Raw genomic sequence first — 56,593 nt, 5'->3', positions numbered from 1 at the left:
CCATTGAACACCACCAGCAAACTCACCCCCATGTCGGCGAACACCGCCATCCACATGGTGGCGAACCCGGCGAAGGTGAACCCGAGGAAGATCGCCTTGATCACCAACGCCAAGGCAATGTTCTGTTTCAGGATGCTTGAAGTCTGCCGCGACAGGCGAATGAAAGCCGGGATCTTGCGCAGATCATCGTCCATCAAGGCAACATCGGCGGTTTCGATGGCCGTGTCGGTGCCGGCCGCCGCCATGGCGAAACCGATTTCCGAACGGGCCAGGGCCGGGGCGTCGTTGATGCCGTCGCCGACCATGCCGACGCGGTGACCCTGGGCGTACAACGCTTCGATGGCTTGCAGCTTGTCTTCGGGCAGCAGGTCGCCCCGAGCCTGGTCCATGCCTACCTGCGCGGCAATCGCGTCGGCGGTGTGGGCGTTGTCGCCAGTGAGCATCAGGGTCTTGATGCCCAGGTCATGCAGTTGCCGGATGGCTTCGCGGCTGGAGTCCTTCACGGTGTCGGCCACGGCAAACAGCGCCAAGGGGCGTGTAGCGTCGAGCAGCAGCACCACGGACTTTCCTTGTTTTTCCAGGGCGAAGAGTTTCTCTTCCAGTTCGGGGGAGCACAGGCCGAGGTCTTCCACGAGGCGGTGATTGCCCAGGTGATAAGTCTGCCCGCCGATGTCGCCGCGCACGCCGCGCCCGGCAAGCGCCTCGAAGTTATCCACAACCTGCTGTGTCAGTGGTTTATCCACAGCCGCGTTGGCAATCGCCCGGGAAACCGGGTGGTCGGAGCGGGCAGCAAGGCTGGCGGCCAGGGCCGGAGCGGTGGTTTCCACGCTCGGGTCCAGCGCCACATAGTCGGTTTGCACCGGCTTGCCGTGGGTGATCGTGCCGGTCTTGTCCAAGGCCAGGTAGTCGAGCTTGTAGCCGCCCTCCAGGTACACGCCGCCCTTGACCAGGATGCCTTTGCGCGCAGCGGCGGCGAGGCCGCTGACGATGGTCACGGGGGTGGAAATCACCAGTGCGCACGGGCAAGCGACCACCAGCAGCACCAGCGCCCGGTAGATCCAGTCGAACCACGCCGCGCCCATGAACAGCGGTGGGATGATGGCTACAGCCAGGGCCAGGACAAACACCGCCGGGGTGTAGATTTTCGAGAACTGGTCGACGAAGCGCTGGGTCGGCGCGCGGGAGCCCTGGGCCTGTTCCACGGCGTGGATGATTCGCGCCAGGGTGGAGTGGTCGGCCGCCGCGGTCACGGTGTATTCCAATTCGCCGGCCTGGTTGATGGTGCCGGCAAATACCTTGTCGCCGATGGTTTTTTCCACCGGCAGGCTCTCGCCCGTGATCGGTGCCTGGTCAATGGTCGAACGACCGGCGACCACGTCGCCGTCCAGGCCAACCCTTTCGCCCGGGCGAACCCGTACCCGCGCACCGAGGGCGATGACTTTTACGTCTTGCGCCTGCCAGCTGCCATCGGCCTGTTGCACGGTGGCCTGTTCCGGGGCCATCTGCATCAGGCCACTGATGGCGTTGCGCGCCCGATCGAGGGATTTGGCTTCGATCAGCTCGGCCACGGTGAACAGGAACATCACCATCGCCGCTTCCGGCCATTGGCCGATCAGCACGGCGCCGGTCACGGCGATGCTCATCAGGGCATTGATGTTCAGATTGCGGTTCTTCAGGGCGATCCAACCCTTCTTGTAGGTACCCAGGCCACCGCTGAGGATCGACACCGACGCCACCAGCGCGACCACCCAGTTTGGCGCGGCGTTGGTGAAGTGGATCAACTCGGCACCCAGGGCCGTCACGCCGGACAGCGCCAGCGGCCACCAGGGCTTGGCCGGGGCGGGCAAGTCAGGGTTGGCTTTCTCTTTGCCTGGCGTCATCGGCTCGGCCTGCATCCCTAAGGATTCGATGGCCTTGATGATGGGCGCGTCGCTAGGCAAATCATGGGTCACGCCCAGCACGCGGTTGATCAGGTTGAAGTCCAGTTGCTGCACGCCTTCGAGCTTGCCGAGCTTGTTCTGGATCAGCGTCTGTTCGGTGGGGCAGTCCATGGCTTCGATGCGGAAACTGCTCAGCCGCGCACCGTCCGTCGGCGTTTTGTCGAGGATGACCTGCGACGGGACTGCTTTCGATGCGCAGCAGGAATGCCCGTGGTCATGGCCGTGGTCGGGTTTGTGGATGTGAAGGGAATCGCTCATCGGGTGACGTCCGTGAAAAGTGTCTGTTGCGCAGTAAAGACCCTGTAGCCACTATAGGGTCAAGCACCTATTTGGGAGGCCGCAGCATGAAGATCGGGGAACTGGCGAAAATCACCGACTGCCAGGTCGAAACCATCCGTTACTACGAGCGCGAAGGCTTGCTGCCGGAACCGGCCCGTAGCGACGGCAATTACCGCGTCTACACCCAGGCCCATGCCGAGCGGCTGACGTTCATCCGCAATTGCCGGACCCTGGACATGACCCTGGAAGAAATCCGCAGCCTCCTGGCCCTGCGTGACAGCCCCCAGGACCAGTGCGAAAGCGTCAACGCGCTGATCGACGAACACATCCAACACGTCAAGGCCCGCATCGACGGCCTGCTGGCGTTGCAGACGCAACTGATCGACCTACGCCATCGCTGCGGTGAAGGGCCGGACCTGGATCAATGCGGGATCTTGCAGCGGTTGGAAGTCAGTGGAGCGGTGGCGCCGGAGGTGGAGCATTCGCATGTGGGGCGCAGCCACGGGCATTGAGCCCTTGCCGCCAATTCGAGTACACAGAGCCGCCTATGAGCGAGCCTGTGGGAGCAAAGCTTGGTGCGATCCTGTGGGAGCAAAGCTTGCTCGCGATGAACGATAACGCGATCTTCTGACGGATCGAGGCGTTTCCATCGCGAGCAAGCTTTGCTCCCACAGGCCCGTCCACAGGAGTGATGGTGGGATTCTTTTAGACCGCCATCGGCGCGGTCATCGGCGCGTGGTGCTGGTAGCCTTCGAGGGAGAAGTCGCTCGGTTCCACCAGCTCCAGCCACTCAGGCTGGTACACACCGGTCTTGGCGAATTCCGGCACACGCTCGGAAATCACCAGCTTGGGCATCGGGAACGGCTCGCGCGTGAGCTGTTCGTTGAGCATGTCCAAGTGGTTTTCGTAGACGTGGGCATCGCCGATGAAATAGGTGAACCAGCGCGGTGTATAGCCGGTCAGGCGACCGATCAGGCTCAGCAGCGCGGCGCCTTCGGTGAGGTTGAACGGCGTGCCCAGGCCCAGGTCGTTGGAGCGGATATAGAGGGTCAGGGAGATTTCCCTGGTCTCGACATTCGGGTGGAACTGGTAGAGCAGGTGGCACGGCGGCAGGGCCATCTCATCGAGCTGGGCGCAGTTCCAGCCGTGGAACAGGATGCGCCGGCTGCCCGGGTCCTTGATGATGGTGTCGACACACTGGCGAACCTGGTCGATAGCCTTGTACAGCACTACGTAGGCCTGGCCGTTTTCTTCGCCTTCGGCGATCTTCCGGTAACCCTGGGCCAGGGTCTGCTCGATGGCCGCCGGGTTGCTCAGGGGGATCTGTTTGTAGGCCGGCCACTTGCGCCATTGCACGCCATAGATCTCGCCCAGGTCGTCTTCGCCCTGGCGGAACGGGTTGGCCAGCCACTGGGCGTTTTCGTTGGCGTTCTGGTCCCAGACCTTGCAGCCCAGGGCGCGGAATTCGGCGGCATTGTTCACGCCGCGCAGGAAGCCGCACATCTCGCCGATGGCCGATTTGAAGGCCATCTTGCGGGTGGTGATGGCTGGGAAGCCGTCTTTCAAGTCATAGCGCAGCATGGCGCCGGGGAAGCTGATGGTGTTCACACCGGTGCGGTTGGCTTGCTTGGTGCCGTTCTTGATGACGTGGGCCACCAGATCGAGATATTGCTTCATGGGTTACCTGTGTCCTTGAACCCGGGGCCAGCGCCCCGGGGTTCGAATTTTAAACCTTGGCCGCCGCAGCCGGCGCACGATGATAAGCCAGCCAGATCAGCGCCAGGCCGCCGACGATCATCGGCAGGCACAGCACCTGGCCCATGGTCAGCCAGTTCCACGCCAGATAGCCGAGCTGGGCGTCCGGTACGCGGACGAATTCAACGATGAAACGGAAGATCCCGTAGAACAGCGCAAACATGCCCGACACCGCCATGGTTGGCCGTGGCTTGCGCGAGAACAGCCAGAGGATCAGGAACAGTGCCACGCCTTCGAGGGCGAACTGATACAGCTGCGACGGGTGGCGCGGCAGCTGCGCCGGATCGCTGAACGGCGGAAAGATCATCGCCCACGGCACGTCGGTCGGCTTGCCCCACAATTCGGCATTGATGAAGTTGCCGATGCGCCCGGCGCCCAGGCCGATCGGCACCATCGGCGCGACGAAGTCCATCAGCTCGAAAAACGATTTGTTGTTGCGCTTGCCGAACCACAACGCCGCCAGCATCACGCCGATGAACCCACCGTGGAACGACATGCCACCCTTCCAGACCTCGAAGATCAGCGTCGGGTTGGCCAGGTACGCACTCAGGTCGTAGAACAGCACGTAGCCCAGGCGCCCGCCGACGATCACGCCCATGGACAGCCAGAACACCAGGTCGGAGAGCTTTTCCTTGTTCCAGGTCGGGTCGAAACGGTTGAGCCGACGCGACGCCAGCAACCAGGCGCCGCCGATGCCGACCAGGTACATCAGGCCGTACCAGTGGATTTTCAGCGGGCCGATGGCCAGGGCCACCGGATCGATCTGCGGGTAAGGCAGCATTGATATTCCTCGTAAACGTCAAAAATACCCGGGCGACGCTGCCACCTCGGGATTAAGCCAGGATTGCGTCAGAACAGGAAACTCAAGCCGACGCAGAATAGCAGGGCGGCGAACAGCCGCTTGAGCAAGCGCGGTGACAGGCGATGGGCCAGCCGCGCACCGAAGCGGGCGAAGACCATGCTGGTCAGGGCGATGCCCAGCAGCGCCGGCAAATACACAAAACCGAGACTATGGGCCGGCAGCAGCGGATCGTGCCAGCCCAGAATCATGAAACTTAAAGCACTGACCACGGCGATGGGCAGTCCGCAGGCCGATGAGGTTGCGACCGCTTGCTGCATCGGCACGCTGCGCCAGGTCAGGAACGGCACGGTCAGCGAACCGCCACCGATGCCGAAAATCGCCGAGGCCCAGCCGATCACCGTGCCGGCCAGGGTCAGTCCGGCCTTGCCCGGTACGCTGCGACTGGCGTTGGGCTTGAAGTCCAGGGCCAGTTGCACGGCAACGATCAGGGCGAACACGCCGATGATCTTTTGCAGGTGCGGGCCGGAAATCGCTTCGGCGGTGATCGCGCCGAATCCGGCACCGATCAGGATCCCGACGGTCATCCAGGCGAAAATCGGCCAGCGCACCGCGCCTTTGCGCTGGTGCTCACGCACGGCATTGACCGAGGTGAAGATGATTGATGCCAGCGAGGTGCCGACGGCCAGGTGCGTCAACACCTGCGGGTCGAAGCCCTGCAGGGTGAAACTGAACACCAGCACCGGGACGATGATGATCCCGCCCCCCACGCCGAACAACCCGGCCAACACGCCGGCGCAGGCGCCGAGCAGCAGATAGAGCACAAATTCCACCAGCGTCTCCCCACCCATCCCCGAAATAAGAGCGGCATGGTAACGGATCCATGGTCCCTGGCTCCACTGAAGGCGATGGATGCATGATGGATGTGTGAGTAGAGTGGCTAATGATCGCTGTCCCTGTGGCGAGGGGATAAATCCCCTCGCCACAAAAGCGGTGTCGTTCAGCTTCATTTTTAAACAGGACAACCTGATGTGCCTGATCGTATTTGCCTGGCGACCCGGCCATGCCCGGCCGCTGATCGTGGCGGCCAACCGCGACGAGTTCTATGCCCGGCCGACCTTGCCCCTGGCCCAGTGGCCTGATGCGCCCCATGTGCATGCCGGGCGCGACCTGGAGGCCGGCGGCACCTGGCTCGGCATTGGCGCCGAGGGGCGCTTTGCAGCGCTGACCAACATTCGTGACCCGGGCCAGTTGCCGGCATTCAAGTCGCGTGGCGAACTGGTGGCGCGGTTTCTGACCGGAAATCTTTCGATTGCCGAGTATTTGAGCGAAATCGTGCCCCGCGCCAGCGAGTATGGTGGGTTCAACCTGCTGCTCGGCGATGGCGTCGAGCTCTGGCACCACAACGCCCGCGATACCCAGCCGCAGCGGTTGGGCGAGGGGCTCTATGGCTTGTCGAACGCTGGGCTGAACACGCCCTGGCCCAAGTTGCTCAAGGCCCGCGCGGCGCTGGGCGAAGTGCTGGACGATCCGCGGCTTGAGGCACTGCTTACGCTGTTGAACGACCCGCAACCTGCTTCGGTGGCTGAGCTGCCTGATACGGGGGTGGGAGTGGCGACCGAGATGCTGCTATCGAGTGTGTTCATCGCCAGCCCGGCCTACGGGACGCGGGCCAGTACGGCGCTGATTGTCCATGCCGACGGGACGCGGCAGATGGTCGAGCGCAGTTTCGGGCCGCATGGGGGGCATTTGGGGGAGGTGGAAGTCAGGGTTTAGTTTTTGCTGTGTGATTGCCGGCCTCATCGCGAGCAAGCTCGCTCCCACAGTGGATCTTCAGTGAACACATATTTTGTGAACAACCGAGATCCCCTGTGGGAGCGAGCTTGCTCGCGATAGGGGTCAGAGGGTCTTGTTCGAAGCCGGATTGATCATCCGCGCCAACCCAAGGTTCTTCAGCGCCAGTTGCAAGGAGCTGTGGATTACTTGCGGGTTGTCGATGGTCATCACCTCCGCGAGCAATTCCTGGGCCTTGCTGAGGTTGATCTGGCGCAGCATCCACTTCACTTTCGGCAGGTTGGTGGCGTTCATCGACAAGCTGTCGAACCCCATCGCCATCAGCAGCACTGCCGCCGCCGGGTCGCCGGCCATTTCGCCGCAGATGCTCACCGGCTTGCCTTCGGCATGGGCATCACGCACCACGTTCTGCAAGGCTTGCAGCACCGCCGGGTGCAGGTAGTCGTACAGGTCGGCGACTCGTGGGTTGTTACGGTCCACGGCCAGCAGATACTGGGTCAGGTCGTTGGAACCCACCGACAGGAAGTCCACCTGCCGCGCCAGTTCCTTGGTCTGGTACACCGCTGCCGGAATCTCGATCATCACCCCGACCGGCGGCATCGGCACGTCGGTGCCTTCGTCGCGCACCTCGCCCCAAGCCCGGTGGATCAGGTGCAGGGCTTCTTCCAGTTCATGGGTGCCGGAGATCATCGGCAACAGGATGCGCAGGTTGTTCAGGCCTTCGCTGGCCTTGAGCATGGCGCGGGCCTGGACCAGGAAGATTTCCGGGTGGTCGAGCGTCACGCGAATACCGCGCCAGCCGAGGAACGGGTTGTCTTCCTTGATCGGGAAGTAGGACAAGGACTTGTCGCCGCCGATGTCCAGGCTGCGCATGGTCACCGGTTGCGGGTGGAACGCGGCCAGTTGTTCGCGGTAGATCGCCAGCTGTTCCTTTTCGCTGGGGAAGCGCTGGTTGATCATGAACGGCACTTCGGTGCGGTACAGGCCCACACCTTCGGCGCCACGTTTCTGCGCCCGGGCCACGTCGGCCAGCAGGCCGGTGTTGACCCACAGCGGCATGCGGTGGCCGTCGAGCGTCACGCACGGCAGGTCCCGCAGCGCATCCAGGCCCAGGGACAGTTGCTTTTCTTCCTCGACCACATCGGCAAACTGCTTGCGCAGCACGTCGCTGGGGTTGGTGTAGACCTCGCCGTGGTAGCCATCGACGATCATCTGGATGCCGTCGACCTTGGAGTACGGCAGGTCCACCAGGCCCATCACCGTCGGGATGCCCATGGCCCGGGCCAGGATCGCCACGTGGGAGTTGCCCGAACCCAATACCGAGACCAGCCCCGCCAGCTTGCCTTCGGGCACTTCGCCGAGCATGGCTGGGGTCAGCTCTTCGCTGACCAGGATGGTGTTGTCGGGGTAGACCAGGGTCTGCTGGCGCTCTTGCTGCAAGTAGGCCAGCAACCGGCGGCCAAGGTCCTTGACGTCCGAGGCCCGCTCGCGCAGGTAGGCGTCGTCCATCAGTTCGAAACGGTTGACGTGGTCGGTCACCACCTGGCGCAGTGCGCCCTGGGCCCACTGGCCGGTCTTGATGATGGTGGTCACTTCGCTGCCCAGGGAGGCATCGTCGAGCATCATCAGGTAAACGTCGAACAGCGCGCGCTCTTCAGGGCGCAACTGCGTCGCCAGCTTGGCCGACAGGGCGCGCATGTCGGCGCGCACGCCTTCGATGGCGGTCTTGAACAAGCCCAATTCGGCGTCGATATCGGTGATGGTCTTGTCTGGCACCACGTCCAGGTCGGCGGGCGGCAACATGACCACCGCCGTGCCCACCGCCGCGCCCGGTGAACCCGGTACGCCGACGAACTTGGCTTCCTGGATGCCCTTGCCCTGTCGACCCAGGCCGCTGATCGAGCCGGTGGCCTCGGCGTGGGCGATAACCCCGGCCAGTTGCGCGCTCATGGTCACGAGGAAGGCTTCTTCACCCTCATCGAACTGGCGGCGTTCTTTTTGCTGGATGACCAACACGCCGACAACGCGGCGGTGGTGGATGATCGGTGCGCCGAGGAACGAGGCATAGCGCTCTTCGCCGGTTTCGGCAAAGTAGCGGTAGCGCGGGTGATCCGCAGCGTTTTCGAGGTTCAGGGGTTCTTCGCGTGTGCCGACCAGACCGACCAGGCCTTCATTGGGGGCCATGCTGACTTTGCCGATGGAGCGCTTGTTCAAGCCCTCGGTGGCCATCAGCACGAAACGATTGGTCTCGGGATCCAGCAGGTAGACCGAGCAGACCTGGCTGCCCATGGCCTCTTTGACACGCAATACAATAATCCCCAACGCCGCCTTGAGATCCTTGGCGGAGTTAACTTCCTGGACGATCTTGCGCAGCGTATTGAGCATGGCTCGGGGTCGAACTCCGTCGTCAGTCGCGCGTCAGCAGGCGCGGGGCAAGCTCTTTGAGAGCGCGTCGGTACACTTCGCGCTTGAATGTCACCACCTGGCCCAACGGATACCAATAGCTGACCCAGCGCCAGCCATCGAACTCCGGTTTACCGGTCAAATCCATCCGCACCCGCTGCTCGTTGGAGATCAGGCGCAGGAGAAACCATTTCTGCTTCTGGCCGATGCACAGCGGTTGGCTGTGCGTCCTGACCAGGCGTTGCGGCAAACGATAGCGCAACCAGCCTCGGGTGCAGGCGAGTATTTCGACATCTTCTCGCTCAAGCCCCACTTCTTCGTTCAACTCGCGGTACAAGGCCTCTTCCGGCGTCTCCTGGGGGTTGATCCCGCCCTGGGGAAACTGCCAGGCGTCTTGATTGATACGGCGAGCCCATAGCACCTGCCCTGCATCATTCGTAAGAATGATCCCCACATTGGGGCGGAAACCATCGGGGTCGATCACGGCAACAACCTCGCAAACGCATGTCGCCGCATTGTTCCACAAAGGTTGTGAAAGCAGCAACGAGCCCGCCTAGCTTATGTGCACTCTTGTGAAAAGTCCGTATTCTGGACGCCTTTCTTCAGATTTTTCAGCGAGTAACTGCAATGCGGCTGGCTTTATTCGACTTGGACAACACATTGCTGGGCGGCGACAGCGACCACGCGTGGGGCGATTACCTGTGCGAGCGCGGTTTCCTGGACGCTGTGACCTACAAGGCACGCAACGACGAGTTCTACCAGGATTACCTGGCCGGCAAGCTCGACAACGCCGAGTACCTGAATTTTTGCCTGGAAATTCTCGGTCGTACCGAAATGCACGTGCTGGCCCAGTGGCACCTGGACTACATGCGCGACTGCATCGAGCCGATCGTCTTGCCCCAGGCCATAGAATTGCTGGAAAAGCACCGTGACGCCGGCGACAAGCTGGTGATCATCACCGCCACCAACCGCTTTGTCACCGGGCCGATTGCCGAGCGCCTGGGCGTCGAAACCCTGATCGCCACCGAGTGCGAGATGATCGACGGGCGCTACAGCGGGCGCAGCACGGATGTCCCGTGCTTTCGCGAGGGCAAGGTGACCCGGCTGAATCGTTGGCTGGAAGAAACCGGGCATTCGCTCGACGGCAGCTATTTCTACAGCGACTCGATGAATGACTTGGCGCTGCTGGAGGTGGTGACGCATCCGGTGGCGGTGGATCCGGATCCGAACCTTCGGGCCGAGGCCCAGAAGCGGGGTTGGCCGGTGATTTCGTTGCGCGGCTGAAACAGCTATCGCGAGCAAGCTCTCTCCCACAAGGGGTTGTGCGATCGATGCAAATCCCCTGTGGGAGCGAGCTTGCTCGCGATGAAGCCAACCCGGTCCCAGGTCTTAAACCGGCTTGGCCCCCATCAACCCCGCAATGGCGATAAAGCAGACAACGCTGAACAGCGCCAAGGCAAAGGTAAACTTCCCGCTACCTCCCGGCGTCTTGCGCAATTTGTTCAGTCGCACCACCAGCCAGAACCCCGCCAGCGCCGCCACGGTGTAGAGCACGCTGGAAGCCAGCAGCCAGGTCTGCCCCAGCGACCAGCCAACCTGATGCACCATCCACCAGCCCGTGAAGGGCAGGCTTGCCAGTGCCAGGATCATCACCAGCCAGATGAACAGCCGCGGACGTTGCAGCGTGCGCGCCGCCGCCGTGGCATCGCCGTTGCGGCGCGTGCGCCAGACCCAGACGGCCAGCCCCAGGGCACCCGCCAGCAGCAGTACGGTGGCGATGACGTGAGCGATCTTCAGCGCAGTCAATGTTTCCATTGTTGGATTTTCCTCAAGTCTTGCTCACAGCCTAGCCCGGCTTTATCAACCCAGGAACAGTTGATAGGCCGGGTTATCGCTTTCATCCCAGTACGGGTAGCCGATTTCTTCCAGGGCGGCCGGCACCAGGTGGCGCTCATCGTGCGGCACCTGCAGCCCGGCGACTACACGGCCATCCGCCGCGCCATGGTTGCGGTAGTGGAACATCGAGATGTTCCAGCGCCCGCCCAGCTTGTTGAGGAAGTTGAACAGCGCACCCGGTCGTTCCGGGAATTCGAAGCGCAGTACCACTTCGTCGATGACATGTGCCGCATGTCCGCCGACCATGTGGCGAATGTGCAACTTGGCCAGTTCGTTGTCGGTCAGGTCCAGCACGGGGAAGCCTTGTTCGGTCAGGCTGGCGATCAGCGCGCTGCGCGGGTCGTTTTCCGGATGGGTCTGCACGCCGACGAAGATGTGCGCTTCGCTGCCGGTGTTGTAGCGATAGTTGAATTCGGTGATCTGGCGCTTGCCGACGGCTTCGCAGAACGCCTTGAAGCTGCCCGGTTTCTCGGGGATGGTCACGGCGATGATCGCTTCGCGGCCCTCGCCCAGTTCGGCGCGTTCGGCAACGTGGCGCAAGCGATCGAAATTGACGTTGGCGCCGGAGTCGATGGCCACCAGGGTCTGGCCGCTAATGCCTCGTGACTCGACGTACTTCTTGATCCCGGCCACGCCCAGGGCGCCGGCAGGTTCGGTGATCGAGCGGGTATCGTCGTAGATATCCTTGATGGCCGCGCAGATCTCGTCGGTGCTGACGGTGATGACTTCGTCCACGTAGTGCTTGCAGATATCGAAGGTGTGCTGGCCGATCTGCGCCACGGCGACGCCGTCGGCGAACAGCCCGACGGTCGGCAGGATTACGCGCTCGCCAGCGGCCATCGCCGCTTGCAGGCAATTGGAATCGTCCGGCTCGACGCCGATGATCTTGATGTCCGGGCGCAGGTATTTCACGTAGGCCGCGATCCCGGCAATCAGCCCGCCACCGCCCACCGGGACGAAGATCGCATCCAGGCGTCCCGGGTGCTGGCGCAGGATTTCCATCGCCACGGTGCCCTGCCCGGCAATGGTGTGGGGATCATCATACGGGTGGATGTAGACGTAGCCTTTTTCGTCGACCAGTTTCAGCGAATAGGCCAGGGCTTCGGGGAACGAGTCACCGTGCAGCACCACCTTGCCGCCACGTGAGCGCACGCCTTCGACCTTGATTTCCGGGGTGGTCTTGGGCATCACGATGGTGGCCTTGACGCCCAGCACCTTGGCCGCCAGGGCCAGGCCCTGGGCGTGGTTGCCTGCCGAAGCCGTGACCACGCCGCGTGCGCGCTCTTCGTCGCTGAGCTGGGTCAGCTTGTTGTAGGCCCCGCGAATCTTGAACGAGAACACCGGCTGCAAGTCTTCGCGTTTGAGCAAAATGCTGTTGCCCAGCCGCTCGGAGAGCTGGCGAGCGGTCTGCAGCGGGGTTTCTACGGCAACGTCGTAAACGCGCGAGGTGAGGATCTTTTTGACGTACTGTTCAAGCATCGGAAAGCATCACTGAGCGGGTTGGGCAGGGCCAAGGAGTCTAACCCGGCTTTTAGCTGGGCGACCACACGAATCCCAAGGTTTTGTTGGGTTATACTCGCGCCCCTCTTTACTTCCTGCCCGCTTTCGGAGCCCGCATGACCCAGGATCAACTCAAACAGGCCGTGGCCCAGGCCGCCGTCGACCTCATCCTCCCGAAGCTGGATGACAAGAGCGTCGTCGGGGTTGGCACCGGCTCTACGGCCAATTGCTTCATCGACGCGCTGGCGCAACACAAGGGCGCGTTCGACGGCGCGGTCGCCAGCTCCGAAGCAACCGCCGCGCGCCTCAAGGGCCACGGGATCCCGGTGTACGAGCTCAACACCGTGAGCGACCTGGAGTTCTACATCGACGGCGCCGACGAAAGCGACGCGCACCTGAACCTGATCAAGGGCGGTGGCGCGGCCCTGACTCGCGAGAAGATCGTCGCGGCCGTGGCCAAGACCTTCATCTGCATCGCCGACGCCAGCAAGCTGGTGCCGGTGCTTGGCGCGTTCCCATTGCCAGTGGAAGTCATCCCGATGGCCCGCAGTCATGTGGCCCGCGAACTGGTGAAACTGGGCGGCGACCCGGTGTATCGCGAAGGCGTGCTGACCGATAACGGCAACATCATCCTCGACGTGCACAACCTGCAGATCACTAACCCGGTGGAACTGGAAGGCCAGATCAACGCCATCGTGGGCGTGGTCACCAACGGTTTGTTCGCGGCACGTCCGGCGGATGTACTGCTGCTGGGGACCCCTGAAGGGGTGAAGACCCTGCGAGCTGAATAAACCGGGCGATCAGTTATTGGATTCAACACCGGACCCTGTGGGAGCGAGCTTGCTCGCGATGGCGGTATGTCAGTCGATACCTTCATGGCTGATACACCGCTATCGCGAGCAAGCTCGCTCCCACATTGGGTTTTTGTGGTAGTTCAGGGTAAGTGGATCAAGGTTGTGACTTCTTGAACACGTAGAACAGATTCGGCTCGCTCACCAGATACAGGTTGCCATCGTCGTCCATGGCGAGGCCTTCGGCCTGGGGCACGGTTTTTTGCAGGCCCTGGCGGCCCTTGCTCAACGACAGCGTGCTCAATGGCCGGCCGTCGATATCCAATTCGATAATCAACCGCGACTCCTCGGACAGCGCCAGTAAATGGCCGCTGCGTTCGTCGTATTGCAGGCTTGAGAGGTCGCGTACGAACAGCCCGGCATCGCGCTTGGGGTTGTTGATCACATGAACTGCATAGGACTTTTCCGGATTGTGGTGAGGAAACCCATGCACTTCATAAATCAGCATCGGGTCGCGTTCCTTCGCCACGAACAGGCGTTTGCCTACCGAATCGTAGGCCAGTCCTTCGAACCCCTTGTTGCCGCTCATATGCACGCCCAGGGTCATCTGTTCGGCTTCGGCGGCGTCGAGGAATTGGGTGTCGTCTTCCAGGCGAATCTTGATCAGCCGCTGCTGGCGCTCGTCGGTGATGACGTAGATGTCTTCGCTGATGAATTCCACCGCCTCCGGATCGCCAAAGCCGATCAGGGCAATGCGCCGCAGGATCTTGCCATCGAGTGACAGCTCGATCAGCTCGGAATTCTGGTTGGTAACTGTAAACAAGCTCTTGCGTACCGGATCGAACGTCAGCGCCGAAACGTCATCGTTCAAGCCTTCGATTACCTGTGCCTCGACTGTGACCTGGTATTGGTCCAGTGCGATGGCTTGCTCGTTGATGGGTTTGAAGAGGGTGTTGACGTTGAACCAGGCGCGCTCGAACAGGCGCAGGTGCTGGCCAGCGGCGATCAGGAAGATCAGCGCCAGCGTCAGCAGTATCAGGATCAAGGGTTTTGGGCGGGCGAGTCGACGCATGTCAGGGTGGGCTCGGATAAGAACAGGTGCGTGGAAATACCACGGCTGCCTGAACTGAAGCTTAATGGCTGTGTGCCACACCCTACAACGAAGGAAGATTTATCCCACAGAGTTAGTGCTGTCAGCGCTGTTTTTCGAAACGATAGAACAGATTCGGCTCGCTGACCATGTACAGATTGCCGGCCTCATCGACGGTGACGCCTTCGGCACGAGGGATTGTGTCTTTCAAACCGTTGAAGCCGCCCAGCAAGGTCATGAAGCTGACCTGCTCGCCTTTTTCGTCCAGTTCCAGCAACAGATGCGAGTCGGCCGAAAGCACCAGCATGTGCCCGGTGCGCGGATCGATCGCCAGTGCCGAGAGGTTGCGCAGGTCCAGTTCATTGCTGACATGGATCTGCTTGTCGCCCTTGAGCGACTGGCTGCCATCGCTTTTCCAGGTGAACAGCGCTGGCGGGCGTTCCTCTCCGAGCACCAGTTGCTGGTTGCGTGGGTCCCAGACGATCGCTTCGAACCCTTTGTTCTGGTTCTTGGATGGGCCGAGATCATAGTGGGGGAAGTCGGCGTTGTTCAGTTCGCGGGTATCGACACCAACGTGGACGATGGTCAGCGTGTGATTGCGTTCGTCGGTGATCGCCAGCAGGCCGTTTTCCATATAAGCCACGCCCTCGGGGTTGCTCCAACCCACCAACGGCATCTTGCGCAGCACATCGCCTTGCAGGGTCAGTTCCACCAGGAACGGGTTTTTGCCCATGACGGCGAACAGGGTCTTGGTCTGCGGGTTGTAGGTCACGTCAGACGCCTCGTCCTTCTCCATGCCGGGTAGTGGCTTGGCGTCGATCACGGCGCGGTAGTCTGGCAGCCAGATGCTCGCCTGGCGCTCGGCTGGGCTCTGGAAGCGTTCCGATAGCCAAAGCAGGCCGCGGTCGTCCCAATGCATCGCAAACGCCAGGCCATAGGCAGCGGCCACCGCCAGCAGCGACCAGGCATACCAGGGCAGGGCGAAGCGGGAGCGGCGGGCAGGTTTGGTGGCGGACAGTGCTTGGGGTTTGGCCATCGGGGAATGCGTTCCAGAAAATTCGGCTAGGGGAGTGGCTGGCTCAGATGCCGCATTCCCCGGAATTATCCGGATGGCATGTGAAAAAAACGATAAATGATGGGGTGGAACTCAACCCATCCCCTGTGGGAGCCGAGCTTGCTCGCGATAGCGGTGTATCAGCCAACATCAATGCTGGATGTGATGGCTTCATCGCGAGCAATCTCGCTCCCACAGGGGGGCGCAGGTGTAGCCGTTAACGAACGCTGCCTTCGAAGCGGCTCGCCCCCGGCAACTCCAGTACCAGTTCATCGCCTGCATTCAGCGGCCCGACGCCCGCCGGGGTGCCGGTGAGGATCACGTCGCCGGCCTGCAGCGAGAAGCAGCCGGCCATGTATTGGATCATCGGCACGATGGGGTTGAGCATCAGGCTGCTGTTGCCGTCCTGGCGCACTTCACCGTTGATGGTCAGGCGAACGGGGATGTCGGCCAGGTCGGCAAAGGTGCCGCTCGACACGAACGGTGCGAGCACCGCCGCGCCGTCGAAGGACTTGGCCACTTCCCACGGCAGGCCCTTGGCCTTGAGTTCGGCCTGCTTGTCCCGCAGGGTCAGGTCCAGGGCCGGGGCGAAGCCGGAGATCGCGTCCAGTACTTCTTCAACGCTGGGCTTGGTGGACAGCGGCTTGCCGATCAGCACGGCGATTTCCGCCTCGTAGTGCACCGAGCCACGGTCGGCAGGAATGCTGAAACCGCCTTCCAGCGGTACCACGCAACTGCCCGGCTTGATGAACAGCAAGGGTTCGGTGGGCACCGGGTTATCCAGTTCCTTTGCATGTTCGGCGTAGTTACGGCCAATGCACACCACTTTCCCTACCGGGAAATGAATACGTGTACCGTCGACATACTGGTGCTGATAGCTCATTACCGACTCCTGCTTCTGGGATTCATCAGGTGTTTTTAGGCGTCAAATCGCGAAAATCTTGCCCGGGTTCATGATGCCGTTCGGGTCGAATACCGCCTTCACCGCTTTCATGTACTCGATTTCCACAGGTGAACGACTATAGGTCAGGTAGTCGCGCTTGGTCATGCCCACGCCGTGTTCGGCGGAAATCGAGCCGTTGTACTTCTCGACGGTTTCAAAGACCCATTTGTTCACGGTCGCGCATTTGGCGAAGAACTCATCCTTGCTCAGGTTTTCCGGCTTGAGGATGTTCAAGTGCAAGTTGCCGTCGCCGATGTGGCCGAACCAGACAATTTCGAAGTCCGGGTAGTGTTCGCCGACGATTGCGTCGATTTCCCGCAAGAAACCCGGAACCTTGGAGACGGTTACCGAGATGTCGTTCTTGTACGGCGTCCAGTGGGAGATGGTTTCGGAGATGTATTCGCGCAGCTTCCACAGGTTCTGCAGTTGGGTTTCGCTCTGGCTCATCACGCCATCCAGCACCCAGCCTTGCTCCACGCAATGCTCGAAGGTTTCCAGGGCGTGGTTGGCGACTTCCTCCGTGGTGGCTTCGAATTCCAGCAGGGCGTAGAACGGGCACTCGGTTTCGAACGGTGCCGGCACGTCGCCGCGACCGAGGACCTTGGCCAGGGCCTTGTCGGAGAAAAACTCGAAGGCGGTCAGGTCCAGCTTGCCCTGGAAGGCGTGCAGCACCGGCATGATCGAATCGAAGTCCGGCGTGCCGAGCACCATGGCGGTGAGGTTTTTCGGCGCACGGTCCAGGCGCATGGTGGCTTCGACCACGAAGCCCAGGGTGCCCTCGGCGCCGATGAACAACTGCCGCAAGTCGTAGCCGGTGGCGTTCTTGATCAGGTCCTTGTTCAGCTCCAGCAGGTCACCCTTGCCGGTGACGACCTTCATGCCCGCCACCCAGTTGCGGGTCATGCCGTAGCGAATGACCTTGATCCCGCCGGCATTGGTGCCGATATTGCCGCCAATCTGGCTGGAACCGGCCGAAGCGAAGTCTACCGGGTAGTAGAGGCCGTGTTCTTCGGCCTTGTTCTGCAGTTGTTCGGTGACCACGCCAGGCTGGCAGACCGCGGTGCGGTCGGTGAGGTTCACGTCGAGCACCTGGTTCATGTAGTCGAACGACACGACCACTTCGCCGTTGGCCGCCACGGCTGCGGCGGAAAGCCCGGTACGTCCGCCCGATGGCACCAGCGCGATTTTGTGCGCGTTGGCCCAGCGCACGATGGCCTGGACCTGTTCGGTGGTCTTGGGGAAGACGATGGCCGAAGGTGCAGGGGCAAAATGCTTGGTCCAATCCTTGCCGTAAGCGTTCAGGGAGTCGGCATCGGTCAAGACCTTGCCAGGCTCAACCAGGGTCTTCAGCTCATCTATCACGGCAGGATTGGTCATCGACAGAACTCTCGAACAATTCATGGTCATCCTGAGAACGCTTCACGTCGCAGGAATGAGTGTTTAGCGGGGTGCATATGCTAGCATACCGACCCCGCAGCGTAGTGCCCAACGGCTGTTCTGCGGCGACGGCTGTCACGCCGGTCGGGCCAGCATGCGCTGTCCGATTCCCTGCCATTTTTCTCCGGGACACAGGTTTACGCAGATGAGCAAGACTTCTCTCGATAAGAGCAAGATCAAGTTCCTTCTTCTCGAAGGCGTCCACCAATCGGCTGTCGACGTCCTCAAGTCGGCGGGCTACACCAGCATCGAGTACATCACCAGTTCTCTGCCGGAAGCCCAGCTCAAGGAAAAGATCGCCGATGCTCACTTCATCGGCATTCGCTCCCGTACCCAATTGACCGAAGAGATCTTCGACCACGCCAAGAAACTGGTGGCGGTCGGCTGCTTCTGCATCGGCACCAACCAGGTTGACCTCAATGCGGCGCGCGAGCGCGGTATCGCGGTGTTCAACGCGCCGTACTCCAACACCCGTTCCGTTGCCGAACTGGTGCTGGCCGAAGCGATCCTGCTGCTGCGCGGCATCCCTGAGAAGAACGCTTCCTGCCACCGTGGTGGCTGGATCAAGAGCGCGGCCAACTCCTTCGAAATCCGCGGCAAGAAGCTGGGTATCGTTGGCTACGGCTCGATCGGCACCCAGTTGTCGGTATTGGCTGAAGGCCTTGGCATGCAGGTGTTCTTCTACGACACCGTGACCAAGCTGCCGCTGGGCAACGCTACCCAGGTCAACAACCTGCACGAGTTGCTGGGCATGTCCGACATCGTGACCCTGCACGTCCCGGAAACCGCTGCCACCCAGTGGATGATCGGCGAGAAGGAAATCCGTGCCATCAAGAAGGGCGGGATCCTGATCAACGCCGCGCGTGGCACCGTGGTCAAGCTCGACGCCCTGGCCGACGCGATCAAGGACAAGCACCTGATCGGCGCCGCCATCGACGTGTTCCCGGTGGAGCCACGCTCCAACGACGACATCTTCGAAAGCCCGCTGCGTGGCCTGGACAACGTGATCCTTACTCCGCACATCGGCGGTTCCACCGCTGAAGCCCAGGCCAACATCGGCCTGGAAGTGGCGGAAAAACTGGTCAAGTACAGCGACAACGGTACCTCGGTATCGTCCGTGAACTTCCCGGAAGTGGCTCTGCCGGCACACCCTGGCAAGCACCGTTTGCTGCACATCCACGAAAACATCCCGGGTGTGATGAGCGAGATCAACAAGGTCTTCGCCGAAAACGGCATCAACATTTCCGGTCAGTTCCTGCAGACCAACGAGAAAGTCGGCTACGTCGTGATCGACGTCGACGCCGAATACTCGGATCTGGCGCAAGAGAAGCTGCAGCACATCAACGGCACCATTCGTTGCCGCGTGTTGTTCTAAGCAGGCCTGGCTTGCAATTAAAAACGGGAGCCCCGAAAGGGCTCCCGTTTTTTATTGCCTGACACCGGGGGCAACATGAAACCCACAGGTGTTTGTGTTGCGTCAGCCGGTGCGTGTTATTTCACGTTGACAGTGATTTTCTCGGACACGATCGACGGATCGAACGGCATATGGCCGGTGTCGCCCAGGATCAATTGCAAGGTGTGCTTGCCCGGGGTCAGTTTGATGGTGGCCTGGGTTTGTGCCTTGCCGAAGTGCATGTGGTTGGCGTCGTTTGGAATCGGCGCGCCGGCGGCAGGCAGTTTGTCGACATCGATCAGCAAATGGTGGTGCCCGGTGTTTTTGGTCATATCGCCGGCCGGAGCCAGGGAGATATCCTTGACGCCGAACTTGACCGTGAATTCCTGGGCGACGGTGGCGCCGTCTGCCGGGGAAACGATGAACACTTCTGCACCTTTGGGCGCCGGGGTCGCGGCGGTTGCCAGCATCGAAGCGCCCAGTAACAGGCCGGTCAACGCGGCACGAGACATAAAGCTTTTCATTTTTTTCTCCAGTTTTTCCATGAAATCCGCCTGGCCATGACAACTTCATGACCAATCGTTGTCGAAGCCTGCAACAACCATAGCAAAGCGAGCCTGAAACGAGCGTCGCTTGTATAAATACAAAGGAGTGACCATGCGCTTTCTGCCTGGCCTGATTTGCCTGCTACCCCTTTTGAGTCCCCTGGCTCATGCCGAACTGATCGATGACATCAATGACCGTGGCGAACTGCGCATTGCCCTCGAGGCCAACACCGCGCCCTTCAACTTCAAGGAAGACGGCAAACTCACTGGTTTCGAAGTGGAACTGGGCGAAATGCTTGCCAGTGAGCTCGATGTACGCCCCGACTTCGTGGTCACCGATGCCGGCGACCTGATGAGCGGGGTGGAGAGCGGCAAGTACGACGTCGCCATCAACCACATAGCAATGACCCCGGAACTGGCGGAACGTTTCGACACCAGCGCCGTTTACAGCCATCCGGATGCACAACTGCTGGCGAGCAAGGATGAGACGCCACGCCCGTTGGTCATGGCGCAGTCATTCCAGCCAGAAAAAAGAGCGAGCCGGCGCCGAGCCTGGTGATTCCGTTCCAGAAGGGCAACCCGGCGTTCAAGGCCAGCCTGGACAACGCCCTGGCGCGTATCAAGGATGACGGGCGGTTGGAGAAGTTGTCGCAGAAGTGGTTGGGTAAGCAGGAGTGAAGCCTTTCAGGCGATGAGGCCATGGCGCTTCATTGGCCAATACACCGCCATCGCGAGCAAGCTCGCGATGGCGTCTTCAAATGTTAAGCAGGTTTACGCCAGACACTCGCCAACCAAGGCTGTTGCTCCCGCGGCAGCCCAGCCGGTCGGTAGTAATGCTCCAGTTCCACGAAGCCTGCGTCGCCAAGCAACGTGCGCCAGGCCGCGAGGTCGTGGTAGGCGCCGAAGCGCTGGCCGTTCCAGCCCTCCTGGTTTTCGCCTCGCGGGTTTGAGCTGAACAGCGCGCCGCCGGGCTTGAGCGTGGCGTGCAGTTGCTTGAGCACTCGAGGCAGTTCCTGGACGGGCACATGAAACAGCACCGCGTTGGCGAAAATCCCGTCAAAGCGCTCTGCCGGCAGGTCGAGTTCCAGGAAGTCCTGTTGCCACACTTCACAGCCGCTGTCCTGGCGCGCCATCCGGGCAAACTCTTCTGAACCGTCGAGGCCGACCGCGACATGGCCCATGGCCGCGAATGTGCGCAGGTCGCGCCCCGGGCCGCAGCCCAAATCCAGGATGTGCAGCGGTGCCTCGCCCTGGATATGGCGCAGCAAGGCGTCGATGTTCTGGCTGACATCGTGATCGCGGGTGCCTTCGCGAAAGCTTTCTGCCACGGCGTTGTAATGGCCCAGGGTCGTGGCGGTGATGGCGTGCAGGTCTTCGGTGGTGTGTTTCATGATTGAGGGCTTGAGTGGGGAGCGTCAGGTGACTATACCGCAAGCCCTCTGGTCTGCCTGTGGGAGCAAGCTTTGCTCCCACAGGTCAACTGCTTCCCCGGTCAGCGCTTGTTCAAGCCGCGCGCCAGGCGGTCGCCACCCAACTGGATCACTGCCACCAGCGCCACCAGCAACACGATCACCGTGAGCATGATCTGGCTGTCGAATCGCTGGTAGCCGTACCGGTAGGCGATGTCGCCCAGGCCGCCGGCACCGATCGCTCCGGCCATGGCCGAAGAGTTGATCATGGTCACCAAGGTGATGGTAAAACCGCCCACGATGCCCGGCAGCGCTTCGGGCAGCAATACATGCCAGACAATGTGCCAGCGTCGGCAACCCATGGCCTGGGCCGCTTCGATCAGACCATGGTCAACCTCCCGCAGGCTGACTTCGGCGATGCGGGCAAAGAACGGTGTGGCGGCGATGGTCAGCGGTACTACCGCTGCCCACACGCCATAGGTGGTACCGACGATCAGCCGGGTGAACGGGATCAACGCCACCATCAGAATCAGGAACGGTATCGAGCGGAACAGGTTCACGAACGCGCCCAAGGCCCGGTTCAAGACCGGCGCTTCATAGATCCCGCCCTTGCCGCTGGTCACCAGGATCACCGCCAGCGGGATGCCCGCCAACAACGCGATCAGCGACGACACGCCGACCATCAGGAACGTGTCGATGAAACCCTGCAACAGCCGATCAAACCACATAACCCAGCACCTCTACCCGTTGCGCCCAATTGCCCGCCCGTTGCCGCAGTTCCTCGGCGCCCCACGACGAACCGCTCACGGCCAGTAGCAATTGCCCCAGCCCGTGGCCCTGAATTCGCTCGATGCCGCCGTGCAACAGTCGCACCCGCCCACCGAGGGCGCTGAACAAAGCGGCGAGATCCGGCTCTTCACGATCTATGCCGGTGAATTGCAGGCGCAGCACAATGGCGGCATCCGCCGATGCCGGCTGCGTCTGCAAGCGGTTTTGCAGTTCTTCCGGTATCGCGTGTTGCAACGGTGCCAGCAGTGTTCGACTGACCTCGTGTTGCGGGTTGCCAAACACTTCCCAGACCGGCCCCTGCTCGACGATCCGCCCTTGCTCAAGCACCACGACCCGGTCGCAGACTTCGCGAATCACCGCCATTTCATGGGTGATCAACACGATGGTCAGGCCCAACCGCTGGTTGATTTCGCGCAGCAGGCCGAGGATCGATTGTGTGGTCTCCGGGTCCAGGGCCGAGGTGGCTTCATCGCACAACAAAATCTGCGGGTCATGCACCAGTGCCCGGGCAATCCCCACCCGCTGTTTCTGCCCGCCCGAAAGTTGCGCCGGATAGGCTTTGTGCTTGCCTTGCAGGCCGACCAGTTCCAGCAGCTCGCGAACTTTGCGCTGGCGTTGCTCCTTGGGCACGCCGGCGACTTTCAGCGGCAGCTCAACGTTCTGCCACACGGTCTTGGCCGACATCAGGTTGAAGTGCTGGAAGATCATGCCGATGCGCCGACGCAGTTCCACCAGGCGGTCTTCATCGAACTCGCCGATGTCTATCTGATCGATCAACACCCGGCCACTGGTGGGTTGTTCGAGGCGGTTGATGGTGCGGATCAGCGACGACTTGCCGGCGCCGCTGCGGCCGATGATGCCGAACACCTCGCCGCGCTGGATCGCCAGGTCGATGCCTTGCAGCGCGGCCACCGGACCCTGGGCACCGTTATAGGTCTTGCCCAGGCCGATGAAGCGCACATGGGCACGGTTGAGCTCCGGATGCAGTTCGGTGTGTTCGGCGCTCTGGGGCGTGGGGGCTTCGTGTCGGAGTCGAGCGTTGACGGCGTTCATGTCAGCTTTCCCAGCCGGCTTGGTAGAGCTTGCCGTGGGCCTTGTCCAGGGCGGCGCGCACGGCTGGCGAGTGTTGGTAGATGTCGACGAACTTGATCAGCCGTGGATCGTTCTTGCTCTTGGGCTGGATCACGAACTGAATCACGTATTCCTTGTGATCGAGGCCGTCGAACAGCAAGGCGGAGCTGGCGTCGAAGGTCTTGGCCAGGCGAATGTAGGCGGGATAACCCTGCACCAGGTCGGCGTCTTCATAAGCGCGCACCAACTGCACGGCTTCGACCTGCAGGATCTTGAGCTTCTTCGGGTTGGCGACGATGTCGTCTTCGGTGGCCTTGTAGCCGACGCCCGGCTTGAGGCTGATCAACCCGGCCTTGGCCAACAGTTGCAGGCCGCGACCGCTGTTGATCGGGTCGTTGGCAATGGCGACGCTGGCGCCTTCTGGCAGTTCGTCGAAGCTTTTGTACTTTTTCGAATAGAGGCCGACGTTGTTGATGATCCCCGGCGCAAAGGGCACCAGATCGAACCCGGCGGCGGCCTTGGCATTTTCCAGGAACGGGATGTGCTGGAAGTAATTCACGTCGATATCACCGGAGGCCAGGCTGACGTTGGGCGCGATCCAGTCGCTGAACTCTACCAGCTCGACTTTCAAGCCTTGCTTGCCGGCTTCTTCGACGGCCGCTTCCAGGGGAATGGCGAACGCGGCGGTGGTGCCGATTTTCAACGGCGCATCGGCGGCAAACAGCGCCGAGCTGAACAGGCCGAGGGCCAGGGCCAGGGTTTTGACTGGCAGGGTCAGGAAGTGCTTGGTCATGTCGGGTATTCCAGTCATTAGTGGATAAGTCACAGGGTCAGTGCCGGTAGGTCGAGCCAGTGTGTTGTTCGGGTAGATGAGCTTCTGCGTGAAACAGTTTTTCGCGCAGGGTGCCGTTGTCGTATTCGGTCTTGTACGAGCCCCGTCGCTGCAACTCGGGGATCACCAGGTCGATGAAGTCCACGTAGCTTTGCGGCGTGACGATGCGGGTCAGGTTGAAGCCATCGAGGCCGGTTTCGGCGATCCAGGACTCCAGCTCGTCGGCCACTTGTTCGGGCGAACCGACCACCGTGATGTAGCGACCGCCCAGGGCGTGTTGCTCGAGCAATTTGCGCCGGGTCCAGTCGTTGTTCTGCAAGGTCTTGGTGGCGGACTGGATAGCGTTGCTCTTGACGTACTGGATCGGTTCGTCCAGTTCGTACTGGGAAAAATCGATCCCCGTCGATGCGGAAAAATGCGCCACGCCAGCCTCGGCGCTGGCGTAGCTCAGGTACTCGGCATGCTTGGCCCAGGCGGCCGCTTCGGTCTCGCCGACGATCACGTTCAGGCCCATGAACACCTTGATGTCCCCGGGGTTGCGCCCGGCCTCTACGGCGCTGGCGCGGACCTTGTCCACCTGGGCCTTGGTCGCCGGTTTGTTCTGGCCGCTGATGAACACGCACTCGGCATGCCGTCCGGCGAACAGCAGGCCGCGCTCGGAGCTGCCGGCCTGGAACAGCACCGGTGTGCGCTGGGGCGAGGGTTCGCACAGGTGATAGCCCTCGACCTGGTAGAACTCGCCCTGGTGCCGGACCTTGTGCACTTTTTCCGGCCGGGCATAGATCCGCTGCACGCGGTCATTGAGCACTGCGTCGTTTTCCCAACTGCCCTCCCACAGTTTGTAGAGCACTTGCAGGTATTCGTCGGCCTGGTCGTAGCGGCGGTCATGCTCGACTTGCGCGGTCAGGCCCATGGCTTTGGCGGCGCTGTCCAGGTAGCCGGTGACGATGTTCCAGCCGACCCGGCCGCGACTCAGGTGGTCGAGGGTGCTCATGCGTCGGGCGAACAGGTAGGGCGGTTCGTAGGTCAGGTTGGCGGTGAGGCCGAAGCCGAGGTTTTTCGTCACGGCGGCCATCGCGGACACCAGCAGCAACGGGTCGTTGACCGGCAGCTGGATCGACTCCTTGAGCGTGACGTCCACCGACTGTTGGTACACGTCATAGACCCCGACGATGTCGGCGATGAACAACCCGTCGAACAATCCGCGCTCGAGCAATTGCGCCAGGGCGGTCCAGTATTCGATCGTATTGAACTGGGTCGACGTGTCCTGGGGATGGGTCCACAGGCCGTGATTGATGTGCCCGATGCAGTTCATGTTGAACGCGTTGAGCAGGATCTTTTTCTTGCCGGCCGCCATCAGATGGTCCCCCGCAGCGGCGGTTTTTCATCGTTGAGGTAGAAGTTGCCCACCGCGTGGTATTTCCAGCGCACCGGGTCATGCAGGGTGTGCACCCGGGCGTTGCGCCAGTGGCGGTCAAGGCCATGTTCGGCCAGGGTCGCCTGGCTGCCGGCCAACTCGAACAGCGTGCTGCCGGCGGCCAGGGAAATCTCGGTGCTGATGGCGCGGGCTTCGGCCACGGCAATCGAGGCAGCGGCGACTGTGTCGGCCCGGGTGTCGGCCTGTGCTCGGTCGAGAAACTCACCAGCGCGCTCCAAGAGGGCTTCGGCGGCGTGCAGGCGGATGCTCAGTTGGCCGAAACTCTTGAGGGTGTGCGGGTCTTCTGTGGCGACGTCGCTGGTGGCGTCGATCCAGGGGCGGGTTTTATTGCGGACAAAATGCAGGGCGTCTTCGTAGGCGGCGCGGGCGATGCCGGTGTCGATGGCGGCGTGAAGAATCTGCGCCAGCGGCCCTACCGGTGTGGGGCGTTCGAAGGCGCTCTGGAAGGGCACGATGTCGGCGGCGGCGACATACACGTCTTCGAACACCACCGAACCACTGCCCGTGGTGCGCTGGCCAAAACCGCTCCAGTCGTCGATCACCGTCAGGCCTTGGCTGCTGCGAGGGACGAACGCCAGTTGTTGCACGCCGTTTTCGTCCACCACCGATGTGGGGATGCGCTGGGCGTAGATCGCGCCCGTGGCGTAGAACTTGCGACCGTTGATGCGATAGCCCTCGCCGTCGCGGCGCAGTTGGGTGATGCGGTCATGGGCAGTCTTGGTGCCAAGTTCGGCCAGGGCATTACCAAAGCGCTGGCCGGCGAGTACTTCGGCGTACAAGCGTTGTCTTTGCGCTTCAGTGCCGTTTACCCGCAGCACTTCCAGGGCATAGAAATGATTTTGCGGAATTTGCCCCAGCGAGCCGTCGGCCTGAGAAATCAGCGCGATGACTTTGGCCAGGGTGACGTTGGAAACACCGGCGCCGCCATAGGCCTTGGGCACGCTGATGCCCCACAGGCCCGAGCGGGAGAAGGCCTCCAGTTCCGGGTACGGCAGGCGGCGCTCGCGGTCGCGCAGGGCGCTGTCGCGCTTGAAGTCATCGGCCAGGTCGCTGGCTACGATCAGGGCTTGTTCATCGCTGGTGATCACCGCGACGTGTTGAGAAAACGTCATGTACTGCTCCAGAGGTCGGGTCGTCAGATCCAGGAATGGCGGGCCGGCAAGGTGCCGTTCAGGTGGTAGGCGCCTACCGCGTGATACTTCCAGCGCACCGGGTCGTGCAGGGTGTGGACCCGTGCGTTGCGCCAGTGGCGATCGAGGTTGAATTCGGCGAGGGTGGCGCGGCTGCCGGCCAGCTCGAAGAGTTTTTCACTGGCTTGCAGGGCGATCTCGGTGGTGAGCACTTTGGCCTCGGCCACGGCAATCGAGGCGCGGGCGGCCGATTGCGCCGTGATGGGGGCGGCACTGACCTGGTCCAACACCTGTCCGGCCTTGCGCAGCAAGGCTTCGGCGGCGTGCAGTTCGATTTTCAGTTTGCCAATGTCGGCGATCACGTAGAGGTCGTCACTGGCTCGGTCGACCTTGGCATCGATCCAGGGCCGGGCCCGTTCACGGACGAAGGCGATGGCGTCGTCGATGGCGCCACGGGCGATACCCGCATCGATGGCGGCCTGGATCAGTTGGGAAATCGCGCCTTGCACGCCGGGTGTTTCGTTGATGCGCCAGTTATCCAGCACCAAGTCGGCATCCACCCGCACATTGTTCAGCAGCACGGTACCGCTGGCGGTGGTGCGCTGGCCGAACCCCGACCAGTCGTCGACGATCCGCAGGCCCGGGGTGCCGCGCCGCACGAATGCCAGCACCTGCCGGCCCTCGTCATTCAGCGCCTTGACCGCGACCCAATGGGCAAACAGCGCGCCGGTGGAATAGAACTTCTGGCCGTTGATGACAAGCCCGTCACCGTCGGCGGTGATCCGAGCCTTGAGCTCAAGGGTATTGCGAGTACCGCGTTCCGGACCGGCGTTGCCGATGCGCCAGCCTTCAAGCACGCTCTGCAAGAGGATTTTTTTCTGCCGTTCGGTGCCGGTGCCGAGAATCAGCTGGAGTACGCCGAACTGGTTTTGCGGGATCTGCCCGAGGGCCGGGTCAGCGGCGGAAATGATTGCGAAGACGTCGGCCAGGGTGACGAACGAAACCTGTGGGCCGCCGTATGCCCGGGGGATGGCGATGCTGCCCAATCCGCTGCGGGTGAATTGCTCGATTTCTGCCCAGGGCAGCTTGCGTTGCTGGTCACGACGGGCGGCCTGCTGACGGGCGACCTGCGCCAGTTCATGGGCAGCTTTGATGGCCTCGGTATCGTTGCGCAACACCTGTGCGGGCAACAACAGCGGTGCGATGTCCAGGTCGCTCTGGACTTTTGCTTGCGCCAGATCCGACATTACAGCCACTCCGTGGCTGCAGGCAGTGTCTTGGCGTACTGCACTGTGGTGATTGTGTTTCGTTCCATACCCACCTCACATCTCAAGAAACGCCGCGATGAATGCGGCGAGCGAAAATCAAGAATGTCCGGTGGTCCGGTGCATATACCCTAAGCGTGTATAAATTATTTTTGAACTAACTTTTAGGAATATGTATAGGTTGGATTTAAATGGGCGGCTGTACGCTCACTTGGGGCGAAGCGGCTTTTGTGGTGAGGGAGCTTGCTCCCGCTATGCGGGAGCAAGGCTTGCCCGCGATGGACGCGATGCGGTCTTGCAGAATCGAGGCGCCTGTTTCGCGAGCAAGCTCCCTCGCCACAAAAGCGTCCCTCGCAAAAGTGTCTCCCGTATCAAGGCCTTTTGCGGTGCGGCTCGGCCGCCATGAGGGCTTCTTTCGGCGGTTTTTTCAGGTACGGATTGGCGCAACCGATCTTCAATGTCCGTGGCGGTGCCCAGTGGGAGTTGTTGCCCACACGGTCGAGGATGCAGTAGGTCACTTCCAGGCGCAGGTCTTCTCCTGCCTCCAGGATGATCTGCGGCGGGACCCAGATATTGATTGGCTGGCCGACCTCGCTGGCGGTGACGGCAGGCAGGTCCATGCGCACATCACCCCAGCGCAGGGTCACGGCATCGCCGGCGGCCATGTTCAGGTAGGGCTCGATGGTCAGCGGTACACCGCGCTTGATCTGGTTGGGGTTCACCCCTTGGCGTCGGATAGTGCCGGGAATGCGCACTGGCGCCAGGCCCTGGTTTTCATCGCCGCTCAGGGCCGACGGCTGCCCGCCGGGGCAATCGAGCTTCGCATGTACCCGTTGCTTGGCGGATAGCGCCGGCCCACGTCCGACCTGCATCACCCGATAGTGGATGCGCGAGGTTCCATCGACGATGAAACTCTCCGGGACCCGCAGGGTGACGCTGTCTTGCACATCGGCCCGCGACAACAAGCGCGAGCCGACGTAGCAGTTGTCCCAGAACAGTTCGATCAGGTCACCTGAGTCCATACCAGGGTAGGGCGCAATGGCAACCTCCAGGTGAGCGGCGTTGGCGATATTGATGCCGGTAGGGTGGGCATTGGCCAGGGTGGGGGCGGCCAGTTCAGGACTCTTCGACTTACATGTCATGGTGTTCTCCTTGATGCTTGAAAACGAAGTCCGTTTGATCAAAGGCGCTTGATAATCGCGACATATTTTATTTGTGCAGTCATAGAGGCTGGCTAAGCTTAGTCACTGCGCAGAACTAAAATAATGTGCATCGCCTATTGCTCACTAGATAATGTCTCAGTAGTTTCAGTGTCAATAGAGGAACTTGCTTAATAATTAATTGTGAAAGGCTTCAGAAACATCCTACGCGTCAAAGTTAATAATGCGCGGCGCCGCACGCCTTTTTCCTAGGCTTGCCAGTTTTCAAAAAATGGGTGCGCAAGGGCACTGGAGACTGAAGTGGAAAGATGCTTGGGCGACGGGGAGTGTTACGAGAAGTTGTATATGACGCACATGAACACAGTGCGAGTTGTTTCTTTTGCAGCGGTCCCACTTCCTTCCCTGGAAGTGATAATGCTAAGAATAACTTACTGGGCGCCGTGCCCGGCGGAAAGGATCTTGCTGAGGAACTGTCGCGTGCGTTCTTCCTTGGGGGCTGCAAACAAGGCCTTGGCTTCGCCTTGTTCGACGATCACGCCTTTGTCGAAAAACACCACGCGGTTGGCCACGTCCCGGGCGAAGCCCATTTCGTGGGTCACGATGACCATGGTGCGTTTTTCTTCGGCCAAGCCGCGAATGGTTGCCAGCACCTCGCCCACCAGTTCCGGATCGAGGGCCGAAGTCGGTTCGTCAAACAGGATCACCGCCGGTTCCATCGCCAACGCCCGGGCAATCGCCACGCGCTGTTGCTGGCCGCCGGAAAGACGCCGTGGATAGGCGTCCTCCTTGCCGGCCAAGCCGACCTTGGTCAAGAGCTTGCGTCCCAGGGCTTCGGCTTCCGCGCGCGGAATCTTTTTCACCACCAGCGGGCCTTCGATCACGTTCTCCAGCGCGGTGCGATGGGGAAACAGATTGAAGTTCTGGAACACAAAGCCCACCTGCTGGCGCAAACGGCGCACCAGGTTCTGCTGTTGGTTCAGCGGACGACTGCCATCGATCTCGATGTCGCCGACCTTGATCCGGCCGCTGTTGGGCTCTTCGAGGAAGTTCAAGCAGCGCAGGAAGGTGGTCTTGCCCGAGCCGCTGGGGCCGATGATCGCAACCACTTCGCCTTCTTCGATCTTCAAGTCGATGCCGTTGAGCACCACCTGGCCCTTGAACTGCTTTGTCAGTTTTTCCACGACAATCATGGGTCAGGACTCCTGGTCATGCCGATTGACCCGGGCTTCCAGGCGGTTCTGCACATGTGCAAGAACGCTGATCAGAAACCAATAGATCAATGCGGCAGACAGATACATGGCGAATATTTCAAAGGTGCGGGCGGAAACCAACTGTGCCTGCCGGAGCAACTCAGGGACCTGGATGGTGGCCGCCAACGAGGTGTCCTTCACCAATGACGTGAAGCTATTGCCCAGTGGAGGCAAGGCGGTACGCATGGCCTGCGGCAGGATAGCTCGACGTAACGTCTGCACGCGGGTCATACCGATGCTGGCAGCCGCTTCCCACTGACCGCGTTCGATGGAACTGATAGCGGCTCGCAGGGTTTCGCAAATGTAGGCGGCCATGTTCAACGAGAGGCCAATCAGCGCTGCGGGTATCGCGTCCAGCTCGATGCCCACTTGCGGCAAGCCGTAATACATCATGAACAGTTGCACCAGCAACGGCGTGCCGCGAAAGAACGATACGTATACTCGGGCGATCCAGCTCAGCGTCTTGAACCGCGACAAGCGCATCAATGCCAGGCCAAAGCCGAGCAGGAAGCCAAAAAACATCCCGCCCAGGCTCAAGCCCACCGTGAAGTACACGCCCTGAAGCAGGAAGGGCGTGGAGTCCAGGATAAGTTGTAACTTTGCTTCCATTATTGGGTGACGTCAGCGTTGAAATATTTCTCGGATAGCTTTTTGAGGGTGCCATCCGCGCGCAGTTTTTCAATTGCCTTGTTCACCGCTGCCAGCAACTCCGGTTCGTCTTTGCGCAGGGTCACACCCGCTTCCTGACGAGAAAATGCGTCGCCGGCAACCGCGGTGTCCGGGGCTTTTTTCGCGAGTTCAAACGCGGCGAGGCGGTCCACCAGAATCGCATCGATCCGTCCGATACGCAGGTCCTGATATTTGGTCGGATCGTCTTCATAGGTCCGGATGTCGGCTTTTGGCACGTTATCCTTGAGCCATTGTTCGTAGTTGGTACCCAGGCCTACACCGACCTTCTTGCCAGCCAGGTCGGCTGCCGCCTTGATATTGAGTTTTTCTTCGTTCTTCTTCAGGACCAGCGCCTGAATACCAGAGACGGTGTAAGGCGCAGAAAAATCGTACTTTTTCTTGCGCTCTTCGGTAATGGTGACCTGGTTGATGACGGCGTCCAGACGCTTGGACTCCAGCGCAGCGAGGATGCCATCCCACTTGGTCGTTTGCAGTTTGACCTTCACGCCCAGCTCCTTGGCCAGGGCTTCGGAAAACTCCACTTCGAAACCGGCCAGCTTGCCGTCGGCGTCGACGAAACTGAACGGTGGGTAAGTGCCTTCCAGGCCGACGTTGATCACGCCTGCATCCTTGATTTTCTGCAGCTGCTCACCGGCAACTGCTTGCCCCAACAACCCGGCGCTCAATGCCAGGCCCAGCGAACCTACCAACAGGTTGCGACGTAATGCGGAAAAATTCATGACAAGCCCCTGTGTTTTCTTATGAAGAGGTTATTTTGGCTGAGATAAGGCGTAGCCGCGATCCGAAAAGATTGCCACATCCTGCCTTAAAGCAGCTTGGGCGTCTCGCGGCAAATGCGCCTGCGGCGAGACTATAGGATGGCTTTTATAGATTGGAAAATAATATTAAACAAAGCACATATGTCTATTTGGAATGACTGCTTGTGGGAGCAAGCTCGCTCCCACAGAAGTCTCCACTAAGCCTGGAACGCCGCGCTGTAGGCAAACAACGCCGGTGCGCCGCCGGTGTGCAGGAAGATGATCGGGCCTTCGTCGAAACGGTCGCGACCCATGCCGTCGAGCAGGCCGGCCATGGCCTTGCCGGTGTAGACCGGATCGAGCAGCAGCCCTTCCTGGCTGGCCAGCAGCTTGACCGCCGCCAGTGTCCCGGCGTTGGGTTCGCCGTAGCGGGGGGCGAAATATTCGTCCCAGAGGTTCACTTTGAACGCCTCCGGAAGGGCGACTTCGAGCAACGCTGCCGTGCGCTCGGCCAGGCCCTGGACCTTCGGAAACTGGTCCTCCTCGCTGCGCGAGACCGTGACGCCGATGACAGGCAGCGCCGGCAGGGCTTCGCTCAGCGCCAGCGCCAGGCCGCTGTGGGTGCCGGCACTGCCCGAGGCCAGTACCACGGCGGCGAATTCAATCCCGGTGTCCTTGATCTGCTCGGCCAGTTCCAGGCCGGCGCGCACATAACCCAGCGCGCCCAAGGCGTTCGAACCTCCAATCGGCACCAGGTAGGGTTTTTTCCCGTTGCTGCGCAGGCGACCGGCCAGGGCCTGCAGCTGCTCATCGGCGTTGTCCAGGTTGTCCACCAACTCGACCTTGGCGTCGAACAATTCCAGCAGCAGCCGGTTGCCGTTACCCAGGTAATTGCTGTCTTCGGTGTCGATGGGGTTTTCCAGCAAGGCCACGCAGCCCAGGCCCAGCTTCGCGGCGAGGGCGGCGGTCTGGCGCACATGGTTGGACTGGATCGCCCCGGCGGTGATGAGGGTATCGGCGCCTTGGGCGATGGCATCGGCGGCCAGGTATTCGAGCTTGCGCAGTTTGTTGCCACCCATGGCCAGGGGCGTCAGGTCATCACGCTTGATATAGATGTCCCGGCCGAGCCAGGTGGAGAGACGGTCGAGTTTTTCCAGTGGTGTCGGATGGCCGAGCAGGTCGAGACGGTTAAAGCGAGACAGCTGTTCTTTGATCATGGGTCCGTACTGGTTGTAGGCGATGTCTGGACTATAGGCACGCGGATATTCATGGGCAACCGGCATGTGGGAACGAGCTTGCTCGCGATGGCGGCCTGACATTCAACATCTTCATTGACTGCTACACCGCTATCGCAAGCAAGCTCGCTCCCACAGGGGCTTGGCGCCAGTGAACGAATGCTCTCCTGGCAACGTCATACCCTCCCGTAGGCTAGTGTAGGAAGCGTGCCGTCGAGCCCTGCGATTAGTCCTTAGCTAGCTATTTATGTTTAACTTGAACGTTCATTCAAGTTAAACCGTCGGTTTGCTGCCCGCTCACAACAGGAGGCTTGCCTTTGCCGAGTCCGTTTTCGACCACCCCGATTCTTTTTCCCGAGGTGCTTGTTTCATGAGTGCCTCGTCCCTTCCACCCAGCGGCCTGGTCCGCATGAACCCGCCGGTCTTTTACTTCGCCGCGACCTTTATCCTGCTGTTCGGCCTGGTGGTGATAGCCATGCCCGCGCAGGCCGGCGCATGGCTGCTGGCCGCGCAGAACTGGGCGGCCAATACAGTCGGCTGGTACTACATGCTGGCGATGACGCTGTATCTGGTCTTCGTGGTGGTCACCGCCTTGTCCGGCTACGGCAAGATCAAGCTCGGTGCCGACCACGACGAGCCCGAATTCAGTTATCTGTCCTGGGCCGGCATGTTGTTCGCCGCCGGCATCAGCATCACGCTGTTTTTCTTCTGCGTGTCCGAGCCGCTGACTCACATGGTCCAGCCGCCCCAGGGCGAGGCAGGCACCGCCGAAGCGGCGCGCCAGGCCATGCAGGTCCTGTTCTTGCACTGGGGGCTGCACGGCTGGGGCGTTTTCGCATTCGTCGGCATGGCCCTGGCGTACTTCGCCTACCGGCACAATTTGCCCCTGGCCCTGCGTTCGGCGTTGTACCCGCTGATCGGTAAGCGCATCAACGGCCCCATCGGCTACGCCGTGGACGGCTTCGGTATTATCGCCACGGTGTTCGGCCTCGGCGCCGACATGGGCTTTGGTGTGCTGCACCTCAATTCCGGGCTCGACTACCTGTTCGGCATCGCCCATACCCAGTGGATTCAGGTTGGCCTGATCGTACTGATGATGGGCGCGGCGATCATTGTGGCGGTGGCCGGTGTCGACAAGGGCGTGCGGGTCATGTCCGACATCAACATGCTCCTGGCCTGCGCGTTGTTGCTGTTCGTGCTGTTCGCCGGACCCACCCAGCATTTGCTCAACACCTTGATCCAGAACATCGGCGATTACCTCGGCGCCCTGCCGATGAAGAGTTTCGACCTGTACGCCTACAACGAACCTAGCGACTGGCTGGGCGGCTGGACGGTGTTCTACTGGGCCTGGTGGATCGCGTGGTCGCCGTTCGTGGGGCTGTTCATCGCACGGATTTCCCGTGGCCGCACCATCCGCGAATTCGTGTTTGGCGTGCTGCTGATTCCCCTGGGTTTCACCCTGGCGTGGATGTCGATCTTCGGCAACAGCGCCATCGACCAAGTGCTGAACCACGGCATGAGTGCCCTTGGCATGTCGGCCTTGGAAAACCCATCGATGAGCCTTTACCTGCTGCTGGAAACCTACCCCTGGAGCAAGACGGTCATCGCGGTCACCGTGTTCATCAGTTTCGTGTTCTTCGTCACGTCCGCCGACTCAGGCACCGTGGTGCTGTCGACGTTGTCGGCCAAGGGCGGCAACCCCGACGAGGACGGGCCGAAATGGCTGCGGGTGTTCTGGGGCGCGATGACGGCCCTGGTGACCAGCGCGTTGCTGTTCTCCGGCAGCATCGATGCCTTGAAGTCGGCGGTGGTGCTGACGTCCTTGCCGTTCTCGTTGATTCTGCTGCTGATGATGTGGGGCCTGCACAAGGCGTTCTACCTGGAGTCCCAGAAGCAGATCGCGCAATTGCACTCCCTGGCGCCGGTGTCGGGTTCACGTCGGGGCACGGGCGGCTGGCGCCAGCGCTTGAGCCAGGCGGTGCATTTTCCGTCCCGTGATGAGGTGTACCGTTTCCTCGACACGACGGTGCGCCCGGCCATTGAAGAAGTGACCGCGGTGTTCGTCGAGAAGGGCCTGACAGTGGTGGCCCAGCCCGACCCGGCCAATGACAACGTCAGCCTGGAGATCGGTCACGGTGAGCAGCATCCGTTCATCTACCAGGTGCAGATGCGCGGCTACTTCACGCCGTCCTTCGCCCGCGGCGGCATGGGCTCCAAGGAACTCAACAACCGTCGTTACTACCGTGCCGAGGTGCACCTGAGCGAAGGCAGCCAGGATTACGACCTGGTGGGCTACACCAAGGAGCAAGTCATCAACGACATCCTCGACCAGTACGAGCGGCACCTGCAGTTCCTGCATTTGGTGCGCTGACTCATCTGCACCGACCTCATCGCGAGCAAGCTCGCTCCCACAAGGGAATCACTTGACCCCTGTGGGAGCGAGCTTGCTCGCGATGGCGGTTTAGCTGGCGATGCAGGAAAAAGCCTCAGACTAGTCCGCCATTGGCCCGCAGGATCTGTCCATTCACCCATCCAGCGGCCGGGCTCACCAGGAACGCGATGATGCTGGCAATGTCTTGCGGCTGGCCGAGGCGTTCCAGGGGCGGCATCTTGGCGTAGTGCTGCACCTGTTCCTCACTTTTGCCGTGCATGAACAGTTCGGTGGCGACCGGGCCGGGGGCCACGGCATTGACCGTGATCTGCCGACCGCGCAGTTCCTTGGCGAACACCTGGGTCAGGGATTCCACTGCGGCCTTGCTGGCGATGTACACCGAGTAGCCGGGCAGGTTCAGGCCCACGGTGCTGCTGGAAAAGTTCACGATCCGGCCACCGTCGTTCAGACGGGTCGCGGCTTCGCGCAGGGTATTGAAGGTGCCACGGGTGTTGATGGCGAACGTCTGGTCGAATAACTCGTCGCTGTGCTGCGCCAGGGGCATCACCTGGAGGATGCCGGCGTTGTTGATCAATACATCGACCTTGCCCAATTGCGCTTCGGTTTCATCGAACATCCTGCGGACATCGGCGGCAGAGGACACGTCTGCCTTCACCGCTATGGCTTGGTGGCCGGCCTGGCGCAGTTGCACCACCAACTTGGACGCCTCGCTGGCGCTGTTGGCGTAGTTGATGACGACGGCGAAACCTTCGCTGGCAAGTTGCTTGGCGATTTCGGCGCCGATGCCGCGGGAAGCACCGGTGATGATCGCAATTTTGGACGTTTGAGTCGGCATGCTTGAGTCCTCTTGAAGTGGGTGAAGCCAGGTTCACATGTTTACTCTCGGCGATAAATGCCCGAAAGTTGCCTTGACTGTTCAACAATCACTAACAATAAAGGCGCCGGATTCAGATGGATCAAGTCAAAGCGATGAAGGTGTTCGTGCGCATCTACGAGCGAAGCAGTTTCACCCTGGCGGCTGAAGACTTGAACATGCCACGGGCCACGCTGACCCATACCCTCAATCAATTCGAAGCCTGGCTGGGCGTTCGCTTGTTGGAGCGCAGCACTCGCAAGGTGCGCCCGACCCTCGATGGCGAAGCCTATTACCCACGCTGCGTGCAATTGCTGGCGGAACTTGAAGAAGCCGAACTGGCGTTTCGCGGCGTGGCGCCCAAAGGCAAGTTGAGGGTGGACTTGCACGGAACCCAGGCACGGTATTTCGTGATTCCGGCGTTGCCACAATTCATGGCCCGCTATCCCGAAATAGAACTGTTCATCAGCGAGGCCGATCGTTTCGTCGATCTGATTGCCGAAGGCGTCGATTGCGTGCTGCGCTCCGGTGAGTTGGCGGATTCATCATTGATCGGCCGGCGTGTCGCCAATCTTCGACAGATCACCTGCGCCAGTCCCGGTTACTTGCGCCAGTACGGCGAGCCGAAGTGCCTCGATGATTTGAAACATCACAAGGCGGTGAATTACGTCTCGCGGACCACCGCCAAACTGTATCCGTTTGAGTTCATGGTCGATGGCGAGCTCAAGGAGGTCCCGATCGGGGGCTCGCTGTCGGTGTCCGGCGCCGAAATATATGCCGCCTCGGCCATCGCCGGCCTGGGCCTGATCCAATGCCCGCATTACCGGATGGAAGAGCCGATCCGGCAGGGCCTGATGCAGGAAGTCCTCACCGCCACCCCACCACCGTCCATGCCGGTGTCGGTGCTCTATCCGCACAACCGACTCATGTCGCCGCGGGTTCGTGTATTCGTGGATTGGGTGGCGGAGGTGTTTGCGCAGGCGCGTTAGTGTGGTCTCCGACTTCCTGGCACTGCAAGCCCGCTCCCACACCTGATATGCGAACTTTCAGCCTGACCGATGCGTCTGTGAAGTGTTAGCTTCTGCCACCAGCGTCCGAACAGAGAGCCTTTCGATGACCTACACCGCTGCGCAAAACCGCTACGAGTCCATTCCTTACCGCCGCGTCGGTCGCAGCGGGCTGGTGCTGCCGGCGCTGTCGCTGGGGTTGTGGCACAACTTTGGCGACAGTACGCCCATCGATACCCAGCGCGCCTTGCTGCGTACGGCGTTTGACCTGGGCATCAACCACTTCGACCTGGCAAACAACTATGGTCCGCCCTACGGCAGCGCCGAGATCAATTTCGGCCGGTTGCTGCGCGAAGATTTCAAGCAGTACCGCGATGAATTGATCATCTCCAGCAAGGCTGGTTGGGACATGTGGCCGGGCCCATACGGCCAGGGTGGTGGCTCGCGTAAATACGTGCTCGCCAGCCTCGACCAAAGCCTGCAACGCCTGGGGCTGGACTATGTGGATATCTTCTATTCCCACCGCTTCGACCCCGACACCCCACTGGAAGAAACCGCCAGCGCACTGGCCACTGCCGTTCAGCAGGGCAAGGCGTTGTACATCGGCATTTCCTCGTATTCCGGGGTGAAGACCCGGGAAATGGCGGCGCTGCTCAAAGAGTGGAAAGTCCCGCTGCTGATTCACCAGCCGGCCTACAACCTGCTCAACCGCTGGGTGGAGAAAGACCTGCTGGACGCCACCGACGAACTGGGTACCGGTGTGATCGCTTTCACGCCACTGGCCCAGGGCTTGTTGACCGACAAGTACCTCAAGGGTATTCCGGCCGATGCGCGGGTGAACCGTCCGGGCGGCGGCTCGTTGCAGGCTTCGCATCTGTCGGAGGAAAACATCGCCCATGTACGCGCCCTCAATGAGATCGCCCAGCGGCGCGGCCAGAGCCTGGCGCAAATGGCCCTGGCCTGGACCCTGCGCGATCCCCGCGTGACCAGCGCGTTGATCGGCGCCAGCCGGCCGGAGCAGATCATCGAGAACGTCGGGGCGTTGAAGAACCTGAGCTTCAGTGCTGAAGAACTGGCGCAGATCGATCAGTTTGCCCTGGAGGGCGGGATCAATCTTTGGGAGAAGCCTTCGTCGGCTGAGTAACGAATCGGCTGATCTGCAATGATCAGTTGAATACACCATCCTGTGGCGCGGGCATAAATCCCCTCGCCACAGGAGCAATTCAGACTCGATGCCTCACCTGAAAAACGGTACATCCCCCAACACCGTCGCCCGGTGCATCATCCGGCGGGCGGGGCGGTAGTCATCCACGGCGAAGTGCTGGGTGACGCGGTTGTCCCAGAACGCCACGTCGTTGACCTGCCAGCGCCAGCGCAGGGTGAACTCCGGGCGGGTGGCGTGGGCAAAGAGCAGTTTCAGGATCACCTCGCTTTCGGTTGCCGACAGCTCGTTGATCCGTGTCGTGAAGCCTTCATTGACGAACAGCGACCGTCGCCCGCTCACCGGATGAGTGCGGATCACCGGATGGGACAGCGGTGGGTTTTTTCGCCGTGCCTCTTCCCAGCGCGCCAGGTCTTCGGCGGTGTTGCCAAAGCGTTCCAATGGAAAGGACCGGATGAAATCGTGGGTCGCTGTCAGGCCTTCCAGCAAGCGTTTCAATGGGGCTGACAGAGCTTCGTAGGCCGCGATGCCGCTGGCCCACAACGTGTCGCCGCCAAACGCCGGCAGTAGCTTGGCGCTGAGCACCGCGCCCATGGCCGGCGTCGGGAGAAAGGTCACGTCGGTGTGCCACACTGCGTTGTCGCGAACATCGGTGACGGCGGTGTCGAGCACCAGTACTTCCGGCTGTTCCGGTATGTTGGGGTAGATCGGGTGAATGTGCAGGTCGCCAAAATGCGCGGCGAAACGCGCTTGTTGCTCCGGTTCGATTGGCTGGTCGCGAAAGAACAACACCTGATGTTCAAGCAAAGCCTGCTCGATGGCCTCGCGATGTTCCGGGCTCAGCGGCTGGCTGATATCGATCCCACTGATCTGCGCGCCGAGGGCAGTGCTCAATGGCGTAATGGTTGGGCGGTTCATCGCAATGTTCTCGGTCTGGGCGCCGAATGGTCGGCGTGGTCATTGGGTATCAATGGGCCTGGCCGTGCCACGGCACCAGTTTGCGTTGCAGGGCGCGCAGGCCCATTTCCATGGCGAAGGCGATCAATGCGATCACCAGGATCCCCAGTACCACCACGTCGGTGACCAGGAACTGCGCGGCTGACTGCACCATGAACCCCAGGCCGCTGGTGGCGGCGATCAGCTCGGCGGCCACCAGCGTCGACCAACCCACGCCCAGGCCAATGCGAATGCCGGTGAGGATGTCCGGCAAGGCACTGGGCACGATCACGTGGCGAATCAACTGGGCCCGCGTGGCGCCCAACGATTGCGCAGCGCGTAGCTTGGCCCGGTCGACAGTGCGCACACCGGTGGCGGTGGCGATGGCAATCGGGGCGAAAATCGCCAGGTAGATCAGCAGCACTTTCGACAACTCGCCGATGCCGCACCAGATCACGATCAATGGCAGGTACGCCAGCGGCGGAATCGGCCGGTAGAACTCGATCAACGGATCGAGCACGCCGCGCGCGATGCGGTTGGCGCCAATGGCGATGCCCACCGGCACCGCCGTCAGCACCGCGAACAGCAGGCCCAGGCCGATTCGTTCAAGGCTGGCGGCCAGGTGCTGCCAGAGGGTCGAGTCCATGTAGCCGCTGGTCGCCAGCAGCCAACCTTTTTGCAGCACTGCAGACGGCGAGGGCAGGAACAGCGGTTCGATCAGGCCGCTCGCGGTGACGGCCCACCAGACCGCCAGCAGGGCGATCAGGGTCAAGCCGCTGATCCAGCGTGTACTCAGGCTGGGCCTTGAGTCGTTGGTCGCGCGCCTGCTCGTAGTTTCACTGACGACGGCTGGAATTTCGTAGCTGCTCATGCGCGCTCCTGTGGTCGAGTGGCGCTGCGTTGGGCGAACACCTTGGCGAGCACATGCTCGCGGGTTTCGATAAAGCGCGGGTCGGATTTGATCGACCGCGCCGATTCCCCGGCCCCGTAGCGTTGGCCGAAATCCAGGCTCAGGCGCTCGACGATCTGCCCCGGGTTAGGTGCCAACAGAATCAAGTCGGTGGCGAGGAACACGGCTTCTTCAATGTCATGGGTGATCAGGAACACCGGCTTGGCGGTGCGCTGCCAGACCTGCAGCAACAGTTCCTGCATCTGTTCGCGGGTGAAGGCGTCCAGCGCACCGAAAGGTTCGTCCATCAACAGCACGCGTGGGTCGGCCGCCAGCGCCCGGGCCAGGCCGACGCGTTGCTTCTGGCCGCCGGAAAGCTGCCAGACACGACGTTGCTCGAAACCGGCCAGGTCAACCAGGGCAAGCATTTCCCGGGCCCGGGCTTCGCGCTTTTGCTTGCCGACCCCAGCCAGTTCCAGGCCGAACCCAACGTTTGCCAGCACGTCCTGCCAAGGCAGCAGTGCATCGTCCTGGAACACCACGCCGCGCTCGGCGCTCGGACCCTTGACCGGCGTGCCGTCGAGGGTGATCTGCCCGGCGCAGGGCTCGACGAACCCGGCAATCAGGTTCAACAACGATGTCTTGCCACTGCCGGACGGGCCGAGGGCAACCAGCAATTGCTGGGGCCCCAGGGTCAGGGAAATATCCGCCAGCACCGGTTCCGCGGCGCCGGGGTACTGTGCGCTGATGCGCTCCAGCTGTAGCAAGGCCATCGCGTGTCTCCCTTTTCCTGCTCAACGAGTGATGTATTTGGCGCTGACGTAAGGCGCGTAGTCCGGCAGCACGGCTTCGACCTTGCCTTGCTCCTTGAGGAACGCTGCGGTGTCGGTGATGGCTTGGGTGGTCGGTGCGCCGAGGCTCACGACCTGATCGGCCGCCAGCGGAAAGACGTTGCCTTGCAGCAACAGCGGGATATCGCTGGCCTTGGCGCCGGAGAGCTTCACCAGTTTGTCGACGTTGGACGTATCGGCCAGCCAGGCTTGTGGGTCCTTGCGGTACTGGGCGTAGGCATCCAGGGTCACTTTGGCGAAGGCGGTGACAATTTCAGGATGCTTCTGGGCGAAGTCCTTGCGCACTATCCAGGCGTCGAAGGTCGGGGCGCCGAACTTGGCCAGTTCCGCGGAGGTGATCAGGACCTTGCCGTTTTCCTTGGCCACGCCCAGGGCCGGGTCCCAGACGTAGGTGGCGTCGATGTCGCCGCGCTTCCAGGCGGCAATGATGGCCGGTGGCGCCAGGTTGAGTACGGTGACTTTCGACGGGTCGATATTCCAGTGCTTCAACGCGGCGAGCAGGCTGTAGTGCCCGGTGGACACGAATGGCACGGCGATTTTCTTGCCGATCAGGTCTTGCGGGGAGTTGATGCCCGAACCGTCACGAACCACCAAGGCTTCGGCGGCGCCGATCTGGGTGGCGATGAGGAAGGTTTCCACCGGGACCTTGCGGGTGATGGCTGCGGTCAACGGACTGGAGCCGAGGTAGCCGATCTGCACGTCGCCCGAGGCGATGGCGGTGATGACATCGGCGCCGTTGTCGAACTTGCGCCAGTCGATCTTGGCCTGGGTGGCTTTTTCGTAGGCACCATCGGCCTGGGCGACTTTGGCCGGGTCGACGGTGGTCTGGTAAGCGACGGTCAGGTCGGCCGCCTGGGCAAAAAGACTCGTTGCAGCCAGGGAAGCGGCCGCGAGAAGGCGAAGGGGGAAACTCAAAGACATGGGAAAGCTCCTCAACAGGCCGCCGGATGTTCGGCGTTGGAGGAGACTAAATGATCTAAGAATTGGAAAATAAATAACTTTTTCGAATTAGCTTATTTTCGAAAAAATTCTATTGAGAACGGCTTGAAGCTCTTGTGGCGAGGGAGTCCCCGCCACGTCTTCGACGCTACGCTGTCGCGCAGGGAACTAGAGCGACGTCCACGAGATATCTGTTTTTGATCGTTCCCACGTTCTGCGTGGGAATGCATCCCGTGACGCTCTGCGTCACACTCCAGAAGCGGAACGCGGAGCGTCCCTGGCGACATTCCCATGCAGGAGCGTGGGAACGATCGATATATATTTTCAGCTTTAAAAATCACATGGTTGCAATTTGTTCCATGAGAGCTTGCTCCCGCTCGGCTGCGTAGCAGCCGTGAAATGGGCCTGCTGCGCAGTCCAGCGGGAGCAAGCTCCCTCGCCACAATAGCGTCCTCGTCAAAGAGGGATCAGTTACTGATCGCCAGGATGCTCGCCTGATACGAACCCACGAACACGTCGAAATCCCCCACCTCGTTCTGCTCCAGCTCAGTTTGCTGAACCAGGGATTCTCGGGCGGTTTCCTCGAATGCAGTCTGTTCCTGGGCGGGCAAAGGCTCGGCGCGGAAGAACTCGGCGTGGGCCTTGCTTTGGCGCAAGGAGAACTGGGCAAAGCCTTCCTGATGTTCGGCCATGGCGGCCAGCACCTGGGCGGAGGGCGTCAGGGACGGGTCGCGGACTTTCGCCAATTGCGCGTCCAGCGCCTGGCGGTGGGCATCGCCACCTTGACTCTGGTCGAGCAGCGAGGCCAACGGTGCGATTTTTTCCAGCAATTCGACGGCCCAGGCCTGCATGTCCACCGATTGACCCTGGCGCTGCAATTGCAGGCCAGGCTTGCGGCCTTCCTTGACCACGGTAAGGAAGTTGCTCGTGGCGTTGCCGCATTCGTTGTTTTCCAGCTGCGGGCTGTCATTGAGGCCGCAATACAGCAGGAACGCATCGAGGAACCGCGACTCGGTGAGATCGATGCCCATCGGCAGGAACGGGTTGATGTCCAGGCAACGCACTTCGACGTACTGGATACCCCGGGCCATCAAGGCCTGGATCGGCCGCTCGCCGGTGTAGGTCACGCGTTTGGGGCGGATGTTGGAGTAGTACTCGTTTTCGATCTGCAGGATGTTGGTGTTGAGCTGCACCCACTCGCCGTTCTGGTGAGTGCCGACCTCGACGTACGGCGCATAAGGCGTCGCCACCGCTTTGCGCAGGCTGTCGGTGTAGCTGGCCAGGTCGTTGTAGCAAGGCGTGAGGCCGGCCTGGGCGTTGCTCTGGTAACCCAGGTCGCTCATGCGCAGGCTGGTGGCGTAGGGCAGGTACAGGGTGTCCGGGTCCAGTTGTTCCAACTGGTGCGGGCGACCGCGCAGGAAACCGGCGTCCAGGGCCGGCGAGGCACCGAACAGGTACATCAGCAACCAGCTGTAGCGGCGGAAATTGCGGATCAGCGCGATGTAGGCCGACGACTGGAAATCACGGTCGCTGGCCTCGACGCCTTCGGCCTGCCGGAGCAGGGGCCAGAGCTTTTCCGGCAGGGAAAAGTTGTAGTGGATCCCGGCAATGCATTGCATGGTCTTGCCGTAGCGCAGGGCCAGCCCCTTGCGATAGACGTACTTGAGCCGACCGATGTTCGAGGTGCCGTAATACGCGATCGGGATGTCCTCTTCCGCCGGCAGTGGGCACGGCATCGAAGGGCTCCACAGGTACTCGTCACCCAGTTTGCTGTAGGCGAACCGGTGGATCTTGTCGAGGCTGCGCAGGGTATCGGCCGGGTTGGCCAGGGCTGGCGTGATGAACTCCAGCAGCGACTCGGAATAGTCGGTAGTGATCTGTTCGTTGGTCAACGCCGAACCCAGGGCCTTGGGATGCGGGGTCTGCGCCAAGTGCCCATCGCCGGTGACGCGCAGGCATTCACGCTCGATGCCGTGCAGGCACTGTTCGAGCAGGGAGAGGTTGGCGCGCTCGCCGAGCAGGGCCAGGCGGCGGTTTAAAAGGTCGCTCAAGTTGAATTCCTTCACGCGTCAGTCGCCCCAATATGGGGGTGGGCAAGACGGTCTACAAGGGTGAAGTTAAAACTGGCGTTTTCGCCTGGTTTTCATGCTGCCAAAGACAATCATCACACCCCCTGTGGGAGCGAGCCTGCTCGCGATAGCGGTCTGTCAGTCAACTTTTATATTGACTGGTCCACCGCTATCGCGAGCAGGCTCGCTCCCACAAGGGGTTTCGGCGCGGCATTCATGGCGTCGAAATTAACTCAAATCGATGACAGGGAGCTATAGGACAGCGAACGTGCCTTGCGCTTTTGCGACCAGTTTGTCGCCTTGCATCACCTCGGCCTCGACCACCAGCGTGCGCCGACCGGGGTGGATGACCCGAGCGGTGCACAACACGTCGCCGTCGGACACTGCGCGAATGTAGTTGATCTTGCATTCGATGGTCGCGCTCTGCTGGTCAAAGCCATGGACACTGGAGCAGGCCAGTCCCATGGCGATGTCCACCAGGCTGAACAGCGCGCCGCCGTGCAGCTTGCCGCCGCGATTGCGCAGCGGCGGCTCAAGGCTCAGGGCGACTTGCGCCACCCCGTCCCCAAGGCTGTGCAGACGGCAGCCGAGCAGCTTGAAAAACGCGCTCTCCACCAACTCGGCTGGCACGTCCATCAGCGTTTCTTCAACTGCTTGGCGTTGGCGAACAACGAGGCCATGGCGTTGTTCGCCGGGGCCGCGGTGGCGGTTTCCTTGCGTGGCGCGGTGTTTTGCGACTGGCGTGGCGTCGAGCCGGGACGCGCACCACGGGCACCGTCGACTTTCTCGCCCGGTGTGTCGCTCATGCGCATCGACAGGCCGACGCGTTTGCGCGGGATGTCGACTTCCATGACCTTCACTTTCACCACATCACCGGCTTTCACCGCTTCGCGCGGGTCCTTGATGAACTTCTCGGACAAGGCCGAGATATGCACCAGACCGTCCTGGTGCACGCCGATGTCGACGAAGGCACCGAAGTTGGTGACGTTGGTCACCACGCCTTCGAGGATCATGCCCGGCTGCAGGTCCTTTAGGTCTTCGACGCCGTCCTGGAACTCGGCGGTCTTGAACTCGGGGCGCGGGTCGCGGCCCGGTTTCTCCAGTTCCTGGAGGATGTCGGTGACGGTGGGCAGGCCGAAGGTTTCGTCGGTGAATTTCTTCGGATCCAGGCGCTTGAGGAACCCGGCGTCACCGATCAGCGAACGGATGTCGCGGTCGGTCTGGGCGGCGATGCGTTGCACCAGCGGGTAGGCTTCAGGGTGGACGGCGGAGGAGTCCAGCGGGTTATCGCCGTTCATCACCCGCAGGAAGCCGGCGGCCTGTTCGAAGGTCTTTTCACCCAGGCGCGGGACTTTCTTCAACGCGGCGCGGGTCTTGAACGCGCCGTGTTCGTCACGGTGGGTGACGATGTTCTGCGCCAGGGTGGCGTTCAGGCCGGAGATACGTGCCAACAGCGCCACCGAAGCGGTGTTCACGTCAACGCCCACGGCGTTCACGCAATCCTCCACCACCGCGTCCAGGCCGCGCGCCAGTTTCAACTGGGAAACATCGTGCTGGTACTGGCCGACACCGATGGATTTCGGGTCGATCTTCACCAGTTCCGCCAGTGGATCCTGCAGGCGACGGGCGATGGACACCGCGCCTCGGATCGACACGTCCAGGTCCGGGAATTCCTTGGAGGCCAGTTCCGACGCCGAGTAAACCGAAGCACCTGCCTCGGAAACCATGACCTTGGTCATCTTCATGGCTGGGTATTTCTTGATCAACTCGGCAGCCAGCTTGTCGGTCTCGCGGCTGGCGGTGCCGTTGCCGATGGCGATCAGGTCCACCGAATGCTTGGCGCACAGGGCGGCGAGCACGGCGAGGGTCTGGTCCCACTTGTTGTGCGGCACGTGCGGGTAGACCGTGGCGTGGTCCAGCAGCTTGCCGGTGGAATCCACCACGGCCACCTTGCAACCGGTGCGCAGGCCCGGGTCCAGGCCCAGGGTGGCGCGTGGGCCGGCCGGTGCGGCCAGCAGCAGGTCATGCAGGTTGTGGGCGAATACGTTGATCGCCTCGGTCTCGGCGTTATCGCGCAACTCGCCCAGCAGGTCGGTTTCCAGGTGGGTGTAGAGCTTGACCTTCCAGGTCCAGCGCACCACCTCGGCCAGCCATTTGTCGGCGGCGCGATTCTGGTTCTGGATGCCGAACTGCTGGCCGATCATGCCTTCGCATGGGTGCATGGTGCCGGGCAATTCTTCACCGACTTTCAGTGCGGAGCTGAGGATGCCTTCGTTGCGACCACGGAAAATCGCCAGGGCGCGGTGGGACGGCATGCTCTTGAGCGGTTCGTCGTGTTCGAAGTAGTCGCGGAACTTCGCGCCTTCCTCTTCCTTGCCGGCGATCACCCGGGCGCTGAGGGTAGCTTCCTGCTTGAGATAGCTACGCAGTTTTTCCAGCAGGTTGGCGTCTTCGGCGAAACGCTCCATGAGGATGTACTTGGCGCCTTCCAGCGCCGCTTTTACATCCGCCACGCCTTTTTCGGCATCGACGAAGCGCGCGGCTTCGGCTTCCGGGGCCAGGGTCGGATCGTTGAACAGGCCGTCGGCCAGCTCGCCGAGGCCGGCTTCCAGGGCGATCTGGCCCTTGGTGCGGCGCTTTTGCTTGTAGGGCAGGTACAAGTCTTCGAGGCGGGTCTTGGTGTCGGCCAGCTTGATGTCGCGCTCAAGTTGCGGGGTCAGCTTGCCCTGCTCCTGGATGCTGGCCAGGATGCTGATGCGCCGTTCGTCGAGTTCTCGCAGGTAGCGCAGGCGTTCTTCCAGATGCCGCAATTGGGTGTCATCGAGGCTGCCGGTCACTTCTTTCCGGTAACGGGCGATGAAAGGCACCGTGGAGCCTTCATCGAGTAGCGCGACGGCCGCTTCGACCTGTTGTGGGCGTACACCGAGTTCCTCGGCGATGCGGCTGTTGATGCTGTCCATAAAACCACCTGACAAATTGTGAAATCAGGCTCGCCGCCGCAGAAGCAGGGCTCGGCGAGACTGGTTGAGCGGCCTGGCATGCGCCGCTGCCTGGGTCAAAAGGCTGCCTGTTGACCCGCGAAATTCAAAAAGTGCTGCCTGGCCAAGGGGAAAAAAATGGCACGCCGGGTCACGATCCGGCATTCCCTGGCACAAAAGGCCGCGCATTATAACCAGCGTTCCGTCCTGAGGGGGGGACATGGTCTGTAGGCTTGATACCCGGATTTGTGGTGATGGAGGAAAAATCTGCTAACAATGCACACGGTGCGTATAACGGCAGCTAGGCCATAATGCGCGCCGAGATCAAAGGAGCTTCCTATGAGCAGCACTGCACAAACTGCTGAAGGCGAAAAAATTCTTATTGTTGACGACGATCCGGGGCTGAGCAGCTTGCTGGAACGCTTTTTCGTCAGCAAGGGCTACCGCGCCCGCACCGTACCGAACACCGAGCAAATGGATCGACTGCTGGCCCGTGAAGTTTTCAACCTGGTGGTGCTCGACCTGATGCTGCCTGGTGAAGACGGCCTGACAGCTTGCCGCCGCCTGCGCGGCGCCAACAACCAGATCCCGATCATCATGCTCACCGCCAAGGGCGACGAGTTGAGCCGTATCAAGGGCCTGGAACTGGGCGCCGACGATTACCTGGCCAAACCGTTCAACCCCGACGAGCTGATGGCCCGCGTCAAGGCGGTGCTGCGTCGTCAGTCGGCACCGGTACCTGGCGCGCCGGGCAGCGAAGATGAAAGCGTGACCTTCGGCGACTATGAGCTGTCCCTGGCCACTCGCGAGCTCAAGCGCGGCGATGAGGTCCACATGCTCACCACCGGCGAGTTCGCCGTGCTCAAGGCCTTGGTGATGAACGCCCGCCAGCCGCTGACCCGGGACAAACTGATGAACCTGGCCCGTGGTCGTGAATGGGATGCGCTGGAGCGCTCCATCGACGTGCAGATTTCCCGTCTGCGCCGGATGATCGAACCCGATCCTTCCAAGCCGCGGTATATCCAGACCGTCTGGGGCGTGGGGTACGTGTTCGTACCGGATGGCGCCGCCAGCAAGTGATCGGCGATTTGTAGGAGCGGGTGGCCTGGCCGGTTGAAAGGTCTTCTTCCAGGCGACTCGCGGTCTGTCATTGTGCGAGCATCGCTCGCTCCTGCAAGTGTGTAGCGGTTATTCATGAAAACCCCCGTTTGGTTCCCCCAGAGTTTCTTCTCCCGCACCCTCTGGCTGGTGCTGATCGTCGTGCTCTTCTCCAAGGCACTGACGCTTGTGTACCTGCTGATGAACGAAGACGTTCTCGTGGACCGGCAGTACAGTCACGGTGTTGCCTTGACCCTGCGGGCTTACTGGGCGGCGGACGAAACCAACCGGGCGAAAATTGCCGAGGCGGCGACGCTGATCCGCGTTGTCGGTGCCGGCGTGCCGGAGGGCGAGCAGCACTGGCCCTACAGTGAGATCTATCAACGCCAGATGCAGGCCGAACTGGGTGCCGATACCGAGGTGCGATTGCGCATGCACTCGCCGCCGGCGCTGTGGGTGCGAGCCCCGAGCCTGGGGGATGGCTGGCTGAAAGTGCCGTTGTACCCGCATCCGCTGCGCGGCCAGAAAATCTGGAACGTGCTCGGCTGGTTCCTGGCCATCGGCCTGCTGTCGACGGCGTCGGCGTGGATCTTCGTCAGCCAGCTCAACCAACCTTTGAAGCGTCTGGTCTACGCTGCCCGTCAATTGGGCCAGGGGCGCAGCGTGCGGCTGCCCATCAGCGATACACCCAGCGAGATGACCGAGGTCTACCGTGCCTTCAATCAGATGGCCGAGGATGTCGAACAGGCCGGGCGCGAGCGTGAGTTGATGCTCGCTGGTGTCTCCCATGACCTGCGCACGCCGCTGACCCGGCTGCGGTTGTCGCTGGAGTTGATGGGCGAGCACACCGACCTGACCGACGAGATGGTCCGCGACATCGAGGACATGGACGCGATTCTCGACCAGTTCCTGGCGTTCATTCGCGACGGTCGTGACGAGTCTGTGGAAGAGGTGGACCTAAGTGAATTGGTGCGGGAGGTGGCCGCGCCCTATAACCAGAACGATGAGAAAGTGCACCTGCGCCTGGAGCCGATCCAGCCGTTCCCGTTGCGCCGGGTGTCGATGAAGCGTTTGCTGAACAACCTGATCGGCAATGCGCTGAACCATGCTGGCACCGGCGTTGAAGTCGCGGCTTATGTCTCCGGTGACACCAGCGCGCCTTACGTGGTGCTGAGCGTCATGGACCGTGGCGCCGGCATCGATCCTTCTGAGCTGGAAGCCATTTTCAACCCCTTCACTCGCGGCGACCGCGCCCGGGGCGGGAAGGGCACGGGGCTGGGCCTGGCTATCGTCAAGCGCATCGCTTCGATGCACGGCGGCAACGTCGAACTGCGAAATCGTGTCGGTGGCGGGCTGGAAGCTCGGGTGCGCTTGCCATTGGGCTTGATGCTGCCTCGGGATGCGGTGTAGCGGTCTTCGTTTGGCTGATACCTGTGGAAGGACCTGTGGGAGCGAGCTTGCTCGCGATGGCGATATACCAGTCACATCGATGCTGACAGACACACCGCTATCGCGAGCAAGCTCGCCCCCACATTTGTTGTTCTGCGTCAGCCCTTGCCCTTGGTCCGGGTCATGTTCGGCCCGCCATTCTTTTCCAAATGCTCGATGATGATCCCGGCCACGTTCTTGCTCGTGGTGGTTTCGATCCCTTCCAGGCCTGGCGAGGAGTTGACTTCCATCACCAGCGGTCCGTGGTTGGAGCGCAGGATGTCCACGCCCGCCACGGCCAGGCCCATGACTTTCGCGGCCCGCAGGGCGGTCATGCGTTCTTCCGGGGTGATCTTGATCAGGCTGGCACTGCCGCCGCGGTGCAGGTTGGAGCGGAACTCTCCGGGCTTGGCCTGGCGTTTCATCGAGGCAATCACCTTGTCGCCGACGACGAAGCAGCGAATGTCCGCGCCACCGGCTTCCTTGATGTACTCCTGGACCATGATGTTCTGCTTAAGGCCCATGAACGCCTCGATCACCGATTCCGCCGCCGTCGCGGTTTCACACAAGACCACGCCGATGCCCTGGGTGCCTTCCAGCACCTTGATCACCAGCGGTGCGCCGTTGACCATCGCAATCAGGTCGGGAATGTCGTCGGGGGAGTGGGCAAAACCGGTTACCGGCAGGCCGATCCCGCGCCGTGACAACAACTGCAGCGAGCGCAGCTTGTCCCGGGAGCGGGCGATGGCCACCGACTCGTTGAGGGGAAACACCCCCATCATTTCGAACTGACGCAACACGGCGCAGCCATAGAACGTCACCGATGCGCCGATGCGCGGGATCACCGCATCGAACCCTTCCAGCGGCTTGCCACGGTAATGGATCTGCGGCTTGTGGCTGGCGATGTTCATGTAGGCGCGCAGGGTATCGATCACCACCATTTCATGGCCTCGTTCGGTCCCGGCTTCAACCAGACGACGAGTGGAATACAGACGCGGATTACGCGACAGCACAGCGATCTTCATGCAACACCTGTGGCAGAGGTAGTGGACACCGGGAATGCCGGCTTGTCTTGAACGTATTTGATACCCGGATTGACCACCAGTTGGCCGTCGATCAAGGCTTTGGAACCCAGTAACAGGCGGTATCGCATGGACTTGCGGCAAGCAAGTGTGAACTCGACCCGCCAGATCCGATCACCCAGTGCCAACGTGGTGCTGATCACGTAGCGGACCTGAGCGTGGCCGTTGGAGCTTTTTATTGTCTTGCGGGCCACCAGCGGGGCTTCGCAGCGGCGGTGGCGCAATTGCACGACCGTACCGAGGTGCGCAGTGAAGCGCACCCACTTTTCGCCATCGCGCTCGAATGGCTCGATGTCGGTGGCATGCAGGCTGGAGGTGCTGGCGCCGGTGTCGATTTTTGCCCGCAGGCCCACGACTCCCAGATCCGGGAGCGCCACCCACTCGCGCAGACCGACAACGGTCAAATGGTCAAAAGTCTTCAATAAAAAAACCTGCGATCAGTACATCGGATCGTGGACTCCGCGAATCGCGGTATTCACGCAGAATAATCACAAAATGGCGACAGTTATCTACGCGCTTGTTTGTGCTTGTAACCGATTTCGAGCCAAGCCATGCATGTGGAGGCGATCTGGCGGGCATTCTATCCGTCGGGCCGGATTCGTGCGCCCGACAAAAACGGTAGTACAGTTCCGGCTATTGGCAGAAAAGAGGAATGGCAGTGGCACAAAAAAGGAAGAGGACGACAAGGTCCGTCTCGATAAATGGTTGTGGGCGGCGCGATTCTACAAGACGCGGGCGCTGGCCAAGACCGCCATCGAAAGCGGCAAGGTTCATCACCGCGGAGAACGTTGCAAGCCGGGAAAAGAGCCACGCGTTGGCGATGAATTTGTCATCCGCACCGGCTTCGATGAAAAGACTGTGGTGGTCGAAGCCTTGTCGATCGTACGTCGCGGCGCCCCTGAAGCCCAGGCGCTGTATCGCGAAACCGAAGCCAGCGTCGCCAAGCGTGAAACCGCCGCCGCGCAACGCAAGGCCGGCGCCCTGGGGGTCAGCACCGACGGCAAGCCGAGCAAGAAGCAACGCCGGGACCTGTTCAAGTTTCATGGCAGCAATAGCGAATAAAGTACTGGCCATTTGAAGTCAGAGTACCCGTGACGAGGGAGCAAGCTCCCTCGCCACAATGTGTCAGCCTACACATTCAGATGAGGTGTCAGCACCTTCCGGCCAGGCAAACCCAAGCCTTGCTTGGAACCCACCCTGAATGCCCATAAAATGCCCGCCATCATTTGTCATCACCTCAGATACCAGACCCTATGACTGATTTACCGGATACCGACTACACCCAACGTTTCATCTTCGATGACAGCGACGCCCGTGGCGAACTGGTGGCGTTGGAGCGTAGCTACGCCGAAGTCCTCGCCAAGCACGCCTATCCGGAGCCGGTCGCACAACTGCTCGGCGAGCTGATGGCGGCTGCGGCGTTGTTGGTGGGCACCTTGAAGTTCGATGGCTTGCTGATTCTCCAGGCGCGTTCCGATGGTCCGGTACCGTTGCTGATGATCGAGTGCTCCAGTGAGCGCGAAATCCGTGGCCTGGCCCGTTATGACGCCGAGCAGATCGGGCCTGACGCAACGCTGGCCGATATGATGCCCAATGGCGTGCTGGCCCTCACGGTCGATCCGACCCAAGGCCAGCGTTACCAGGGAATTGTCGATCTGGACGGGGCAACCCTGGCCGATTGCTTCACCAACTACTTCGTCATGTCCCAGCAGACCAATACCCGCTTCTGGCTCTACGCCGACGGGCGGCGTGCCCGCGGTTTGCTGCTGCAACAACTGCCTGCCGATCGCCTTCGCGACGCGGAAGAACGTGATGCCAGTTGGCAGCACATCAACGCTCTGGCCAGCACCTTGAGCGCCGATGAGCTGTTGAGCCTGGACAACGAAACCGTGCTGCATCGCCTCTATCACGAGGAGCAGGTACGCTTGTTCGATGGACAGCCGTTGCGCTTCCAATGCAGTTGCTCTCGTGAACGTTCCGCCAATGCGCTGGTCAGTCTGGGTCTGGAAGATGCGCAGCAACTGGTGATCGAGCATGGCGGTGCCATCGAGATCGATTGCCAGTTTTGCAACGAGCGCTACCTGTTCGACGCGGCGGACATCGCGCAATTGTTCGCCGGTGCGGGTGTCGACACACCGTCAGATACTCGTCACTAAAACGATTCAGCGCAGGTAAATCTCCTGGCAAACGCCGGATTTACGCCGTACTGACGGGAGGGCCCTACTCTTTTTGGGGTTTTCTGGCATAATCCGGCCCACTTTTTTCGGGTAGTAGTGCGCGACTTCCTACTACAAAACGTTTGGAGCACTCGGCCACGGGCCGACGGGGAATCTCATGACGCAAGCCAATAACGCCGTGTACACCGATCTGAGTGTCGATGATCTGGTCAAAGAAGCCCTGAATCGCGGTGAAGGCGAGCTTGCCGATACTGGCGCGCTGGTTGTTCGTACCGGTCATCGTACCGGTCGCTCGCCAGTCGACCGTTTCATCGTGGAAGAGCCAACCACCCAGGACGCCATCGCCTGGGGCCCGATCAACCGCAAGTTCCCGGCCGACAAGTTCGATGCCCTGTGGAACCGCGTCGAAGCTTACCTGGGCGAGCGCGAGCGTTTCGTATCCCACGTGCATGTAGGCTCCGATCCTGCGCACTACCTGCCAGTCAAGATGACCACCGAGACCGCGTGGCACAACCTGTTTGGCCGTTGCCTGTTCATCAACCCCGAGCAATACAACGCCGGCGGCAAGGATGAATGGCAGATCATCAACGCGCCGAACTTCGTCTGCGAGCCTGAGCGCGACGGCACCAACTCCGACGGCACCGTGATCATCAACTTCGCGGCCAAGAAAGTGCTGATCGCCGGTATGCGCTACGCCGGTGAAATGAAGAAAGCCCTGTTCTCCGTGCAGAACTTCCTGCTGCCGGCCGTTGACGTGCTGCCGATGCACTGTGCCGCGAACATGGGCGAAGAGGGCGATGTGACCCTGTTCTTCGGTCTGTCGGGCACTGGCAAGACCACCCTGTCCGCTGACGAGAGCCGTTATCTGATCGGTGACGACGAGCACGGCTGGGGCGTGGGTGTGGTCTTCAACATCGAAGGCGGCTGCTACGCCAAGTGCATCGACCTGTCCGAGAAGAACGAGCCAGTTATCTGGAAAGCCATCCAGCACGGCGCCGTACTGGAAAACGTCGTCCTGGACCCGGTCACCAAGAAAGCCGACTACGCCGACGACAGCCTGACCCAGAACAGCCGCGCCGCTTACCCGCGTGAGCTGATCGAAAAACGCGCACCGAAAAACCTCGGTGGCGAGCCAAACGCCGTGATCTTCCTGACCTGCGACCTGACCGGTGTACTGCCGCCTGTGTCGATCCTCAGCGAAGAACAAGCCGCCTACCACTTCCTGTCCGGCTACACCGCACTGGTGGGCTCGACTGAAATGGGTTCCGGCAGCGGCATCAAGTCGACCTTCTCCACCTGCTTCGGTGCCCCGTTCTTCCCGCGTCCGGCTGGTGAATACGCTGAGCTGCTGATCAAGCGCATCCGCGGTTTCGGCTCCAAGGTCTACCTGGTCAATACCGGCTGGACCGGCGGCGGCTACGGCGTCGGCAAGCGTTTCAATATCCCGACCACCCGTGCGGTGATCGCAGCGATCCAGAGCGGCGCGCTGATCGGTGCTGAAACCGAACACCTGGACATCATCAACCTGGACGTGCCGCTGGCTGTTCCAGGCGTCGAGACTGGCCTGTTGAACCCACGCAACACCTGGGCCGACAAAGCTGCCTACGACGAAGCGGCCAAGGCATTGGCCGGTCTGTTCACCGAGAACTTCAAGAAGTTCGACGTGAGCGACGCGATCAAGGCGGCGGGTCCGCAGCTGTAAGGCTTGGTTAGCGAATAAAAAAGCCGCCCTTCATGGGCGGTTTTTTTATGGGCGACTATTTGAGGCGCCCCGATCAGCTAGGCCTCTTCCACTTCCCGCGTATCCCATCGTTGCGCCTTGATCGCCTTGTAGAGCATGCCGATGGTCAGTGGCGTCTTGTTCCCACGGCCCTTGGCCCTGCGCTTTTGAAACACATCAAATCCTTCAGGCTGAAAATAGCGGTAGGCGTCGTAGTCGATGAGCTCGATGGCGAACCGTTCTTCCAAGGCCTCCATCAGATGCCGGGCATCCGCGCCATCACAACCCAGGTCGAGATTGATCGCGGTGTCCAGGCGGATCGTCTTGCGTTCAGGCAGGCCGATCTCTTCGTGGAGCAGTTCCATGAGCTGGCGCATGGCGTGATCGTCGGGGAAGTCTGGGGCGAGGTACATGTCGAGGTTCCGGGAGGTTGGCGTGCGTCCGTCTGAAGGGAAAGTTTAGGGGGAAATCGTTGCCCGTTGGAAAAGAAGAAAGATCTCACAGCAGTCTCGGAACCGTCTGCTGAGTAAACCTTTAGTCGCCCGGTAAGGTTCGCTACGCCCTTTAAATGGGGGCAATGGCGATCGAGCAAGGACGAAGCATGACGAAAGGAAAGGCCAGTGTCCCGCAGGTCTGGGAGCATTACGGTGGTGATCGGGGCTACAGGATCCTGCGGGATATGGCCCCCAGCGAACTGGCAAGAAGAGATGCCGATCAACACGCCTATGAGGCCATGCTCGCCAGGCAGACGGCGTACATGAACGAGCGTCTGGCCCAGGTCCGAGAAGCATCACTTCCGACGTGAAGGGCTGTGTATTTGCCAAGTCCTGCAAGCTGCCTGATTCGGTGATCGACTACCACAACCCGAGCGGCTACATCCCGACTGAAGCCCTGAGGGAGTACGGCCAATTTACCTTGTTGGGTGGCCGTCAAGCTGACGAGTCAGGGCGAATTCAGCTTAAGAGTATCAGTGGGTCGTTGCCGACAAGCTTCGGCACGTTTGCCTTGGGTAGGGCGATGCCGGTCTCCCTTGGTGCTGCTGCCGCGGTCAGCGCTCCTGTGGCGGCGGGTGTGCTGATCGGCCTGGTCGGATTGCTGATGCCCACGAACCTGGGTGACGGCTCGTTGTACACCGAAGAGCAACTGCGCTCCCTGGAGCAGGCTCGCACCCGGGTTCGGTTGCATGTCGAAACCCAGGTCGATGGAACACTCAAGGGATACGGCTACAACACCCAGACGCGACGTGACTGGGAAATGATTCCCGTCGTGACGTTACAGGCTCGCGGCGATCAGCAAGTGGCGGACTTTGGCGATGGGGTCGAATTGATCTGGACGCCTGCGGTCGATCCATCCGCCACGCTGGGCATCCCGGCATTGGAGGCCGCGCCACAGGCCCCGCACATCTGGATTTTCCCACCGACGCCTGCGGCGGACAGCATCATCGTCAACCCGATTTATCCGCCGGAGTACAAGGATTTCATTCTTGTATTTCCGGCGGATTCTGGGGTTTCGCCGTTGTATATCGTGCTCAGCATTTCTGATCACAAATATCACCCGACCCCGAAAGGTGTAATTCCTGCTTTTCCTGATCTTGTTCGCGGTCGGTCAAAAACTCCCGTACAAGGAGGTGGAGGATTACGTCCACGTTGGCACGACCGGAAAGGCAATATTTATGAATGGGACCGGCAGCATGGCGCCCTTGAAAAGTACAACCCGCGTGGAAACCATTTGGGTGAGTTCAATCACATCACGGGCGAACAGACCAAAAAAGCGGATAAGACAAGGAAGGTAGAGCCATGAGTTTTGGGGTGTTGGGTTTTTATCCTGGTAAGGATGAGCTGGTATTTGAGCAGAGCATCAGCTTGTCGGTGGAGGACTTGAAGCCCGTGATGCAATGGGCAGGTAGTAATGATCATATTGGTGCGGACTTCAGGCTTTCAGCAAAGCAAGTGCTTGAAATCGAGCGGTTGGCATCATTGGTTCTTCCTCAAGGACTGGATCTTTATTTAACGTCTTATGACTGAACACCAAGCTCAAACTGTCAGCTATCAAACGTCTCCGCGCGTGCGTTGACTCCCGAGTCGATCAGCGTCACGGCCATTCAGGCTGTATCATCCCGTATCGATTCGACCCCGACCTTTTCTCGACTCACCGCGTTGTCCCGCTAGGCTTTGGGCATCGCAGCAGTCAAAGGAGCGACCGCGCATGCACAGCACCCTGGAACAGGTTTTCGGTTATCCACAGTTTCGTCCCGGGCAGGAGGCGGTCATCGGCGCCGTGCTGGCCGGTCGGTCGGCAGCGGCCATTTTTCCCACCGGCTCGGGCAAGTCCTTGTGTTATCAATTGCCGGCCCTGCTATTGCCTCATCTGACCCTGGTGGTCTCGCC

At 61.1% G+C, this 56,593-nt stretch carries 51 protein-coding genes and 2 pseudogenes (2 of these 53 only partly in view); 17 read left to right on the top strand and 36 right to left on the bottom strand.

The window, feature by feature from the left end; translation table 11 throughout:
* On the bottom strand, positions 1-2,198 hold the 5' portion of the coding sequence (locus tag AB4O22_RS25455) for a heavy metal translocating P-type ATPase (protein ID WP_223471179.1). The gene continues 22 nt to the left of window position 1, outside the view; the window shows 2,198 of its 2,220 coding nt (coding positions 1-2,198); it begins with the start codon at positions 2,196-2,198; its stop codon lies beyond the left edge, outside the window.
* Between the two features lie 86 nt (positions 2,199-2,284).
* On the opposite strand from AB4O22_RS25455, the gene cadR reads away from it, so the two are divergent.
* Positions 2,285-2,731 (top strand): Cd(II)/Pb(II)-responsive transcriptional regulator, encoded by a 447-nt coding sequence (cadR, locus tag AB4O22_RS25450; RefSeq protein ID WP_003196623.1) that lies wholly within the window; start codon positions 2,285-2,287, stop codon positions 2,729-2,731.
* A 193-nt stretch (positions 2,732-2,924) separates the two neighbouring features.
* Here cadR and AB4O22_RS25445 read toward each other — a convergent pair whose 3' ends face one another.
* From AB4O22_RS25445 to AB4O22_RS25435, 3 genes are all read right to left on the bottom strand, one after another.
* Positions 2,925-3,896, bottom strand: coding sequence for a thymidylate synthase (locus tag AB4O22_RS25445; protein ID WP_223471177.1), 972 nt, complete (start codon positions 3,894-3,896; stop codon positions 2,925-2,927).
* A gap of 49 nt (positions 3,897-3,945) precedes the next feature.
* Entirely contained in the window at positions 3,946-4,755 is an 810-nt protein-coding gene (gene lgt / locus AB4O22_RS25440; protein WP_003196626.1) for a prolipoprotein diacylglyceryl transferase, read from the bottom strand.
* A gap of 68 nt (positions 4,756-4,823) precedes the next feature.
* Entirely contained in the window at positions 4,824-5,606 is a 783-nt protein-coding gene (locus AB4O22_RS25435) for a sulfite exporter TauE/SafE family protein (protein ID WP_003196628.1), read from the bottom strand.
* Positions 5,607-5,802: 196 nt separating this feature from the next.
* Between AB4O22_RS25435 and AB4O22_RS25430 the strand changes: the two genes are divergently transcribed.
* Positions 5,803-6,549 (top strand): NRDE family protein, encoded by a 747-nt coding sequence (locus AB4O22_RS25430; protein WP_460097410.1) that lies wholly within the window; start codon positions 5,803-5,805, stop codon positions 6,547-6,549.
* A gap of 123 nt (positions 6,550-6,672) precedes the next feature.
* Here the strand turns inward: AB4O22_RS25430 and ptsP are convergent, their stop codons facing one another.
* Both ptsP and AB4O22_RS25420 read right to left on the bottom strand, forming a co-directional pair.
* A complete protein-coding gene (gene ptsP / locus AB4O22_RS25425; RefSeq protein ID WP_003196632.1) occupies positions 6,673-8,952 on the bottom strand; it encodes a phosphoenolpyruvate--protein phosphotransferase in 2,280 nt (759 codons plus the stop codon).
* A 22-nt stretch (positions 8,953-8,974) separates the two neighbouring features.
* On the bottom strand, positions 8,975-9,454 hold the full coding sequence (locus tag AB4O22_RS25420) for an RNA pyrophosphohydrolase (RefSeq protein WP_003186867.1): 480 nt from the start codon (positions 9,452-9,454) through the stop codon (positions 8,975-8,977).
* A gap of 143 nt (positions 9,455-9,597) precedes the next feature.
* Here AB4O22_RS25420 and AB4O22_RS25415 point away from each other — a divergent pair, with 143 nt between their 5' ends.
* Positions 9,598-10,254 (top strand): histidinol-phosphatase, encoded by a 657-nt coding sequence (locus AB4O22_RS25415; protein ID WP_214511010.1) that lies wholly within the window; start codon positions 9,598-9,600, stop codon positions 10,252-10,254.
* Between the two features lie 105 nt (positions 10,255-10,359).
* Here AB4O22_RS25415 and AB4O22_RS25410 read toward each other — a convergent pair whose 3' ends face one another.
* On the bottom strand, positions 10,360-10,785 hold the full coding sequence (locus AB4O22_RS25410; protein WP_223471172.1) for a DUF2269 family protein: 426 nt from the start codon (positions 10,783-10,785) through the stop codon (positions 10,360-10,362).
* Between the two features lie 45 nt (positions 10,786-10,830).
* Positions 10,831-12,345 (bottom strand): threonine ammonia-lyase, biosynthetic, encoded by a 1,515-nt coding sequence (gene ilvA, locus AB4O22_RS25405; protein WP_223471170.1) that lies wholly within the window; start codon positions 12,343-12,345, stop codon positions 10,831-10,833.
* A 137-nt stretch (positions 12,346-12,482) separates the two neighbouring features.
* On the opposite strand from ilvA, the gene rpiA reads away from it, so the two are divergent.
* Positions 12,483-13,157 (top strand): ribose-5-phosphate isomerase RpiA, encoded by a 675-nt coding sequence (gene rpiA / locus AB4O22_RS25400; protein WP_431495701.1) that lies wholly within the window; start codon positions 12,483-12,485, stop codon positions 13,155-13,157.
* 157 nt (positions 13,158-13,314) lie between these two features.
* Here the strand turns inward: rpiA and AB4O22_RS25395 are convergent, their stop codons facing one another.
* From AB4O22_RS25395 to AB4O22_RS25380, 4 genes are all read right to left on the bottom strand, one after another.
* Entirely contained in the window at positions 13,315-14,229 is a 915-nt protein-coding gene (locus AB4O22_RS25395; protein WP_460097408.1) for an SdiA-regulated domain-containing protein, read from the bottom strand.
* A gap of 121 nt (positions 14,230-14,350) precedes the next feature.
* On the bottom strand, positions 14,351-15,283 hold the full coding sequence (locus tag AB4O22_RS25390) for an SdiA-regulated domain-containing protein (protein ID WP_460097407.1): 933 nt from the start codon (positions 15,281-15,283) through the stop codon (positions 14,351-14,353).
* A gap of 235 nt (positions 15,284-15,518) precedes the next feature.
* On the bottom strand, positions 15,519-16,184 hold the full coding sequence (locus tag AB4O22_RS25385) for a fumarylacetoacetate hydrolase family protein (protein ID WP_223471164.1): 666 nt from the start codon (positions 16,182-16,184) through the stop codon (positions 15,519-15,521).
* A 42-nt stretch (positions 16,185-16,226) separates the two neighbouring features.
* Complete coding sequence (locus AB4O22_RS25380; RefSeq protein WP_223471162.1) at positions 16,227-17,621, bottom strand: FAD-binding oxidoreductase; 1,395 nt, start codon at positions 17,619-17,621, stop codon at positions 16,227-16,229.
* Positions 17,622-17,826: 205 nt separating this feature from the next.
* On the opposite strand from AB4O22_RS25380, the gene serA reads away from it, so the two are divergent.
* Positions 17,827-19,056: a phosphoglycerate dehydrogenase gene (gene serA / locus AB4O22_RS25375; RefSeq protein ID WP_003186856.1), complete on the top strand. Its 1,230-nt coding sequence runs from the start codon at positions 17,827-17,829 to the stop codon at positions 19,054-19,056.
* A gap of 116 nt (positions 19,057-19,172) precedes the next feature.
* Here serA and AB4O22_RS25370 read toward each other — a convergent pair whose 3' ends face one another.
* Positions 19,173-19,598 (bottom strand): DUF4399 domain-containing protein, encoded by a 426-nt coding sequence (locus AB4O22_RS25370; RefSeq protein WP_003196642.1) that lies wholly within the window; start codon positions 19,596-19,598, stop codon positions 19,173-19,175.
* Positions 19,599-19,731: 133 nt separating this feature from the next.
* Here AB4O22_RS25370 and AB4O22_RS25365 point away from each other — a divergent pair.
* A pseudogene (locus AB4O22_RS25365) lies at positions 19,732-20,297 on the top strand (transporter substrate-binding domain-containing protein).
* 83 nt (positions 20,298-20,380) lie between these two features.
* Here the strand turns inward: AB4O22_RS25365 and AB4O22_RS25360 are convergent.
* The 12 genes from AB4O22_RS25360 to AB4O22_RS25305 all read right to left on the bottom strand — a co-directional run bounded on the left by AB4O22_RS25360 (position 20,381) and on the right by AB4O22_RS25305 (position 32,607).
* Positions 20,381-21,010: a class I SAM-dependent methyltransferase gene (locus AB4O22_RS25360; protein WP_460097405.1), complete on the bottom strand. Its 630-nt coding sequence runs from the start codon at positions 21,008-21,010 to the stop codon at positions 20,381-20,383.
* Between the two features lie 101 nt (positions 21,011-21,111).
* Entirely contained in the window at positions 21,112-21,756 is a 645-nt protein-coding gene (locus AB4O22_RS25355; RefSeq protein WP_003196648.1) for a methionine ABC transporter permease, read from the bottom strand.
* Positions 21,746-22,870: a methionine ABC transporter ATP-binding protein gene (locus AB4O22_RS25350; protein WP_013692036.1), complete on the bottom strand. Its 1,125-nt coding sequence runs from the start codon at positions 22,868-22,870 to the stop codon at positions 21,746-21,748. The genes AB4O22_RS25355 and AB4O22_RS25350 overlap by 11 nt, the downstream gene beginning before the upstream one ends.
* 1 nt (position 22,871) lies before the next feature.
* The gene (locus tag AB4O22_RS25345) at positions 22,872-23,681 is read right to left on the bottom strand and encodes a MetQ/NlpA family ABC transporter substrate-binding protein (protein ID WP_046065254.1); all 810 of its coding nucleotides are present in this window, start codon (positions 23,679-23,681) and stop codon (positions 22,872-22,874) included.
* A gap of 37 nt (positions 23,682-23,718) precedes the next feature.
* Positions 23,719-25,077 (bottom strand): LLM class flavin-dependent oxidoreductase, encoded by a 1,359-nt coding sequence (locus AB4O22_RS25340; RefSeq protein ID WP_460097404.1) that lies wholly within the window; start codon positions 25,075-25,077, stop codon positions 23,719-23,721.
* Entirely contained in the window at positions 25,077-26,270 is a 1,194-nt protein-coding gene (locus tag AB4O22_RS25335; RefSeq protein WP_003196655.1) for an SfnB family sulfur acquisition oxidoreductase, read from the bottom strand. Before AB4O22_RS25335 ends, AB4O22_RS25340 begins: the two co-directional genes overlap by 1 nt.
* Before the next feature lie 23 nt (positions 26,271-26,293).
* Positions 26,294-27,535, bottom strand: coding sequence for an SfnB family sulfur acquisition oxidoreductase (locus tag AB4O22_RS25330; RefSeq protein ID WP_460097402.1), 1,242 nt, complete (start codon positions 27,533-27,535; stop codon positions 26,294-26,296).
* A 389-nt stretch (positions 27,536-27,924) separates the two neighbouring features.
* The gene (locus AB4O22_RS25325; protein WP_223471155.1) at positions 27,925-28,695 is read right to left on the bottom strand and encodes a hypothetical protein; all 771 of its coding nucleotides are present in this window, start codon (positions 28,693-28,695) and stop codon (positions 27,925-27,927) included.
* Between the two features lie 446 nt (positions 28,696-29,141).
* A complete protein-coding gene (gene tcyN / locus AB4O22_RS25320; RefSeq protein WP_223471154.1) occupies positions 29,142-29,903 on the bottom strand; it encodes an L-cystine ABC transporter ATP-binding protein TcyN in 762 nt (253 codons plus the stop codon).
* 3 nt (positions 29,904-29,906) lie between these two features.
* On the bottom strand, positions 29,907-30,572 hold the full coding sequence (gene tcyL, locus AB4O22_RS25315) for a cystine ABC transporter permease (RefSeq protein ID WP_079301476.1): 666 nt from the start codon (positions 30,570-30,572) through the stop codon (positions 29,907-29,909).
* Complete coding sequence (tcyJ, locus tag AB4O22_RS25310; RefSeq protein WP_223471153.1) at positions 30,572-31,372, bottom strand: cystine ABC transporter substrate-binding protein; 801 nt, start codon at positions 31,370-31,372, stop codon at positions 30,572-30,574. Before tcyJ ends, tcyL begins: the two co-directional genes overlap by 1 nt.
* A gap of 236 nt (positions 31,373-31,608) precedes the next feature.
* A complete protein-coding gene (locus AB4O22_RS25305; RefSeq protein WP_460097759.1) occupies positions 31,609-32,607 on the bottom strand; it encodes a D-cysteine desulfhydrase in 999 nt (332 codons plus the stop codon).
* 427 nt (positions 32,608-33,034) lie between these two features.
* On the opposite strand from AB4O22_RS25305, the gene betT reads away from it, so the two are divergent.
* The gene (gene betT / locus AB4O22_RS25300; RefSeq protein WP_223471196.1) at positions 33,035-34,996 is read left to right on the top strand and encodes a choline transporter BetT; all 1,962 of its coding nucleotides are present in this window, start codon (positions 33,035-33,037) and stop codon (positions 34,994-34,996) included.
* Positions 34,997-35,111: 115 nt separating this feature from the next.
* On the opposite strand, the gene AB4O22_RS25295 is transcribed toward betT, so the two are convergent.
* Positions 35,112-35,852, bottom strand: a complete 741-nt coding sequence (locus tag AB4O22_RS25295) for an SDR family oxidoreductase (protein WP_223471152.1) — start codon at positions 35,850-35,852, stop codon at positions 35,112-35,114.
* 116 nt (positions 35,853-35,968) lie between these two features.
* On the opposite strand from AB4O22_RS25295, the gene AB4O22_RS25290 reads away from it, so the two are divergent.
* Positions 35,969-36,859: a LysR family transcriptional regulator gene (locus tag AB4O22_RS25290; RefSeq protein ID WP_003196673.1), complete on the top strand. Its 891-nt coding sequence runs from the start codon at positions 35,969-35,971 to the stop codon at positions 36,857-36,859.
* 124 nt (positions 36,860-36,983) lie between these two features.
* A complete protein-coding gene (mgrA, locus tag AB4O22_RS25285; protein ID WP_223471151.1) occupies positions 36,984-38,021 on the top strand; it encodes an L-glyceraldehyde 3-phosphate reductase in 1,038 nt (345 codons plus the stop codon).
* 93 nt (positions 38,022-38,114) lie between these two features.
* On the opposite strand, the gene tauD is transcribed toward mgrA, so the two are convergent.
* The 7 genes from tauD to AB4O22_RS25250 all read right to left on the bottom strand — a co-directional run bounded on the left by tauD (position 38,115) and on the right by AB4O22_RS25250 (position 46,683).
* Entirely contained in the window at positions 38,115-38,957 is an 843-nt protein-coding gene (gene tauD, locus AB4O22_RS25280) for a taurine dioxygenase (RefSeq protein WP_460097401.1), read from the bottom strand.
* Between the two features lie 49 nt (positions 38,958-39,006).
* Positions 39,007-39,846: a taurine ABC transporter permease TauC gene (gene tauC, locus AB4O22_RS25275; protein ID WP_003196679.1), complete on the bottom strand. Its 840-nt coding sequence runs from the start codon at positions 39,844-39,846 to the stop codon at positions 39,007-39,009.
* Positions 39,843-40,637 carry a taurine ABC transporter ATP-binding subunit gene (tauB, locus tag AB4O22_RS25270; RefSeq protein WP_223471148.1) on the bottom strand — a complete coding sequence of 265 codons (795 nt, stop codon included), beginning with the start codon at positions 40,635-40,637 and terminating at the stop codon, positions 39,843-39,845. The genes tauC and tauB overlap by 4 nt, the downstream gene beginning before the upstream one ends.
* 21 nt (positions 40,638-40,658) lie before the next feature.
* On the bottom strand, positions 40,659-41,636 hold the full coding sequence (gene tauA, locus AB4O22_RS25265) for a taurine ABC transporter substrate-binding protein (protein WP_003196684.1): 978 nt from the start codon (positions 41,634-41,636) through the stop codon (positions 40,659-40,661).
* Positions 41,637-42,121: 485 nt separating this feature from the next.
* Positions 42,122-43,705 (bottom strand): glutamate--cysteine ligase, encoded by a 1,584-nt coding sequence (gene gshA / locus AB4O22_RS25260; protein WP_223471145.1) that lies wholly within the window; start codon positions 43,703-43,705, stop codon positions 42,122-42,124.
* Positions 43,706-43,975: 270 nt separating this feature from the next.
* A complete protein-coding gene (locus AB4O22_RS25255; protein WP_003196688.1) occupies positions 43,976-44,359 on the bottom strand; it encodes a PaaI family thioesterase in 384 nt (127 codons plus the stop codon).
* On the bottom strand, positions 44,359-46,683 hold the full coding sequence (locus tag AB4O22_RS25250; RefSeq protein WP_003196689.1) for a Tex family protein: 2,325 nt from the start codon (positions 46,681-46,683) through the stop codon (positions 44,359-44,361). The genes AB4O22_RS25255 and AB4O22_RS25250 overlap by 1 nt, the downstream gene beginning before the upstream one ends.
* Before the next feature lie 357 nt (positions 46,684-47,040).
* Here AB4O22_RS25250 and ompR point away from each other — a divergent pair, with 357 nt between their 5' ends.
* Both ompR and AB4O22_RS25240 read left to right on the top strand, forming a co-directional pair.
* The gene (gene ompR / locus AB4O22_RS25245) at positions 47,041-47,781 is read left to right on the top strand and encodes an osmolarity response regulator transcription factor OmpR (RefSeq protein WP_003196691.1); all 741 of its coding nucleotides are present in this window, start codon (positions 47,041-47,043) and stop codon (positions 47,779-47,781) included.
* 114 nt (positions 47,782-47,895) lie between these two features.
* Positions 47,896-49,209: an ATP-binding protein gene (locus AB4O22_RS25240; protein ID WP_003196694.1), complete on the top strand. Its 1,314-nt coding sequence runs from the start codon at positions 47,896-47,898 to the stop codon at positions 49,207-49,209.
* 137 nt (positions 49,210-49,346) lie between these two features.
* Here AB4O22_RS25240 and rimK read toward each other — a convergent pair whose 3' ends face one another.
* Both rimK and rimB read right to left on the bottom strand, forming a co-directional pair.
* Complete coding sequence (gene rimK / locus AB4O22_RS25235) at positions 49,347-50,252, bottom strand: 30S ribosomal protein S6--L-glutamate ligase (protein WP_003196697.1); 906 nt, start codon at positions 50,250-50,252, stop codon at positions 49,347-49,349.
* Positions 50,249-50,731: a retropepsin-like aspartic endopeptidase RimB gene (gene rimB / locus AB4O22_RS25230; protein WP_003196699.1), complete on the bottom strand. Its 483-nt coding sequence runs from the start codon at positions 50,729-50,731 to the stop codon at positions 50,249-50,251. The genes rimK and rimB overlap by 4 nt, the downstream gene beginning before the upstream one ends.
* Before the next feature lie 214 nt (positions 50,732-50,945).
* On the opposite strand from rimB, the gene AB4O22_RS25225 reads away from it, so the two are divergent.
* From AB4O22_RS25225 to AB4O22_RS25215, 3 genes are all read left to right on the top strand, one after another.
* Entirely contained in the window at positions 50,946-51,371 is a 426-nt protein-coding gene (locus AB4O22_RS25225) for an RNA-binding S4 domain-containing protein (protein ID WP_460106037.1), read from the top strand.
* A 191-nt stretch (positions 51,372-51,562) separates the two neighbouring features.
* Positions 51,563-52,465, top strand: coding sequence for an Hsp33 family molecular chaperone HslO (gene hslO, locus AB4O22_RS25220; RefSeq protein ID WP_223471141.1), 903 nt, complete (start codon positions 51,563-51,565; stop codon positions 52,463-52,465).
* Between the two features lie 178 nt (positions 52,466-52,643).
* The gene (locus AB4O22_RS25215; RefSeq protein ID WP_027911793.1) at positions 52,644-54,188 is read left to right on the top strand and encodes a phosphoenolpyruvate carboxykinase; all 1,545 of its coding nucleotides are present in this window, start codon (positions 52,644-52,646) and stop codon (positions 54,186-54,188) included.
* Between the two features lie 77 nt (positions 54,189-54,265).
* Here AB4O22_RS25215 and AB4O22_RS25210 read toward each other — a convergent pair whose 3' ends face one another.
* Positions 54,266-54,619 (bottom strand): DUF1493 family protein, encoded by a 354-nt coding sequence (locus AB4O22_RS25210; protein ID WP_003196705.1) that lies wholly within the window; start codon positions 54,617-54,619, stop codon positions 54,266-54,268.
* A 188-nt stretch (positions 54,620-54,807) separates the two neighbouring features.
* Between AB4O22_RS25210 and AB4O22_RS25205 the strand changes: the two are divergent.
* The 3 genes and pseudogenes from AB4O22_RS25205 to AB4O22_RS25195 all read left to right on the top strand — a co-directional run.
* Positions 54,808-56,006 (top strand): annotated as a pseudogene (locus AB4O22_RS25205) (colicin E3/pyocin S6 family cytotoxin).
* Positions 56,003-56,230: a hypothetical protein gene (locus AB4O22_RS25200; RefSeq protein ID WP_003196709.1), complete on the top strand. Its 228-nt coding sequence runs from the start codon at positions 56,003-56,005 to the stop codon at positions 56,228-56,230. Before AB4O22_RS25205 ends, AB4O22_RS25200 begins: the two are co-directional and overlap by 4 nt.
* Positions 56,231-56,411: 181 nt before the next feature.
* Positions 56,412-56,593, top strand: partial view of a RecQ family ATP-dependent DNA helicase gene (locus AB4O22_RS25195; protein WP_460097399.1) — the beginning only. It continues 1,747 nt past the right edge of the window; the window shows 182 of its 1,929 coding nt (coding positions 1-182); it begins with the start codon at positions 56,412-56,414; the stop codon falls past the right edge of the window.

The organism is Pseudomonas sp. S3_B11 (assembly GCF_054667715.1).
Note: the sequence above shows the minus strand (reverse complement) of the source record. Positions and strands in the feature narration are given on the sequence as shown.

Coding starts and splice junctions, on each gene's coding strand:
- cadR (WP_003196623.1), top strand. CDS start 2,285: ATGAAGATCGGGGAACTGGCGAAAATCACCGACTGCCAGGTCGAAACC.
- AB4O22_RS25445 (WP_223471177.1), bottom strand. CDS start 3,896: ATGAAGCAATATCTCGATCTGGTGGCCCACGTCATCAAGAACGGCACC.
- lgt (WP_003196626.1), bottom strand. CDS start 4,755: ATGCTGCCTTACCCGCAGATCGATCCGGTGGCCCTGGCCATCGGCCCG.
- AB4O22_RS25430 (WP_460097410.1), top strand. CDS start 5,803: ATGTGCCTGATCGTATTTGCCTGGCGACCCGGCCATGCCCGGCCGCTG.
- ptsP (WP_003196632.1), bottom strand. CDS start 8,952: ATGCTCAATACGCTGCGCAAGATCGTCCAGGAAGTTAACTCCGCCAAG.
- AB4O22_RS25415 (WP_214511010.1), top strand. CDS start 9,598: ATGCGGCTGGCTTTATTCGACTTGGACAACACATTGCTGGGCGGCGAC.
- AB4O22_RS25410 (WP_223471172.1), bottom strand. CDS start 10,785: ATGGAAACATTGACTGCGCTGAAGATCGCTCACGTCATCGCCACCGTA.
- ilvA (WP_223471170.1), bottom strand. CDS start 12,345: ATGCTTGAACAGTACGTCAAAAAGATCCTCACCTCGCGCGTTTACGAC.
- rpiA (WP_431495701.1), top strand. CDS start 12,483: ATGACCCAGGATCAACTCAAACAGGCCGTGGCCCAGGCCGCCGTCGAC.
- AB4O22_RS25395 (WP_460097408.1), bottom strand. CDS start 14,229: ATGCGTCGACTCGCCCGCCCAAAACCCTTGATCCTGATACTGCTGACG.
- AB4O22_RS25390 (WP_460097407.1), bottom strand. CDS start 15,283: ATGGCCAAACCCCAAGCACTGTCCGCCACCAAACCTGCCCGCCGCTCC.
- AB4O22_RS25385 (WP_223471164.1), bottom strand. CDS start 16,184: ATGAGCTATCAGCACCAGTATGTCGACGGTACACGTATTCATTTCCCG.
- AB4O22_RS25380 (WP_223471162.1), bottom strand. CDS start 17,621: ATGACCAATCCTGCCGTGATAGATGAGCTGAAGACCCTGGTTGAGCCT.
- serA (WP_003186856.1), top strand. CDS start 17,827: ATGAGCAAGACTTCTCTCGATAAGAGCAAGATCAAGTTCCTTCTTCTC.
- AB4O22_RS25370 (WP_003196642.1), bottom strand. CDS start 19,598: ATGAAAAGCTTTATGTCTCGTGCCGCGTTGACCGGCCTGTTACTGGGC.
- AB4O22_RS25360 (WP_460097405.1), bottom strand. CDS start 21,010: ATGAAACACACCACCGAAGACCTGCACGCCATCACCGCCACGACCCTG.
- AB4O22_RS25355 (WP_003196648.1), bottom strand. CDS start 21,756: ATGTGGTTTGATCGGCTGTTGCAGGGTTTCATCGACACGTTCCTGATG.
- AB4O22_RS25350 (WP_013692036.1), bottom strand. CDS start 22,870: ATGAACGCCGTCAACGCTCGACTCCGACACGAAGCCCCCACGCCCCAG.
- AB4O22_RS25345 (WP_046065254.1), bottom strand. CDS start 23,681: ATGACCAAGCACTTCCTGACCCTGCCAGTCAAAACCCTGGCCCTGGCC.
- AB4O22_RS25340 (WP_460097404.1), bottom strand. CDS start 25,077: ATGGCGGCCGGCAAGAAAAAGATCCTGCTCAACGCGTTCAACATGAAC.
- AB4O22_RS25335 (WP_003196655.1), bottom strand. CDS start 26,270: ATGACGTTTTCTCAACACGTCGCGGTGATCACCAGCGATGAACAAGCC.
- AB4O22_RS25330 (WP_460097402.1), bottom strand. CDS start 27,535: ATGTCGGATCTGGCGCAAGCAAAAGTCCAGAGCGACCTGGACATCGCA.
- AB4O22_RS25325 (WP_223471155.1), bottom strand. CDS start 28,695: ATGACATGTAAGTCGAAGAGTCCTGAACTGGCCGCCCCCACCCTGGCC.
- tcyN (WP_223471154.1), bottom strand. CDS start 29,903: ATGATTGTCGTGGAAAAACTGACAAAGCAGTTCAAGGGCCAGGTGGTG.
- tcyL (WP_079301476.1), bottom strand. CDS start 30,572: ATGGAAGCAAAGTTACAACTTATCCTGGACTCCACGCCCTTCCTGCTT.
- tcyJ (WP_223471153.1), bottom strand. CDS start 31,372: ATGAATTTTTCCGCATTACGTCGCAACCTGTTGGTAGGTTCGCTGGGC.
- AB4O22_RS25305 (WP_460097759.1), bottom strand. CDS start 32,607: ATGATCAAAGAACAGCTGTCTCGCTTTAACCGTCTCGACCTGCTCGGC.
- betT (WP_223471196.1), top strand. CDS start 33,035: ATGAACCCGCCGGTCTTTTACTTCGCCGCGACCTTTATCCTGCTGTTC.
- AB4O22_RS25295 (WP_223471152.1), bottom strand. CDS start 35,852: ATGCCGACTCAAACGTCCAAAATTGCGATCATCACCGGTGCTTCCCGC.
- AB4O22_RS25290 (WP_003196673.1), top strand. CDS start 35,969: ATGGATCAAGTCAAAGCGATGAAGGTGTTCGTGCGCATCTACGAGCGA.
- mgrA (WP_223471151.1), top strand. CDS start 36,984: ATGACCTACACCGCTGCGCAAAACCGCTACGAGTCCATTCCTTACCGC.
- tauD (WP_460097401.1), bottom strand. CDS start 38,957: ATGAACCGCCCAACCATTACGCCATTGAGCACTGCCCTCGGCGCGCAG.
- tauC (WP_003196679.1), bottom strand. CDS start 39,846: ATGAGCAGCTACGAAATTCCAGCCGTCGTCAGTGAAACTACGAGCAGG.
- tauB (WP_223471148.1), bottom strand. CDS start 40,637: ATGGCCTTGCTACAGCTGGAGCGCATCAGCGCACAGTACCCCGGCGCC.
- tauA (WP_003196684.1), bottom strand. CDS start 41,636: ATGTCTTTGAGTTTCCCCCTTCGCCTTCTCGCGGCCGCTTCCCTGGCT.
- AB4O22_RS25255 (WP_003196688.1), bottom strand. CDS start 44,359: ATGGACGTGCCAGCCGAGTTGGTGGAGAGCGCGTTTTTCAAGCTGCTC.
- AB4O22_RS25250 (WP_003196689.1), bottom strand. CDS start 46,683: ATGGACAGCATCAACAGCCGCATCGCCGAGGAACTCGGTGTACGCCCA.
- ompR (WP_003196691.1), top strand. CDS start 47,041: ATGAGCAGCACTGCACAAACTGCTGAAGGCGAAAAAATTCTTATTGTT.
- AB4O22_RS25240 (WP_003196694.1), top strand. CDS start 47,896: ATGAAAACCCCCGTTTGGTTCCCCCAGAGTTTCTTCTCCCGCACCCTC.
- rimK (WP_003196697.1), bottom strand. CDS start 50,252: ATGAAGATCGCTGTGCTGTCGCGTAATCCGCGTCTGTATTCCACTCGT.
- hslO (WP_223471141.1), top strand. CDS start 51,563: ATGACTGATTTACCGGATACCGACTACACCCAACGTTTCATCTTCGAT.
- AB4O22_RS25215 (WP_027911793.1), top strand. CDS start 52,644: ATGACGCAAGCCAATAACGCCGTGTACACCGATCTGAGTGTCGATGAT.
- AB4O22_RS25210 (WP_003196705.1), bottom strand. CDS start 54,619: ATGTACCTCGCCCCAGACTTCCCCGACGATCACGCCATGCGCCAGCTC.
- AB4O22_RS25200 (WP_003196709.1), top strand. CDS start 56,003: ATGAGTTTTGGGGTGTTGGGTTTTTATCCTGGTAAGGATGAGCTGGTA.